Raw genomic sequence first — 55104 nt, forward strand, 5'->3', positions numbered from 1 at the left:
TGCGCCGCCACCCTCCACCTCGAAGACCGCCTCACCCACCACCTCCACACCACCTGGACACACGGACACACCGCCCTGCGCACCACCCTCCCCGAGCACTGAACCCGCCCGGCGCCCTCCGGGGTGCCGTGCTGCCCGGAATGCACCAGGGTGGTCACGGAACAGCGGGGCCACCGGTCCCGCGTACGAAGGAGGCCGCGGTGACGGACGGCAGCGATCCCCCGCCCTACCCCGGAGCCGGTGCGGCGCCCCCGGGACCCCCCGGACCCGCCGCTCCCCCGGCCTCCCGCGTCGCCCTGAAGGTCAACGGCACGGACCACCTGCTGCACCTGGACCACCGCGTCACCCTCCTGGACGCCCTGCGCGTCCACCTGGGCCTCACCGGGGCCAAGAAGGGATGCGACCACGGCCAGTGCGGCGCGTGCACCGTGCTGCTCGACGGCAGGCGGGTCAACAGCTGCCTCCTGCTGGCGGTCGCCCAGGACGGCGCCGACGTGACCACGGTCGAGGGGCTCGGGACCACGGACGGCGGTCTGCACCCGCTGCAGCGGGCCTTCCTGGACCGGGACGCCTTCCAGTGCGGGTTCTGTACGCCCGGCCAGCTCTGTTCGGCCGTCGGAGCGATCGCCGAAGCGGGCGCAGGACACCCCTCGCACGCCACCGGCGCGGACGTCCTGGCCGATCCCGGCCCCGTCACCCTGACGGCGGAGGAGATCAGGGAGCGGCTGAGCGGCAACCTGTGCCGCTGCGGCGCCTACCCGCGGATCGTCGACGCCGTGACAGACGTGACCCATGTGACCGACGTGACCGACGTGACGGACGTGATCGCGTGAAGCCGTTCGCCTACGTCCGCGCCACCGGCCTCGACGAGGCGGTCGCGGCCCACGCCCGGCATCCGGGAGCCCGCTACCTCGGTGGCGGAACCAACCTCGTGGACCTGATGAAACTGGGGGTGGAAAGCCCGACGGCCCTCATCGACATCTCCCGGCTCCCCCTCGACGACGTGCAGGAACTGCCCTCGGGCGGGCTCCGCATCGGCTCCATGACCCGCAACAGCGACGTCGCCGCCCACCCCGCCGTACGGGCCCGCCACCCCGTCCTGTCCCAGGCACTGCTGGCCGGCGCCTCGGGCCAGCTGCGCAACATGGCCACCACCGGGGGGAACCTGCTCCAGCGCACCCGGTGCTCGTACTTCCAGGACGTGTCCAAACCCTGCAACAAGCGCGAACCCGGCACCGGCTGCGGAGCCCGCGACGGGCTCCACCGGGACCACGCCGTGCTCGGGCAGTCCGAGGAATGCATCGCGACGCACCCCTCCGACATGGCGGTGGCGCTCGCGGCGCTCGGCGCCGGGATCGAGCTGTACGGCCCGGACGGCGCCCGTACCGTGCCCGCGGCGGACTTCCACCGACTGCCGGGGGACCGTCCCGACCGGGACACCGTGCTGCGCGGCGGAGAGATCGTCACGGCGATCGTGCTGCCCGCCCCGGGCAGCGGCGCCGTCTCCCTGTACCGCAAGGCGCGCGACCGGGCCTCGTACGCCTTCGCCCTGGCCTCGGTCGCCGCCGTCCTGGAGCTCGACGCGGGCCGCGTCCGGCGCGTGGCGCTCGCCTTCGGCGGGCTCGCCCACCGCCCCTGGAGGGCGACCACGGCCGAATCCCTGCTGGCCGGCGCCGAGCCGACGCCCGAGGCGCTGCGCCGGGCGGTGGACGCGGAGCTGGCCCCGGCCCGGCCCCTGCGCGACAACGGCTACAAGGTGGCCCTCGCCGCCAACCTCGCCGTCGACGTCCTCGGCGCGCTGGCCGCCCGCGCGGGCGGCCGTCCCCGTACCCCGTAGCCCCGAGCCCGACGCCCCGCGCCACCCGGGGCCCCGCGCACGGCACCATCGTCCAGAGGAGCTCCCATGCGGCACGTCGTACTCGGCACCCCGGCCGGCCGGGCGGAGGGGCCGCAGAAGGTCACGGGCTCCGCCCGGTACGCCGGTGACCACGCCCCGGCCGGCTGCGCCCACGCCTGGCCGGTACCCGCGACCGTCGCCCGGGGCCGCGTCACCTCCGTGGACACCGCGGCCGCACGGGCCCTGCCGGGCGTGCTCTGCGTCCTCACGCCGCACGACGCACCGCGGCTGGGCCCGTCCGACGACCCCACCCTCCAGGTGCTCCAGGACTCCCGGGTGCCGCACCGCGGCTGGTACGTGGCGCTGGCCGTCGCCGAGACCCCCGAAGCCGCCCGGGCCGCCGCGGCGGCGGTCGTGGTCACCTACGAGACCGCGGAGCACGACGCGGCGCTGCGAGCCGACCACCCCGACGCGTACACGCCGGAGCAGGCCAACGGCGGGCATCCCGCGCACCGCGAGCAGGGCGACCCGGACGCGGCCTTCGCCGCCGCGGACGTACGGGTCGACTGTTCCTACGCGGTGGGCCCGCTGCACAACCACCCGATGGAACCGCACGCCGCCACCGCCCTCTGGGACGACGGGCGCGGCCATCTGACCGTGTACGACTCGAGTCAGGGATCGTCGACGGTCCGTTCCGACCTCGCCGCCCTGTTCGACCTGCCCGAGGACCGGATCACCGTCGTCTCCGAGCACGTCGGCGGCGGGTTCGGTTCCAAGGGCACCACGCGCCCGCACGTGGTCCTGACCGCCATGGCCGCCCTGCGCACCGGCCGCCCCGTCACCCTCGCCCTGCCCCGCCGCCACCTGCCCGCCGTGGTCGGGCACCGGGCTCCGACGCTGCACCGGGTGCGCCTGGGCGCCCGCGCCGACGGAACGCTCACCGCGCTCTCCCACGAGGTCACCACCCACACGTCCCGCGTCCGGGAGTTCGTCGAGCAGGCCGCCGTTCCGGGCCGCGTCATGTACGCCGCGCCCGACAGCCGCACCACCCACCGGGTCGTCGCCCTGGACGTGCCCACGCCGTCCTGGATGCGTGCCCCCGGCGAGGCCCCGGGCATGTACGCGCTGGAGTCGGCCATGGACGAACTCGCCGACGCCCTCGGCATCGACCCGGTCGAGCTGCGCGTCCGCAACGAACCGGCGACCGAGCCGGACAGCGGCCGCCCGTTCAGCAGCCGGCACCTCGTGGAGTGCCTGCGGGAAGGCGCCGAACGCTTCGGGTGGGCGTCCCTGCGCACGCCGCGCAGGGAGGGTGCGTTCCTCTGCGGCACCGGCGTGGCCGCCGCGACGTACCCCGTGCTGATCTCTCCTTCCACGGCGCGGGCCCATGCCCTTCCGGGCGGCAGGTTCCTCGTCGAGGTGAACGCCACCGACATCGGGACCGGGGCGCGCACCGTCCTGGCCCAGGTGGCCGCCGACGCGCTGGAAGTCCCCCTGGAGGCCGTCTCGGTGGACGTCGGACACACCGGCCTGCCGCGGGCCTCGCTCGCGGGCGGATCCAGCGGGACCGGTTCCTGGGGCTGGGCGGTGCACGACGCATGCGTCGCGCTGACCGCCCGCATGGCGGGCCGTCACGGGCCGCTCCCCGACGGCGGGCTGTCCGCGTCGGCCGACACCGCCGGCTCGGCGGGGCAGAAGTCGCCGTACTCCCGCCACGCGTTCGGCGCGCACTTCGCGGACGTACGGGTCGACACCGTCACCGGCGAGGTGCGGGTGGCGCGCCTGCTCGGGGTCTACGCGGCCGGGCGGATCCTGAACCCCGTCACGGCGCGGTCCCAGTTCGTCGGTGGGATGGTGATGGGCATGGGCATGGCGCTGACCGAGCACAGCGGTGTCGACCCCGTCCACGGGGACTTCGTGGAGAGCGACCTGGCCTCCTACCACGTCCCGGTGCACGCCGACGTGCCGGACATCGAGGCGCACTGGATCGACGAGCACGACAAGCACCTCAACCCGATGGGGAGCAAGGGAATCGGCGAGATCGGGATCGTGGGCACGGCGGCCGCGATCGGCAACGCCTTCTGCCACGCCACGGGTCGGCGGCTGCGCAGTCTTCCGCTCGCGCCGGACCGCGTCCTGGACGTGCTGGTCTGAGCGATCGCCGCCGGCGCCCTCACCGCCGTGCGGTCCGGCGGCGGAGGGGCCGTGCGCTGCGCGGTTCCCGGCCTGAAGTAGCGTTTCGGTCATGAGCATGCCGCCGCCCCAGTCCCCCGGCCCGTACGGGCCCCCGCAGCCCCCGCATCCGTACGGCGGCCCGCAGTACCCGGCCCAACCCGGGCAGCCCCCCTACCCGCCGCAGGCCTACCCGCAGCCGGGCCACCCGGGGCAGTTCCCCGCGCAGGGCGGCTGGGGGCAGCCGCCGGTGGGGCCGCCGCCGCGCCGGAAGCGGACCGGTCTGGTGATCGGGATCGTCGCGGCCTCGGTGGTCGGGCTCGGCGTCATCGGCTTCGCGGTGAAGCTCCTGGGCGACGCGGGGCAGGTCGTGAGCGGCTCCGGGTTCCCCGAGGCCCAGTACCGTCTCACCGTTCCGCAGACCGTGCTGGACGGGACGTACACCCTGGCGCAGGACCTGTCGCAGACCGAGGGCAAGAAGGCGCTCTCCGGTGCCTACGACCCGAAGATCCGCGACCCGAAGCCGGCGGTCGGCCAGTACACGTCCACCACCGGGGCGGGGACCAGCGCCTTGGTCCTCTCGGGGATGTACGGCCAGTTCAAGGACCCCGCGTCGGCGCGCCGGAAGATGATGGAGGGCGCCGCGGAGGCCGAGGGCGCGACCGTGGCGGTGGCGGCCGCGGACGTCACGCCGCTCGGTTCCGACATCACCCTGACGTGCCAGGTCCTGACCTCGTCGCAGGGCGGCGTCACGAGCACCCTGCCCATGTGCGCGTGGGCGGACGAGAACACCGGTGCCTCCGTGGCCGTCGTCACCCCCGAGACCGTGCGGCAGAGCCCCGGCTCCGTCGACCTGCAGAAGGTGGGCGCCACCACGCTGAAGGTCCGCGCCGAGGCCCGCAAGCCGCTCGGCTGAGTCCGGCCGGAGGCCCCGCCCGGGCCCCCTGCGCCGGGGCCGGGCCGCGGTGTCCCCGGCCTCAGCGCTCGGGGCCGGGCCGCGGTGACCCCCTAGCGCTCGGACAGCTCCGACGGGGCTTCCTGAACCACCCAGCCGTTGCCGTCCGGGTCGTCGAACGTCATGAACGAGTTCCACGTCTCGCCCTTGCCGTCCTCCCAGCCCGTCGCGCCGACGTGCATGACCGGGGAGACGTCCACGCCCCGGGCGACGAGCTCGTCGCGCGCCGCCTCGATGTCCGTGACGCAGAGCTGGAGGCCCTGCAGCGTGCCCGGCGCCATCGCCTTGGTCCCGGGCGCCGCGGGCATCCCGTGGAGCATCGCGATCGCACAGCGCGAACCGGGCGGGGTCAGCTGAATGATGCGCATGCCGGGGGCGACCTCGTCGTCGAGGTCGACCTTGAAACCGACCTTGTCGGCGTAGAACTCCTTCGCCCGGTCCATGTCGGCGACGGGCACGGGGACGACTTCGAGCGTCCAGTTCATGGAGAGCCTCCTCAGACACGCCGGCGAGCCCCGGCAGGTCCACCGTCTCCCACGACCACCGTGCCGCGCACGCCGAAACGCCAATCCGGTCCGTGAGTCCCGGCGGTGTGCGTGCGCGGCCTCAGAGGACGAAGACGCTCCTGTTGCCGGCCGGGCGGTACGTCTCGCCCGGGTCGACGAAGTGCTCCACCCTCCCCGAGCAGTCGGGACCGGACCACACCGCGACGGCGGCGTCCGTGTAGTTGGACACCGCCGGCGGGACGAAGTCGCCGAGCGGATAACAGCCGCCGGGATCGCGGTGGGACACCCCGTCGACGATCAGGATCCCGTGGGCCGCGTACGCGGTGCCGTGCACCGAGAGCGCGAGCGCGGCGGCCGCCGCCGCGGCCCCGGCCGCCTTGGCCATACGTCGGTTCATGCGCCTACCTCTTCCGTGAGGCCGCCCGTTGCGGGCTGTGCCGTTCCCGCCGGTCTACCGCGCGCTCCCCCGTCGGCACAGGCGACCGGGGCCGCCGTCACCCGGCCGGGTGCACCGGTTCACCGGGGAACACCCGCGGCACGGTCCTCGTTGACCGGACCGGCCGTGCCGGGGGCCGGCGGTTCCGGCCCGTCGGGGGGAGCCCGGTGCGCGGCCGGGTTAGGCTCGGACCAGGCTGTGAAGGGAATGGTCCGCATGTGTCGCTGGCTCGCCTACCTGGGTTCGCCGATCCTGCTCGACTCCCTGCTCTACCGCCCCGAGCACTCGCTGATCAACCAGAGCCTGCACGCCCGGATGGGCGTCGAGTCGACCAACGGCGACGGCTTCGGCATCGGCTGGTACGGCGAGGACGGCGACGGCACCCCGGCGGTCTTCCGCGACATCGGGCCCGCCTGGAACAACAGGAACCTGCGCGAGCTCTCCGCCCACGTCCGTTCCTCGCTGTTCTTCGCGCACGTCCGCGCCTCGACGGGTTCCGCGATCCAGCAGACGAACTGCCACCCCTTCCGGCACGGCCGCTGGATGTGGATGCACAACGGCGCCATCGCGGACTTCCAGCGGCTCCAGCGCGACCTGTGCATGGCCGTCGATCCGGCGCTGTTCCCCTCCATCGAGGGGTCGACGGACTCGGAGGTGATGTTCTACCTCGCCGTCACCTTCGGGCTCGACCAGGACGTCCCCGGCGCGGTGGCCCGGATGGCGGGCCTGGTGGAGCGGCTCGGCAAGGAGCACGGGGTTCCGGAGCCCCTCCAGATGACCGTGGCGGTGAGCGACGGCGAGCGCGTGTGGGCCTTCCGGTACTCCAGCCAGGGGAAGTCCCGGTCGCTGTTCTACAGCAGCCGCGCCGAGACCGTACGCCACCTCTACCCGGAGCTGGACTACCTCAGCGAGGTCTCCGACGAGACCCGGATCGTGGTCTCCGAACCCCTGGGAGACCTGCCCGGCGTGTGGAACGAACTTCCCGAGGCCAGTTACGCGGTACTGCCCTCCGACCCGGACACGGACTACCTCCCGTTCATCCCCGACGCGGGCTGAGGCGGGGGCGTCATCGCCCAGCGGATCGTCCGCGTCACGGCGTGGCCGGTCAGGCGTACGCAGGTCTCCCCCGGGCCGGTGGCGGTGCGCAGCGCGAGCGCGGTGCGGGCCCACGGCGGGAGCAGGGCGACCGCGTTCGCGGCGAGCAGGGCGTACGGCGGCCGGGCCACCGGGGGCAGGGGCGGGTGCCGCAGGATGAAGCGGGCCGCGTCGAGCGCCTCGGGGGTGGCGCGCAGCTCGGGCCGGTACGCCGCCAGCCGGGCGGCCAGCTCGGCCCGGTCGCGGGGCGGGTCGGTGATCCCGAGGGCGGAGGCCACGCGGCCGGTGTCGGCGAGGTAGGCGTCGCATCCCGCGGCGTCCAGAGGACGGGCGCCGAAGCGCTGGTGGGCCCGGAGGAAGCTGTCGACCTCGGCCGCGTGCACCCAGCCCAGCAGGTGCGGGTCGGCCGCGTGGTACGGCTCCCCGCGGGCGGTGGTTCCCCGTACGCCTTCGTGGACGGCGCGGACCCGGTCGACGGCGAGCTGGGCGTCGGCGGCGGTGCCGTAGGTGGTGACGGCGAGGAAGGTGCTGGTGCGCTGGAGCCGGCCCCACGGGTCGCCGCGGAATCCGGAGTGCGCGGCGACGGCCGCCATGGCCCGGGGGTGCAGCGACTGGAGCAGGAGGGCGCTCAGGCCGCCGATGAACATCGAGGCGTCGCCGTGGACCGTGCGGATGGGCCGCTCGGGGCCGAACCAGCGGGGTCCGGGCGCGCCGTGGATGCGGGCCCGGTTGGCCGGTCCGCCCGGGCCCGCGACCCGGGTGAACAGTGTCGTGCCCAGTCGCTCCCGGAGGCTTCGGCCGCCACGGGCCGCGGGCTCGTCCATACTCCTGTTCTGCCCCGGGGCCTCCCGGTTCACCCGCCCCGCCGGGGCCGTCACCGCCGGGTGAGCGCGGTGGCCGGGGCGGCCGCGCGGGAGTCCTCGCGGGCGGCCTGGCCGGGGTGGCGCCGGCGCCAGTAAGGGTTGTCGTGCGGCAGGCCGCCACTGACCCGGCCGTACATGCCGAACGTCGTGATGAGGAGGCCCATCACGAAGCTGAAGACGACGTTCGACATGCCGAAGTCGAGGATGTTGGCGGCCTTGCCGATCAGGAACAGGTGGACGAATCCGCTGAGCACGAAGAGGCAGCCGACGGTGATGTTGACGGTGGACGCGACGTTCCCGCCGATGAAGGCGGCGCCGATGAGCGCCGCGCCGACGATCACGGAGATCAGGCTGAGGAGCCCGTTCGTGGAGAGCCCGCCGATCCTGGACCCTTCGGTCGCGAAGAAGCCGAGCTGGTCGGCGAAGCCGAGGCAGCCGAAGACGAGCAGGATGGCGCCGCACAGTGCGGCTCCGATCCGGTAGACCAGGTTGAGCCGGTGGTCCACGGGAAGTTCGTCACGCACGTTCACGGCGACTCCTTGGGTTCTCCCCCGCTGAGGATCTCCCAGTCTGCGCACCCCGCGCCGCCGGCGCAGCTTGCATCGATTGCGCAGCGAACCGCGCCCGGGGCCGGCGCCCGGCCGCGTGACGCGGTCGGGGCCGCCGCCGTCATCCGCCGACGACGCTCCGGACGTTCTCGATGCTGCCGCAGTCGGCCGACAGGTGCTTCTCCCTCTCCTTGAGGAACGCCGCGCCCAGCTCGGCCCTGCGCTCGTCGGGGACGTTCTCCCGGGCGCCGTTGAGAATCGTGCGCTCCTCCTCGTCGAGGTGGTGGGAGACCGCCTTGACGAGCTCCTCCAGGCGCGAGTCCCACAGGTCGGAACCCACCTCGGTGACCTCCAGGAGGGCCAGCAGCGCCTTGTTCCCCTCGGCGTGCTCCTCGGTGCCGTGCTCCACTTCCTCGTTGTCGACGTCCTTGAACCGCTTCAGGGCGCCGTACACCTCGCTCTCCTCCGCCTCGCCGTGCGCGATGAGCAGCGCGGAGAACTTCGCGAGGGCGGCCGCCCGGTCGGACTCCACGCTCCGCATGCGGCGGAACAGGTCCTCCATGGTGCGGTGGTCCTTCAGGATCATCGCGACTACGTCCTGGTCCTGCTGCTTGTCGGCGCCCATGCCGCAGCCTCCTCCGTCTGGTGTTCCGTCGTCTGACGCGTGCTCGGTGGAGGGCGGTTCAAACCCCGGGTCCCCCGTGCGGCCGAGCCCCCGGCGCCCCCTGCCGAGGGGCCGGTCCTCCCCGGGCAGCTGCGACAACGGGTACGGGTTTGTCGGGGGGCAGTGGGGGCAGCCGCGTCAACGAATAGAACAGCCCCCGAATGGAGGCGCGAAATGTCATCGAACACGCTGATAGCCGTCATCGTCGTGGCGGCGGTCGTGGTGATCGCGCTCACGGCACTGCTGTGGGCGCTGGCGCGGCGACGCCACCTGCGCGAACGGTTCGGGCCGGAGTACGAGCGCACGGTCGAGGAACAGGGCGGCCGGATCGCCGCCGAGCGCGATCTCCGCGCACGGGAGGAACGGCACGACAGCCTCGACATCAAGGAGCTGCCGGCCGAGCGCCGCGACGCGTACGCGGCGGAGTGGAGCGGCGTCCAGCAGCAGTTCGTGGACGAGCCGGACGGTTCGGTCGCCCGGGCCGACGAGCTGGTGACACGCCTGATGGGCGAGCGCGGCTATCCCACCGAGGGGTACAGCGGACAGGTCCGCGACCTGTCGGTGGAGCACGGCCGCACGCTGGAGGAGTACCGGGCCGCCCACGCGGTCAAGGTCCGCAGCGGTGCGGGAGAAGCGACGACCGAGGAGCTCCGAGGGGCGATGGTGCACTACCGCGCCCTGTTCGAGGAGCTCCTCTCCGACCAGAGGAGCCGTTGACATGAAGTTCCGCGACGACAACCGCGACGAGAACAACGAGCGGACCACCGAGCCCGCGCTGACGACCGAGGACCTCGCACATCCGGCTCCGGCTCCGATAACGGAGCGGGACACGGGCCGGGACACCGGACTCGACACCGACCCGGACACGGGTCTCGACACGGGCCGGGACGCGGGCCTCGACACCGGCCGGGAAGCCGCCGTCTACCCGGGACGTGAGGCGGGCCTCGGCGAGGGCCGCGAAGCGGCGGTCTACCCGGGCGAGGCCACGGGTGACGCCCACCGTCCCGGCCCCGCCGACGACGGAACCCGGAGCGCGGAGGCCGACGCCTACCGCACCGACGAGAACCGGGCGGCCGAGACCCACGCCGATGCCCGCGGCACCGAGCAGACCGGGACCGGTGGCACCGCCGACGGCGGTGCTCCCCGTGCCTCCGGGCCGCCGGGCGGCGACGCCGAGGCGGACGGCGTGGCCGAACCGCTCCTCGGCACCGCCGAAGCCGAGGGGTACCGCAGCACCTGGAGCGAGATCCAGGGACGCTTCGTGGACGACCCCCGTGAGGCGGTCCGGTCGGCGGACACGCTGGTGGCCGAGGTCATGCAGGCCTTCGCGGGCACGCTGGCCGACCACCGGGGCCGGCTGGAGAAGCAGTGGGACAGCGGTGAGCAGGTGGCCACGGAGGACCTCCGGCAGGCGCTGCGGGCCTACCGCTCGCTGATCAACCGGCTGCTCGACACCTGAGGAGCCCGGGCAGCCCGGACCTCAGGTCTCGTCCGGGACGTGGATGTCCAGGACGCAGATGTCGTCCCGGTGGCCGGGACGCAGGGCGGCGAGGGTGCGGGCCAGTCTCTCGCCCCGCCCCTCCTCCAGGAGCCGCAGGGTGAGGACGGCCAGGCGGGCGAGTCCCGCTTCGATGTCCTCACCCGGCTCCTCCACGAGGCCGTCCGTGTAGAGCAGCAGGTGGTCGCCCGGCAGCAGGTCGATCATGGACTGGCCGTACGCCGAGTCGGCCGCGGCTCCCAGGAGGCTGCCGTGCGGCTGCGGCAGGAAGCTCGCCTCCCCGCCGCGAACGAGCAGCGGGGGCAGGTGGCCGGCCCGTACCCAGTTCAGGCGGCGGTCCCACGGCTGGTAGCGGGCCATGACCATGGTGGCGGTGGCGCCGGTGGGATCCGAGATGGTGTGCAGCAAGAGGGTGTTGAGCCTGCCCAGGACGTCGGGCAGCGCCGATCCGGTGACGGTCATCCCCTTCGTGGTGAACCGCAGCTGGGCCATGGTCCCGACGGCCGCCAGGCCGTGGCCCGCGACGTCCCCGACGACGAAGAGCGCGCTCTCGTCGGGGAGTCCGATGGCGCTGTACCAGTCCCCGCCCACGTTCACTCCGCTGTCCGAGGGCACGTAGGCGACGTCGACGCACAGTCCGGCCAGCTCCAGTGACTGTTCCGGGATGGGGAGCAGGGTGTCCTGGAGGCGGGCGGCGAGGGCGTGTTCGGCCTGGAGCATGCCCCGGTGGACGAGGACGGAGCGCTCGCTCTCGACCAGGGCCAGTTCCGTTCCGCGCTGCGCGGTCAGGTCCTGGAAGAAGCCGTGCACCTCGACCGGAGTGCCGTCCGCGTCCTTCTGCGCCTCGGCGACGAGCCGCAGGTGCCGAACGCCGTCCGAGGCGGCGATGCGGAACGGCTGGTCGACGGCCTCCCCCTCCTCCAGCAGCCGCCGGACGGCATCGCTCATCCCCGGCACGTCCTCAGGCACCAGGTGCGGGGGAAGGTCCTGGAGCCGGAGGGGGCCGAGCGCCGGGTCGCGGCCGAAGACCGTGTACACCTGACCGGACCAGCCGATGGTGCCCGTCGTCAGGCTCCAGGCCGCCCAGCCGAGGTTGCCCAGCCGCTGCAGGTCCGCGAGCCGACGGGCCTCGCGTTCGCCGGCGTCGTGCCGGATCCAGGACACGACGAGCCCGTCCCCGAGCCTGACCGCCCGGACCGAGAAGACCGACTTCCGCGGCACTCCGGTCGCCACTTCCTCGTACGTGAAGGGCGCGCCCTCGTACGCCGTCCCGGTGGCCAGCGTGTCCAGGTAGCCCTTCCAGAGCGGGGTGCCGACCACCGTCGGGTACGTCTCCAGGACGCGCCGGCCGATCAGCTCCGCGCCCCGGCGCCCCGCCACGTCGACCGAGTCCGGTGCGGCGGCGTCGATCCGGAAGTCCTCCACCTCCCCCGACGGCGTGCGCACGGGGGTGAGCAGGATCGCGGTGCCGGGCAGCGCGTCGAGGATCCGCTGAACGGCGGCCGCGCCGAGGCTCGCGCCTGCGGCCGGGTCGTGCCGTACGGCGTCTGCCCGGGCCGGGGCGGCGCGCGTCCCGGCTCCGTCGCCCCTGAGCTCCGCGATCTCCGCCCGGAGCCTGGCCACGACCTTGGCCAGCGCGAGCACCTCGGGTGCCGCGCCGTCTCCGGGGAGCGGGAGCGGGGCATCGCTCTTCACCCTCTGAGCATGGCACGCACCGCGCGGAGCGGCCCCGAGAACGGGTCCGGGGGGTCGTTTGCCGCGCACGGGCCCGGGGCACACGGGGGTGCATGTCCGAACCGACGAAGTCGACGATGGGTACGGTCACCACGAAGGTACCGGCGCGGCTGGACCGCCTGCCCTGGTCCCGGTGGCACTGGATGATCGTGATCGGGCTGGGCACCGTGTGGGTGCTGGACGGCCTCGAGGTCACCATCGTCGGCAACATCGCGAGCCGCCTGTCCGAGGACGGCAGCGGCCTTTCCATCACCGATGCCCAGGTCACGGGCGTCGCCGCCGCCCTCTACGTGGCCGGGGCCTGCTTCGGAGCCCTCGTCTTCGGGCGGCTCACCGACCTCTTCGGCCGCAAGAAGCTCTTCCTCATCACCCTCGGTGTCTACCTGGCGGCCACCGCGCTCACCGCCGTGTCCTTCTCGGTCTGGTGGTTCTTCCTGTTCCGCTTCCTCACAGGCTTCGGCATCGGCGGCGAGTACGCCGCCATCAATTCGGCGATCGACGAGCTGATCCCCAGCAAGTACCGCGGCCGCGTCGACCTGATCATCAACGGCAGCTTCTGGCTCGGTGCGGTGGCCGGCGCCCTGCTGTCGGTGGTCGCCTTGGACACCGACATCTTCCCCGCGTGGCTGGGCTGGCGGCTGACCTTCGCCCTGGGCGTCGTCCTCGGCCTGGTCATCCTGCTCGTGCGGCGCCACGTCCCCGAGAGCCCGCGCTGGATGTTCATCCACGGCCGGGCCGAGGAGGCGGAAGCACTGGTCACGGACGTCGAACGGCAGGTGGAGGCGGAGAAGGGCCGGCCGCTGCCGGAGGCGGGCGAAGCGATCACGGTGGAACAGCACCGCAGCGTCGGTTTCGGCGAGATCGCGAAGACGGTCTTCCGCACCTACCCCCGCCGGGCCGTCCTCGGCCTGTCCCTCTTCGTCGGCCAGGCGTTCCTCTACAACGCGATCACCTTCGGTTTCGGCTCGATCCTCGTCACCTTCTTCGACGTCTCCAGCGGAGTCACCGGCTACTACTTCGCCGTCATCGCCTTCGGCAACTTCCTCGGCCCGCTGCTCCTGGGGCGCATGTTCGACACCGTCGGCCGGCGGCCGATGATCTCTGGCACGTACATCCTGTCCGGTCTGCTGCTCTTCGCGACCGCCTGGCTCTTCGGCACCGGACACCTCACCGCCCTGACCATGACCGCCTGCTGGTGCGTGGTGCTCTTCTTCGCCTCGGCCGGGGCCAGTTCCGCCTACCTGACGGTCAGCGAGATCTTCCCGATGGAGACCCGCGCGATGGCCATCGCCTTCTTCTACGCGATCGGCACGGCCGCGGGCGGCATCTCCGGCCCCCTGATCTTCGCCGGGCTCACCTCCAGCGGGGAGGTGCCCGACGCCGTGCTCGCCTTCTGCATCGGAGCCGCGCTGATGGTGGCGGCCGGGGTGGTGGCCGTGTTCTACGCGGTCGCCGCCGAGGGCCGCTCCCTGGAGCAGATCGCCACCCCGCTCTCGGCCCGCAGCGCCGAGGCTTCCCCTTCTTCGGCTTCTTCGACTTCTTCGACCTGACGGGCGGCGGGCGGCGCGATGTCGCGGACGCGGGCGAGGAACGGGCGGCGGGGCCTTCCCCCCGGGTCATACTTGATCACGGCGCGGCACGGCGACTTCCCACAGACAGCAGGGTGAACATGTTCGAACCGGTGCGGGAGAATCCCTATCCTGACAGCCACGTCCTCGGCGAGGGCCCCGAGCCGCATCCGCTGCTGGGGCCGGTCCTGCCGCTCCTGGGGCGGTGGCACGGCCGCGGGCGGGGCCAGTACCCCACCCTTCCGCAGGACTTCCGGTACGAGCAGGAGATCGCCTTCAGCCACGACGGCCGCCCCTTCCTCCGCTACGAGGCCCGCGCCTGGCTCGTCGACGCGGCCGGGGACCCGGTCCGCCCCGCAGGGCGCGAGAGCGGGTGGTGGCGGGTGACCCCCGACGCGGCCCTCGAAGTCGTACTGGCCCACGCGACGGGCATCGTGGAGACCTACACCGGCCGGGCGTCCGGCACCGTGTTCGAGATCGAGACCGGAACCGTGGGGCTGACCCCGCTCGCCAAGGAGGTCACCGGGACCCGGCGCTGCTACGCGCTCGACGGCGGAGAGCTCACGGTGGTCCACGACATGGCGGCAGTGGGAGAGCCCCTGACGCACCACCTCACGACGCACCTGCGCAAGCGCGCGTCCTGAGGTCCGCGGACCTCGGCCCCGCCCGGGCCACCCGGTCAGCGGGCCTCAGCCGAGGGCATCGAGCAGCTCGCGCTCGCGGCCCGGGCTGAGGCCCGCGCGCCGGGAACGGTCCAGGCCCTGCTCGCGTTCCCAGCGCAGCGTGTCGGCCAGCAGCTCGGCGCGGGGGCGGTGGCGCAGGCCGGCCGCCCGGGCGGCAGCGCCGGTGCGTGCCGACCAGCCTTCCCAGCCCGGTTCGTCCAGCCACATCGGCATCGACTCGGGGCCCATGAACCCGGCCACGCCGTGCGCGAGGAGCCACTGCGGCGCGGCGGCGGCGACCGGGCCCGTGTGTCCGCCGATGGAGCGGGAGAGCTCGATCCACTCCCCCAGCGGCACCACCGGCCCCACCGCGTCGTACGTCCCGGTGGTCCCCGCCTCCGCCGCGTCGAGCAGCCAGGCCGCGAGGTCCCGTACGTCGACCACCTGGGTCGGCGCGGCCGGCGAGTCCGGAACCAGCATCCGGCCGCGGGGCTCGCGGGCGGCGCGCGCCACCCAGTAGCCGGACCTGTCGCTGTGGTCGCCGGGGCCGCCGATGAGGCCGGCCCGCGCGATGACGAGCCGGTCGCCGACGGCCCCCGCGGACGCCTGCTCGCAGGCGGACTTGGCCTCGCCGTACACCGCGCGGTCGGCCTCTCCGCCGTCGGTCGGGGGCAGCAGCGCCGCGGACTCGTCGGCGCCCGGCACGGCGTGCGAGGCGTAGGCGCTGACCGAGGAGACGTACGTCCAGTGCTTCGCCCGGCCGGCCAGCGCGGCGAGCGCCCCACGCACGAACCCGGGCTGCCACGACACCTCCAGGACCGCGTCCCAGTCCCGGTCGAGCAGCGGATCGTACGCGGCGGGGTCGCGCCGGTCGGCCGCGACCAGCACCGCGCCCTCCGCCGCTCCCCCGCTCTCCCCCCGGGCGAGGCAGGTCACCCGGTGCCCGCGCCCGACCGCCTGCCGCGCCAGCTCGCGACCCACCCATGCCGTGCCACCCAGTACGAGGATCTCCATCCCGGTACTGAAACACCGCCGGTGGCCCCGTGGCCACGGAGTTCACCGTGGGCGGAGTCCGCCGTGGGCGCAGGCGGGGGCGCGACGGCGGTGGTCGGCGGCCCGCGCCGCGTGGCGTAGGCTGAGGTCTACCGACGCGGGGTGGAGCAGCTCGGTAGCTCGCTGGGCTCATAACCCAGAGGTCGCAGGTTCAAATCCTGTCCCCGCTACTGCACGGTGTGGCCCGGGTCCTCGGACTCGGGCCACACCTGTTTCCCGGGCCGGGCCGTGCGGGCCCCGTCCGAGTGGACGTTCTTCCCCCGGTCGGCCCCCTCGCGGCCATCGGGGCTGGCCAGATGGGGTGAAAGGGCGGATCCGGGCGTTGCCTGACCCCCACCGGGAGCCGTTGGGCCGGATGTGACCACCTCAAGCACCACCCCGATACTGTCCGGAGCGCCCTCGACACCGGCCCGCCCCACGCCACGGGAACCGGGCGCGGCGACCGCGCCCAGCGGCATAGTCGCCCGTGCCGTGATCGCCCGCACCACCACCCGCCGTTCTGGGGCCACCCGTTCCCGGATCGGCCGGGCGCCGTCGAAGCCGGCGGCGGCGTCATGACGTTCACCCTGCTGACCTGCGCGCCGATGCTCGCGGCGGTTCTCCTTCTGTACTGGAAGCCGCGTGAGCCACGGCACCGCCGCCACCCCGCCCGCGCACCGCGGCCGCCGGCTCGACGGCGGACCCTGATCCGCTGTCACCTGGCACCGCCGCTGCTGAACGGGCTGACCTAGACGGGGGGCGAGGGGCCGGGACCCGCCGGGTCCCGGCCCCTCGGCCGGCGGGTCAGCGCCGGCTCGGTGCGTGGTGCAGGAATTCCAGTCGCTGCCGGGCCAGGCTCAGGTGCCGGGGGTCAAGGGAGGGCAGCCGGTCGAGCAGGAGGATCAGCTCGGTGCCGGCGTCCAGGGCCGCGGCCGGGTCCTTGAGCTGGGTCCAGCAGTAGAGGGCTCCCGCCGCTGCGGCCTTGACCTCGGGGGCGTCCGCGTCCTGGCGGGCCAGCCGGGCGCGGCCGGCGCTGGTCCACAACTGCGTCGCGAGGCGGAAGTTGCCCGCCATCCGGGCGAGGTCGGCCCGGATCTCCTCCCACTCCGTCGCCTCCTGCGAGGCGTACCCGAAGGTCTGCAGGACGTACTGCTCCCAGGCCTGCGCGAGCGTCGCCGCCTCCAGGTGCCGGCCGGCGGTGGCCAGCGAGTGGATGTGGGGCCTCGGGTCCCGCCCGGGGGCGGAGCCCGGCGCCCGGGCCGGTACGGCGGGGACCGGGCCGGGTTCACCGGCCGGCGTCTGCCGCCGGACCGGCAGCGTCCGCGTGCTGAGGTCGTCCTCGGCGCCGCCGGGCGGCGCGGCGGACTCCGGCGCCCCCTGCAAGCCGGGCCCCAGGTCCGCGGGCGGCCGGGAGGCGTCGCGTACGGGAGCGGGCGCCGCGCCCGGCGCGGGAGCGGCCGCGGCGGCGAGTTCCCTGGCGGTGGGCAGGACGAGCGCGCCGGGCGGCAGGGCCGCGGATCCCACGGTGAGCGCGTGCAGTTGCAGGTTCGCCGGGCGCCGGGTGCTGCGCCGCAGCTGCTCGATCCAGTGCCGGGTGTAGCTGCTCACGGTGTTGCCGCCGCCGGTGAACCCCGGCGGCGAGACCACCCCGTACACCTCGGCGGACGGGGACGCGGGAAGGCTGCCGTACTCCCGCAGCAGCGGCCACGCGGCCTTGTCCGCCGCGAGGTCGAGCAGCACGGTGGTCAACCCGGGCGGGCGGCCGCGCAGTTCCAGCCCGAGCCACTCCCAGGGCAGCCCCGTGTAGCGGACGGTGCCGGCCGTGGTTCCCGCGAGGGCGAGGTGCAGGCGGTTTCCCCGGCGGTCCACCGTGAGGCGCCCGGACAGGTACACGAGCAGGGGGCCGGGCGTGGCCGCCGCCGTACGCAGGCGCATCAGTACGGTGTTGGGGTCCCGCGCGCCGTCGAGGTACGTGGAGTCGCTGGGAATGTCGCTGTCGAGCAGCATCGACGCGGGTACCACTCCGAGCGCGGCCAGGTTCGCGCTCGGCGCGACCTGCACGGTGCGGCGGCGGACGGCGGCGTCCCCCGCTATCAGGAGTACGTGCCCCCGCTGGTGCTGCTCCGGACCTCTGTTGTGCATGAGCAGACCGTACCCACTCCGCGCGCCCGCCGACTGCCGTGGTGGACCCGGGAGTTCCGCCGCGGCGGGCCGGCCGGCCGCGGTCGTCCGGTCCGGCGCGCTCCGGAGCGGCCGGACTCCGCGCGGCCGTCCCTCCCCCGGATTGCGCCGCCGAGCTGCGGAAACGATTGTCCCGGGGCCCTGATGGCCTACCGTTTTCCTCTGAGGACCGCTCGACCGGCCCTGTCGTCGTCGCCCCGTGGAAGAGCCGCGCGGGGGCGGACGGACGGCCCGGGACGTGCGGGACATGAAGGACCACCGGACCCTGTGGGGATGACCGTGCCCGTGCGCCACAAGACAGCACTGCTCGCCGTGTCCGCGCTCGCCCTGGCGGCGGCCGCCCTCGGCTTCCGTTCCCAGGGTCCCGACGGCCCCGAGCCCGTCGGCCGCCTCGACGGGGCGCTCTCCGGGCAACCGCACCCGCAGCCGTACCCCTCTGCGAGTTCCCACCCGGGGGAACGCTGGACGCGGGCGGTGGCCGACCTGCTCGGCCCCTGACCGTTCCCGTCGTCGTACCCGTGCGCGTCCGGTCGGCGGACGCACGGGCGCCCCGCGGCCCGGGAGGGCTGCGGGGCGCCCGGAACGGTCAGGGCAGCAGGTCGGGTTCGACCGGAGCCGCGCCGTCGGTCAGCGGCGGCTGGGTCTTCGTCGGCTCCTTGGGCTTCGCCGGGGGCTTCGGCTGCGGCTTCGGCTGGGGCTTCGCCGGCTCGATGGCGAACGCCTCGGTCACGGCCGTGGCGGTGCCCGTCGTGTCCGTGCCGCCGAAGACGTACACGCAGTTGCTCTTCGGGTCCTTGGTGCACGGGGCGGCCGCGCTGCCGGCCAGCTGGCGCGCCGTCGGCATCGACGGCAGGGTCACCCAGGCGTTGGAGACGGGGCTGTACGCCTCCAGCGTCCCGAGTACGGTCCCGGTGGTGGTGCTGCCGCCGGCGACGTACACACAGCCGTTGGTCATGCCGTCGGGGCAGGGGGCCGCCGCCGCGGAGGCCTGGAGGCGGGCGGTCGGCAGGGCCGGGGCGAAGACCCACGCGTTGAGCACGGGGCTGTACACCTCGACCGAGCTCAGGGCCGCCACTCCGTCACCGCCGCCGACGGCGTAGAGGCAGGTGCCCTTCAGGCCGAGGCCCGGCGCGCAGGGTGCCGCGGCGCCCGCGTGGCCGAACCGGGCGGTCTGGAGCGGGGTCACGGTGGACCACACGCCGGTGGCCGGGCTGTACGCCTCCACCGTGGCCAGCTCGGCGCCGGGCGGGTTCGCGCCGCCGAAGACGTACACGCACGTGCCGCGCAGGCCGGTGCCCTCGGTGCAGGGTGCGGTGGCGGCCGCCGCGCCGGTGCGGGCGGTCGTCATGGAGGGCAGGCTGATCCAGGCGTTGGTCTCGACGCTGTACGCCTCGACCACGGCGCTGACCGTGACCCCGCCGGTGGCGCCACCGACGGCGTACACGCACTCGCCCCGGTGTCCGGGCGGGCACGGGGCCGTGGTCACGGCGGGGTTGGTCCGGGGGGTCTTCACCGCGGGCAGCGTGGCCCAGGTGTTGACGGCCGGGCTGTAGGCCGCCAGGTCCGCCGGGGTTCCGGTGCCGGGTACCGCGTACACGCACTTGCCCTGGAGGCCCTCCGGGCAGTTCGCGGTGGCGCCGCCGAGCGCGGACCGCGCCGCCGGCATCGACGGAACCGTGATCCACACGCCCTGCGCGGTGGCGGTACCGGCCGTCAGCGCCATGAGGGGCGCCAGGGCGAGGACGGCGAGCCGCCGCCAGCCCCGGGGGCTGCGGGAGCGTGCGGGGGGCGGGTCGGCGGGGGTGGGGCGGTCCGTGCGCCTCATGTTGACTCTCTTTCAGACCACTGTCCGGAATGTGCAGATACAGACCAGCACATTCCGCTCGCGGAGGGTGGCGGCTGGGCGGCCGAACAGCCCTGCCCCGTCACCCTCCGCCACCGCCCGCCCGGCGCGCCACCCGCCTGTGGAGTCGCCCCGGGACCGGCCCGCCCCGGTCCCCCGCTCCACCGTCCGGGCGGTGCGGCCGGTCACCTGCCGCTGTCCTCCGCGAGGGTGTGCGCGACGAGGGCGTTGGCGTGGCCGTGGCCGAGCCCGTGCTCGGTCTTCAGCCAGGAGACGATCTCCATGTGCCTGGTCAGCGGCGAGGAGCGGATGAGTTCCTGCCACTCCGCGATCGGGCGTCCGTACTTCTTCTCGATGGAGGGGAAGTAGCTGGCAGGGCCCTTCACCGGCTCGCTCATGTCGTGTGTCCCGTCTGCTCGTCGGGTCGCCTCCGCACGCTGCGAAGAACCCGTCATCCCTGTAGACGCCCTCGGGCGCACGAAATCATCGGTCCGGCGGCACTTTCGCGACAACGTCCCGCGGCGGGCGCTTCCGGTGGCGGGGCCCCGGGTCCCGCCGGGATCCGGCGGCGGTCACGGGCTCTGGCCGGCGCTCCGGGCGGTCGCGGTGTTCACGTAGTCCAGCAGGTTGATGAGGAACCCGAGGGCCTCGGCCACGTCCTGCGGGGAGCCGACGGTCTCCGGGTCCAGGTGGCCGCCGAGGCGGAAGGGCCGCCCCGCCGTCTCCAGGACGAGGGAGCCGGCGGCGAAGGCCGGGGGCGGGGTGGCGTTCGCGACGACGTCCAGCAGCTCCGGAGCCGCCCGCAGCAGCGTCGGCTCGTCGTGTTCGGCGAGGGCCGCGCCGAGCACCAGCGTGTCGTCCATCCTCATGATCGTGACGAGGTTGCCCGCCCCGACGGAGAGAGTGACGGCGCGGCCCGCGTCCAGTTGGGCCCCGGCCCCCTGGAGGCCCATGCCGTCCAGCAGTTCTTTCACCCGTGCGGTCAGGTCCTGGGGCATGCGCGGTTCCTCCAGTCGGCGGGCCGGGACGGTCGGCGGGGGCTCCGCCCGGGCCCCCACCGGTCATCCCATCAGGCCGGGAGGGTTGCTGTCACGGGGACGGCCGATCACCTAGAGGTCGATCCAGTACCGGCGCTTGGGACCGATCAGGGTCTCCCGCACGTCCTCCAGGACGCCGCCGTTGGACTCGATCGTCCGCATCGACGCCCTGTTGCCCGGGTCGCAGGTCAGCAGGACGCGGTCCATGCCGAGCAGCCGCGCCTCGTACAGGACTTGGGCCAGGGCCCAGGTCGCCAGCCCGCGCCGGCGCGCCGAGGGCCGGATGCTGTAGCCGATGTGACCGCCCGCGTCGAGCAGGATCCCGTTCAGGTAGTGCCGCAGGTCGATGGCGCCGAGGTAGGTGTCGCCCTCGGCGATCCACCAGTAGGTGGCGTGGACCCGCCCCTGCTCGACCGGGCGCGTCCGGTCCCCGTACGAGCGCAGCCGCTCCACCCAGACGGAGAAGCCCTCGGGGCTGTCGACGTCGTCGTCGGAGCCGAGGCCGGCTCCGTCCATGTGGGCGTCGTCCCCCCACTCCTCGCGCGCGGTGAGCCAGGAAGCGTGCAGGCGGGGGTTCGGTGTGATCAGCTCGGGCATCTCCGGACGATAACAGCCGATCATCCGATCCCACTGCCCCGGTCGGCTCCGGGCGCCCCGGCGGCGACGGCCGTCAGGCGGGGGTTCCGGCCGGGCCGTTCGGGGGTGGTGGCCGGCCGCGTCCGGGGAGCGGGGCCTCGATCGCGTGGGCCGCCGCCATCCGGGCCAGGTCCGCGGTGAGCGAGTCGAGCCACGCCACCGCCGTGAAGAACAGCGGGGGCGCGTCGAGCGTGGCGTCCGACGGCTGCGGCCCGCCCGAACCCGTCCGCGCTCCCGCGCGCGCGGCGGACTCCGGGGCCGTGCGGGGCCGTCCGCCCTTCGGTGCGTCGAACCGGGCCGCGGCGAGACCGAAGCCCTCCGCCACCCAGGCGCCGTACGCCCGCACCCTGGCGTCGGCCCGCGGGTCGGGCGGCGAGCCCTCCTCCGCCGCCGCCAGCACCCGCCGGCCGCCCCAGAGCACGTGGTGCCCGGCCATCAGCGCGCTCTGCCAGTCCGGGGTCGGCCCGGCATGGCGCTGCGCCTCACCCTGGTACTGGGCGTAGGCCGACTCGGCGAGCACCAGCGCGTGCTCGACGTCGGGGTCGTCGCCGCCGAACGGACTGTCGGCGTACGGATCCGCCACGCCGTCCGCGGGGCGCCCGCCGGCCGGGGTGACGGCGCGCGTGGTGGTCGTGACCTCGGCGGCGGCGGCCCGCAGCAGCCGGGCCACGGCCCGGCCCACCTCGTCGTGGGCGCCCCGCGGCCAGGCGAGCAGTCCGCAGGCGAGGCCGATGACGCTGCCGACGAGCACGTCCAGGAAGCGGTACTCGGCCAGCTGCCACGTGGTGGGGGCCAGCTGCGCGAACGCCACCGCCACGACCAGGGTGAAGAGCCCTTGCGCCCATCCGACGCCGCGCACCGGGCCGACGAAGAAGGCGACGAGCATCAGGGGAGGCAGCGCGATCGCGTACGGCAGGCTCGTCTCGCCGGCCAGGGTGAGGACCGTGCCGGCGGCGAGGGCGCCCAGGCAGGTCCCGATCAGGGCGGCGCGCACGGTGGTGCGGGTCTGGACGGCGGTGGTCCGGGTCAGGCTGAGGACGGCGAGCATCGCCCAGAAGCCGTGCGGCAGCGAGTCGAGCCCGGCCACCGTGCGGGCGGCCGCGAGCGCCAGGCTGATCCGCACGGCGTTCTGGAAGTGGACGGACCGCGGTCCCGCGTGGCCGGACAGCCGGATCCACCACAGCCGGAGCGTGCTCGGCCGGGCGTACCAGTACCGGCCGGGATCGGCGTCGGGGAGGGCGCTTCGCCCCCGGACGGCGATGTCGGCGGCGGTGCCGAGCACCAGCGCCGCGTCCGCCACCTCCAGCAGGGCGGCCTGGCGGCGGCGGTCGGCCGGAGCGGGCGGCAGGAGCCGCGCGGACTCTGTCCGGTCGTGCAGCAGGCCCCTCTCCGCCCGCCCGGCGTCCGCCGCGGGGCGGCCGTCCGTCAGCAGTGCGGCGGACGCCCGGGCCGCGCGTTCCACCGAGCGGATGACGGCCAGGCCCGAGGCGTCGGGGCGGGTGCCGGCGAGCGGGCCGGGCAGGGCCCGGAGGCGGACCAGCAGGGTTCGCGCGACCAGGCCGGTGTGCGCCAGCGCCCGCTCGCGCACCCCTGGACCGGCCGGGCGCTCCGCCTCCGGGACCTGGGACGGCCGCAGCGCCTCGCCGACGACCCTCGCCCGCTCGGCGAGCACCGCGGGCAGGGCGTACGGCGGCTCGCGCAGCGCGGCGGCGCACCGGGCGGCGGTCGTGGCAGCGTCGGCGGCCCGGTCCCGGTAGGACGGGACGCGCGGGTCGGGCAGGACGCACGTCTCCGCCAGGATCAGCAGCACGATGCCCGTGACGGTGCCCGCCAGCCGTTCGCCGAGGTCGCCCGGTACGTACGGGGGGAAGCACGGAAGGATGTAGAGGAGCTGGAGTCCCGGGGCCGTACCAGCGGGGCGCGGGCCGCCGGCCGAGGCGAAGGCCAGGCAGAAGCCGATGACCAGCATGCCGGCCACGGCGGTCCAGGTGCGCACGGCGAGGAAGGTGCCCACGGTCACCAGGACGCAGGCCACGGGCAGGACCCGGACGAGCTGGGCGGCCCGCTGACGGCCGGTGCCGGGGATCCGGGAGAGGGCGGCGAGCGAGACGGCGGCGAACAGGGCGTACGTGGCGGCGACGGGGCGGTCCAGCGCGTAGAGGAAGACGTAGAAGCCGACGCAGGCGGCGAGGGTGACCCGGACGGCCCGGCGGGCCGTGGCCGCTGTCGGGCCGGTCCCCGCGCGCACCTGCGCCAGGGCCCGGGCGGTCGCCGAGGGGTGCCCGCGGGCTCCCGCGTCCTCGCCGCCGCCGTTCACCGTGTCGGTGCCCGTATCCGTGTTCGCGCCCATGCCGGCTCCGCCTCCCCGCTCGCGGTCCCCGGCTTCCAGGATCCCACGACGGGCGGGGACGGGCATTCGCGAACGCACACGAGAAGTGTCCATCCCGTGCAGAAGGTTCGAAGAGTGTGACCGTTCCGAGGAGCGGACGAGGAGTTCCCTTTAAGAAACCTTGTTGAATATCCCCCAGGGCCGAAGTGACCTTGAATCACCTCCGCGAATCGACCATGGTTTCGATCAACTCCCGGAGATCTTGCGGCTCCGGAGGGTTTGCGCGACAACGCTTGACGCCCCACACGTCAAACACGAGGAGAACCCTCTACATGTCAACTCACAAGCACGCACGCACCCGTTCCCGCGGAGTCCGGGTCCTTGCAGTCGTCACGGGAGCTGCGACGGCAGCCGGCGTGACCTTGCTGCTTTCCCCCCTGGCCGGGGCTGCGACACCGGCCGAGGGAACGGTCTACGGACTGAGCGCCCCCGGTGCTCTGAGCGGCAGTTACATCGTCATCCTCGACAAGTCCGCCGACAAGAAGGCACTTGCCAAGAAGTACGGTGGCGAGGTGCAGCGCGAATACGCATCTGCCATCAACGGCTTCTCCGCGTCCGGGCTTTCGGAGACGGACGCCAAGCGTCTGGCCGCCGACCCGACCGTCGACAAGGTCGTCCAGAACAAGAAGTTCACCATCAACGCCACGCAGGAGAACCCTCCGTCGTGGGGCCTGGACCGCATCGACCAGGAGGAGCCGGCAGCGGACAAGAAGTACACCTACCCCGACGCGGGCGGTGAGGGCGTGACCGCGTACGTCATCGACACCGGCGTGCGGATCAGTCACAAGGACTTCGGCGGACGGGCCGAGCACGGCTTCGACGCCATCGACAACGACGAGATCGCCGACGACGGCAACGGTCACGGCACGCACGTCGCCGGAACCATCGCGGGCACGTCCCACGGCGTCGCCAAGAAGGCCAAGATCGTCGCCGTCCGGGTCCTGGACGACAACGGGTCGGGCAGCACCGAGCAGGTCGTGGCCGGCATCGACTGGGTCACGCAGCACCACAGCGGTCCCTCGGTGGCCAACATGAGCCTCGGCGGCGGCGCCGACGAGGCGCTCGACGAGGCGGTGCGCCGGGCGATAGCCGCCGGTGTCACCTTCGGCGTCGCGGCGGGCAACGAGTCCTCCGACGCCGGCCAGGGGTCCCCCTCGCGGGTTCCGGAAGCGGTGACGGTGGCGTCGAGCGCGGCTGACGACTCGCAGTCCTCGTTCTCCAACTTCGGCTCGATCGTCGACCTGTACGCCCCGGGCTCGGACATCACCTCGGCCTGGAACGACAGCGACACCGGTACCAAGACCATCTCCGGTACCTCGATGGCGACACCGCACGTCGTCGGTGCGGCGGCCGTCTACCTGGCCGGGCACAAGGGCGCGTCGCCGGCCGAGGTCGCCGCGGCCCTGACCTCCGGCGCGACCGCCGGGAAGATCACCAACCCGAGCAGCGGCACCCCCAACAAGCTGCTCAAGGTCTCCGCGGAGTAACCCCTCCCCCCACGGGGGGGGGGGGCGCCCCCCCCCCCCCCGGCGGGGGGGGGGGGGGGGCCCCCCCGGGCCGGGGGGGGGGGGGGGCCCCGCCGGGGGGGGGGGGGACCCGCCCCCCCCCCCCCCCCCCCCCCCCCCCCCCCCCCCCCGCCCCCCCCCCCCCCCCCCCGGGGGGGCGGCGCCCCCCCCCCCCCGTGCCCGGCAGGGGCGGGGCGGCGGATCACGCCGGAGGGGGCGGGATCAGCGGACCCACGGCTCCCAGACCTCGCGGTTGTTCTCCACCCACTTCTTCGCCGCCTGCTCCGGCGGCAGCTTCTCCTCGGCGATCATGAGGGACACCTCGTTCTGCTCCTCCACGCCCCAGTGGAACTTCTTCAGGAACGCGGCGGCCTTGCCGCCCGACTCCGAGAAGCGCGTGTTCAGGTACTTCTGGAGCGGGGTGTGGGGGTAGGCGCAGGCGACCTTCTCCGGGTCGGCGTCACAGCCCTCCTTGTACTCGGGCAGCTTCACCTCGGTCATCGGGACCCGCTCGAACAGCCACTGCGGGGTGTACCAGTAGGTCAGGAACGGCTTGCGCTCCTTGGCGAACTGCTTGATCTGGGTGATCTGCGCGGCCTCGGAACCGGCGAAGACGACCTCGTAGTCCAGGTCGAGGTTCTTCACCAGGGCCTTGTCGTTCGTGACGTACGACGGGGAGCCGTCCATCAGCTGGCCCTTGCCGCGGCTCTCGGGCGTGCGCAGCTGGTCGGCGTACTTGTCGAGGTTCTTCCAGTCGGTGACGTCGGGGTGCTCCTCGGCGAAGTACGTCGGCACGAACCAGCCGATGTGGCCGGTCACGCCGAGGTCCCCGCCGGGGGTGATGGTCTTCTTCCCCTTGACGTACCGGTCCTCCTGCTCGGGGTGGCCCCAGTCCTCCAGGATCGCGTCGACGCGCCCCTGGCTGAGGGCGTCCCACGCGGGCACCTCGTCCACCTGGACGGTGTCGACGCGGTACCCCAGCTCGTGTTCGAGCAGGTAGGAGGCGACGGCGGTGTTCGCCTGGGCGCCGACCCAGGACTGCACGGAGAGCGTGACGGTCTTGGCGCCCTGGGCGGCGGCGTACGGGGAGGACTGGCGGGTCATGTCGGCGGCGCCGCAGCCGCTGAGGACGGCGAGGCCGGTCGTGGCGGCGAGTACGGCGGCGAGACGGCGGCGCCGGGTGGTGCGCGGGGATCGGGCGGGCATGTCAGGCCTCCTTCGCGGGCTGGGTGACGCGGTCGAGCAGCAGGCCGAGGCAGACGATCGCGGCGCCGGCCACCAGGCCGGTGGCCAGGTCGCCCTGGGCGAGGCCGAGGACGACGTCGTAGCCGAGCGCGCCACCGCCGACCAGGCCGCCGATGATGACGACGGCGAGGACCAGGACCACGGCCTGGTTGACGGCGAGGAGCAGCGCCGGCCGGGCCAGCGGCAGTTGGACCTGCCACAGCTGCTGCGAGCGGGTCGCGCCGAGGGAGCGGGCCGCTTCCATGGCGGCCGGGTTCACCTCGGAGAGGCCCTGCGTGGTGATGCGGACGACCGCGGGCAGCGCGTAGACGATGGCCGCGGCCGCGGCCGGGGCGCGGCCGACGCCGAACAGGGCGACCACGGGAATGAGGTAGACGAACTGCGGCATGGTCTGGCAGACGTCGAGCACCGGGCGCAGCAGCCGCTGGGCGCGGGCGCTGCGGGCGGCGCCGACGGCGATGGCGAAGCCGAGGACCAGGGTCACGGCGACGGCGGCCAGGACCTGCGAGAGGGTGTCGAGGGAGGGCTCCCAGACGCCGAGCACGCCGATGGCCGCGAGGGCGAGGACCGCGGTGAGCGCGGTCCGCCAGGTGCCCACGAGGAGGGCGACGGCTCCGGCGAGGAGCAGCAGGGTCCACCAGGGGGCGGCCTGGAGCCCGGTGCGCAGCGGGTCCAGGACCCAGCCGGTGAAGCGGGCCGACCAGTCGGCGGTGCCGCCGACGACGGGCACGCCCGAGTACAGGTGCGCGGTCATCCAGGCGACGGCCCGGTTGACGGGCTCGGCGATGGGGACGGTCCACGACTCGGGCCACAGGGTGGTGTCCGCGATGCGGCCCGCGACGGAGGCGGCGACGGCCGCGAGCACGGTCAGCAGGCGTCCGTACCAGCCGCCGAACACGCGGCGCAGCAGGTGCTTCTCGCGGGCGGCGTCGGGGGTGGCGCCGAGCCGGTTGCCGGCGGCGTCGGCGGTGCGGTCGAGGACGACGGCCAGCAGCACGATCGGGATGCCGGCGGCGAGGGCCGCGCCCACGTCCACGGAGGCGAGGGCCTGGTACACGCGGTCGCCGAGGCCGCCGGCGCCGATCACGGAGGCGATGACGGCCATGGACAGGCCCGTCATGATCGCCTGGTTGACGCCGAGCAGGAGCTGTCGCCGGGCGAGCGGGAGCCGCGCGCTGAACAGCCGCTGGCGTCCGGTCGCGCCGAGCGAGGCGGAGGCCTCCAGGACGCCCGCGTCGGCGTCGCGCAGGCCGAGCGCGGTGAGCCGGGCCATGGGCGGAGCCGCGTAGACGACGGTGGCGAGGACGGCGGCGGGGACGCCGATGCCGAAGACCAGCACCATCGGGAGCAGGTAGGCGAAGGCGGGCAGGACCTGCATGGTGTCGAGCACGGGGCGCAGGGCGCGGTCCGTGCGCGGTGACAGTCCGGCGGCGAGGCCGAGCAGGGCGCCGACGGCGACGGCCGCGGTGACGGCGACGGCCATCAGGGCGAGGGTCTGCATGGTCGGCACCCACATGCCGAGCAGTCCGCAGGCGGCGAACGCGGCGACGCAGGTCAGGGCGAGCCGGATGCCCGCGAGGCGCCAGGCGACCAGGCCGGCGAAGGCGGTGACGCCGAGCCAGCCGGCGGCGAGCAGCACCGTGTAGACGGCTCGGACGCAGATCACGACGGCGTTGCTGACGTGACCGAAGAAGTACAGGAACAGCGGGTGGCTGTCCCGGTGGTCGATGATCCAGTCGCCCGCGCGGCCGAGCGGGCCGGACAGGTCGACGGCGAGCTGGGCGGGCCAGCTGCCGGCGCCGGGGAAGGCGAGGGCGAGCGGGACCAGCAGCGCCGCGGCGACGGCGAGCGGCAGGAGCTTGCGGGCGGCGCGGTGGCTGAACAGGGCGGTGGGGCGGGCGGCCGGAGGGCGGCCGGTGGCGGTGTGGCGGCGGGCCTGCCCGTCGCCGTCGGCCTTGGCTCCGCGGGTCCCGTGGGTGTCGCGGCGGGGGGCGGTGGCCTGGCTGTCTTCGCTGCCGGGAGCCTCGGGCCGGCCGGCGTCGCGCGGGTCGCGGGGATCGCGCACGGAGGGGGTGGCGGCGGTCACGCGCACCACCGGCCCGTGCCGGGGACGGGGGACGCGCAGGGGGGTCGGCGTATCACGCGGCCACCTCCCGCGAGGCCGGGGCCGGGAGTCCGGCCACCACCGCGAGCAGCGCGGCGTCGTCGACGACGCCGAGGCACCGGCCGCGGTCGACGACCCGGGCGGGACCGCCGCTGCGGGCGACCGCCTCGATGGCTTCGACCACGGTCGTCGCGGGGGCGAGCGCCGGGCCCTGGTCGGCTTCGCCGGGCGCCGCGGGGCGCATGGCGCTGCGTACGGTGAGGACCTGCTCGCGCGGCACGTCGCGGACGAACTCCCGCACGTAGTCGTCGGCGGGCGAGCCCACGATCTCCTCGGGGGTGCCGAGCTGCACGATGCGGCCGTCGCGCATCAGCGCGATCCGGTCGCCGAGGCGCAGCGCCTCGGCGAGGTCGTGGGTGATGAAGACCATGGTGCGGCCCTCGTCGTGGTGCAGCCGGGCGACCTCGTCCTGCATCTCCCGCCGGATGAGCGGGTCCAGGGCGCTGAACGGCTCGTCGAACAGCAGCACTTCGGGGTCCGCGGCGAGGGCGCGGGCGAGTCCGACGCGCTGCTGCTGTCCGCCGGAGAGCTGTCCGGGACGGCGGTCCTCCAGACCGTCGAGGCCGACCTTGGCGACCATCTCGGCGGCCTTGGCGCGGCGCTCGGCCCGGCCGACGCCCTGGATCTCCAGGCCGTAGGCGACGTTGTCGAGGACGGTGCGGTGGGGCAGCAGGCCGAAGTGCTGGAAGACCATGGCCGCACGGTGGCGGCGCAGCTCGCGGAGCCGGGCCGCGTCCATGGCGAGGACGTCCTCGCCGTCGATGGAGAGGGTCCCGGCGGTGGGTTCGATCAGGCGGGTCAGGCAGCGCACCAGGGTGGACTTGCCGGAGCCGGAGAGGCCCATCACGACGAAGACCTCGCCCTTGCGGACGTCGAAGCTGACGTCGCGGACGGCCGCGGTGCAGCCGGTGGCCTCGCGGAGTTCGGCGGGGGCCAGCCCGGCGTGCTCCGAGCCGGGGACCTTCGCGGCCGCGGACTTGGGCCCGAAGACCTTCCAGAGTCCGCCCACGGAGAAGACGGGGGTGTCGGCGGCGTCGGGCGCGGCCGGGTCGTGGGTCATCGCGTTCACCGGGTCTCGCCCCCCAGCAGCTCGGCGGCCTTTTCGCCGACCATGAGAACTCCGATCATCGGGTTGACCGCGGGCATCGTCGGGAAGACCGACGCGTCCGCGATCCGGATGCCGTCGAGGCCGCGGACCTTGAGGTCGGGTCCCACGACGGCGGTGTCGTCGTCGGCGGCGCCCATCTTGCAGGTGCCGGCCGGGTGGTAGACGGTGTGCGCGACGGAGCGGGCGTACGTGCTCAGGGCCTCGTCGCTGGTGATCTCCGGTCCGGGGCAGACCTCCCGCTTGAGCCAGCCCGCGAGGGGCTCGGCCGCGGCGATCTTCCGGGCCAGCTTGATGCCGTCGACCAGGGTGCGGCCGTCGTAGTCGTCCTCGTCCGTGAAGTAGCGGAAGTCCAGGGCCGGTTTGACCTCGGGGTCCGGGCTCGTCAGGTAGAGGCGGCCGCGGCTGCGGGGCTTGGGGATGTTCGGGGTCAACGAGACGCCGTGCGCGGGGCGTTCGTAGCCCAGTCGCTCCGGGTTGTCCGTGAAGGGGATCTGGTAGAAGTGGAACATCAGGTCGGGGCCCGCCGATTCGGGGTCGCGGCGGACGAACAGTCCCGCGTCGCTGTCCATCGCCGAGTTCTCCGGGATGGGTCCGTCGGTCTCCCAGACGATGACCGACTCGGGGTGGTCGAGGAGGTTCTCCCCCACTCCGGGCAGGTCGTGGACGACGGGGATGCCCAGGGCCTCCAGCGCTCCGCGCGGTCCGATGCCGGAGTGCAGCAGCAGGCGCGGGGTGTCGACCGCGCCGGCGCACACCAGCACCTCGCGGCGGGCGCTGATCAGCGACTCCGTACCGTCCGCGGACCGTACGCGCACGCCGCGCGCCCGGGTTCCGTCCAGCTCCAGGCGGTACGCCCAGGTCTCCAGCAGCAGCCGCAGGTTCGGCCGGGCGTCCATCACCGGGTGGAGGTACGCCACCGACGCGGAGGAGCGCTTGTTGGTCTCGGGGTGGTAGGCGAGGTCGAAGAAGCCGGCGCCCTCGTGGAAGGGCTTGCGGTTGAAGCCCTCGACGAGCGGTACGCCGAGCGCCGTCTGCGCCGCGTCCACGAAGTCGCGGGCGATGGCGTTGCGGTCGGCCTCGCCGACGGGAACGACGTTGTTCAGGAGCCGGTCGAAGTAGGGGTCCATGGCGGCCGCGTGCCATCCCTCGGCACCCGCCTCGGACCACTCGTCCCAGTCGGAGGGCAGCGGCTTGAACGCGATGAGGGTGTTGTGCGAGGAGCACCCGCCGAGCACGCGGGCCCGGCTGTGCCTGATGTTGGAGTTGCCGCGCGGCTGCTCGGTGGTGGGGTAGTCGTAGTCGAGCTCGCCGCCGAGCAGGCCCATCCAGCGGCGCAGCGTCAGCACGTCGGGGCGGTCGACGTCGCTGGGGCCGCCCTCGATGACGGCGACCGTGACGTTCGGGTCCTCCGTGAGACGGGAGGCGATCACCGAGCCGGCGGTTCCGCCGCCGACGACGACGTAGTCGTACTCCTGCCCGGCCCCGCCGCCGCGGTGCGCCGCGGTCGTGGGGGTGGGGGTGGTGGGGGTGTTCGTGGTCATGTGGGTCCTCTCCCTTCAGCCGGCGAACCAGCGCACGGGGCGCGGAGCGAGGTTCTGGTACACGTGCTTGGCCTCGCGGTACTCGGCCAGGCCCGCCGGGCCCAGTTCGCGGCCGATTCCGGACTTCCCGAAGCCGCCCCACTCGGCCTGCGGCAGGTAGGGGTGGAAGTCGTTGATCCATACGGTGCCGTGGCGCAGCCGGCCGGCCACGCGGCGGGCCCGGCCCTGGTCGGCGGTCCACACGGCGCCGGCGAGCCCGTACTCGGTGTCGTTGGCGAGTGCGACGGCCTCGTCCTCGGTGCGGAAGGTCTCGACGGTCAGGACCGGGCCGAAGACCTCTTCCCGTACGACGCGCATCAGGCGGTGGCAGCCGTCGAGGACGGTGGGCCGGTAGAAGTAGCCTGGGCCCTCGGGCCGTTCGCCGCCCGCGCGCAGCACGGCTCCCTCGGAGAGGGCGGAGGCCACGTACTCCTCGGTCCGCGCGAGCTGGCCGGCGGAGACCAGCGGGCCGCACTCGACGCCCGGGTCCGTGCCGCGGCCGAGCCGGATGAGGTCGGCGCGCCGGGCGAGTTCGGCGACGAAGCGCTCGCGCACCGACTCCTCGACGATGAGCCGGGATCCGGCCGAGCAGACCTGGCCGCTGTGGATGAACGCAGCGTTCAGGGCCTGGTCGACGGCGGTGTCGAAGCCCTCCTCGGTGGCGCAGGCGTCGGCGAAGACGACGTTGGGGTTCTTCCCGCCGAGTTCGAGGGCCACCTTCTTCACGGAGTCGGCGGCGGCGCGCATCACCTTCGTACCGCTGGTGAGGCCGCCGGTGAAGGAGACGAGGTCGACGTCGGGGTGGGCGGCGAGGCGGGCGCCGACCGGGTCGCCGGGGCCGGTGACCAGGTTCGCGACGCCTGCGGGCAGGCCCGCCTCCACGAGCAGGTCGATGAGCGCGGCCGTGGTCAGCGGCGTGATCTCGCTCGGCTTGACCACGAAGGTGTTTCCCGCGGCGAGGGCCGGGGCGATCTTCCAGCTGGCCTGGAGCAGCGGGTAGTTCCACGGGGTGATGAGGGCGCACACGCCGACGGGCTCGTGTACGACGACGCTGTGGATGTCCGGGGAGCCGGCGTCGACCACGCGGCCGGCGCTCTCGCCGGTGACGAGGTCGGCGAAGTAGCGGAAGGCGGCGCTGACGCAGTCCACGTCGACGCGGCCCTCTTCGAGGGTCTTGCCAGCGTCCCGGCTCTCCAGCAGCCCGATGCGCTCACGGTCGCGCTGGAGGAGGTCCGCGGTGCGGCGCAGCAGCTCGGCCCGCTCCGCGACGGGGGTGGCGGGCCATTCGCCGCCGTCGAAGGCGGCGCGCGCGGCACTGACCGCCGCGTCGGTGTCCGCGGTGGCGCCCTCGGCGACCACGGCGAGCACGGTGGCGTCGACGGGGTCGAGGACTTCCCTCGTCGCTCCTGAAACCGCTGAACGCCACTTTCCGGCGATGTGAATCGTCTTCTGCTCCGACACGACGCGCTGTACCTCCGGTTCCGCACCGCGGCCTACCCGCGGTGATCTTGCACCTGACTCGTTTGCCCCCTTGTCCCGAAGACATGTCCCATCGGTCACATGAAGTGACCGGAGTCACTCCGCGTTGCCTCCGGCCGGTGGCGGGGTTTGACTGGAACGTGGCGCTCGAACGGGTGCCCTTCCCGCCGGCGCCGACCCGGAGGCAGCCATGACCACGCACGCGGCGCGGACCTTCGACCCGACCCGGGTCGCCCACCTCTCGGGGCGGTACGCCCCGGTCACCGAGGAGGTGGAGGAGGTGGACCTCCGGGTGACCGGTGAGCTGCCGGCCGACCTGGACGGGCTGTACCTGCGCAACGGGCCCAATCCGCGCTTCAGCCCCATCGGCTCGTACCTGTACCCGATCGACGGCGACGGGATGCTGCACGGCGTGTGGATCTCCGGGGGCTCGGCCCGCTACCGCAACCGGTTCGTGCGCACGCCCGCGGTCCTCGCCGAGGAGGCGGCGGGCCGGGCGCTGTGGGGTGGCCTGGAGTCGATGATCACACCGGGTGAGGCGGAGGTGGGGCCGGACCTCGCGGGCACGTTCCGGGACCTGCCGGACATCAATGTGGTCCGCCACGGCGGGCGGCTGCTGGCCCTGGCGGAGTCCGGGTGCCCGTTCGGGATGTCCCCGGAGCTGGAGACGCTGGGCAGGGAGACCTTCGGCGGGGCGCTGCCCGCGGGGATCACCGCCCACCCGAAGATCGATCCGGTCACCGGTGAGATGGCCGTCTTCTGTTACGCGCTGGAGGAGCCGTTCCTGACCTGGTCGCTCCTCGGCCCGGACGGCACGGTCCGGCGCGGTCCCACCCCGGTCGCCGGGGTGGACGAACCGATGATGATCCACGACATGGCGCTGACCGGCCGTTTCCTGGTGCTCGTCCTGGCGCCGGCGTTCTTCGACCTCGCCGCGGCGATGCGGGGCGGTTCCCTGATCTCCTGGCGGCCCGAGCGCGGTACGCGGACGGTGCTGATCCCGCGGGACGGCGGGCCGGTGCGGTGGGCGGCCGACGAGGCGTTCTGGCTGTGGCACACGGTGAACGCGTACGACGCGGACCCCTCGGACGGCAGCGACGGAGGCGACGGCAGCGTCGTGCTGGAGTACGTGCAGTGGGACCACCTGAGCCTGGGCCCGGGCGGCGGTCCGAACCCGGGCGGCCTGGCCCGCGCCGTCATCGACCCGGCGGCGGGAACCGTGCGCCGGACCCTGCTGGACGACGCCTCCGTCGAGTTCCCGCGGGTGGACGACCGGCTCATCGGCCGCCGGCACGGCCAGGTGGCCGTGGCGGCCGAGACCGGCACGCTCGACCTGCCGGCCGCGGAGTACGACGCCATCCGCTGGTACGACGGCCGCTCCCGGGACGGCGCGTTCCAGGAGTGGCGGGCCGGGAACCTCTCGGTGGGCGAGCCGGTGTTCGCACCGGCCGCCGGCAGCGGCCCGGAGGACGGGGGCCGGGGGTACTGGCTGACCTTCGCCACGGACCGTACGGAGGCCACCAGCTGGCTGCTCGTCCTGTCGGCGCAGGACCCGGCGTCGGGGCCGATGGCGCGGGTGCGGATCCCGGTACGGGTGCCGCTCGGTCTGCACGGCGCCTGGCTCCCGACGGAGGAGTGACCAGCCGGCCCTCGATCGGCCCTCCGCCCGCCCGCCCGAGCGGGCCGGCCCTGCCCGGCGCCTGCGGAGTCCTTCGGCGGAACGTGCGGCGAATCGGCTCAGCCGGGCGTGCGGCGGTCGGTGGGGGCCGTTTGGCCGCTCTGCCGCTTGAGGAGCCGGGTCAGCCAGCCACCGATCACGATGAGGGCGACGCCGAGCCACCACAGGTCGCCGGCGAACACGAGGACGGCGATCCCCACCGGGACGAGCATGCCCGCCAGCGGGAGCAGCAGGTCGGAGAGCGGCGGGACCGGATGGTCGCCTCCCCGGGCCCGGGCGCGGGCCACCTCGGGGTACCAGACCGTGAAGCGCAGGGCGGCGACGATGGCCAGGATCTGGATGATCCAGCCCGTCCAGATGTTGTTGGGGTTGCGCAGGACCAGGTCGCCGTAGGCGCCGGCGATGGCCGCCACGAGGAAGGCGAGCCCCCACACGCCGGTGATGATGTAGTTGGTCCGCAGGAACGCGGGCGTCTTCCAGAAGGCGGGATCGACCTGCTCCCGGGCGTACTGGAGGGTGAAGGGCGTCCCGACGGCCATGGAGCCGAAGGCGATGAGCGTCAGCGCGATGTTGGAGGTCTCCCCCGCGTAGGTCTCCAGCCACCGGCGCGTGCCGTCGCTCGCGACCAGGCCGACGACCGCCATGATCGCGAAGAAGACGAGGTCCGCGACCTCCAGGATCTTCACGGAGCCGCCGTGGCCGCCCAGGCGGCTCCCGAGGACGAGGGCGAGCGAGATCAGCAGCGCCGCGCCGACCGCCCATTCGAAGCGTCCCGGTCCGACCAGGAGCGAGAACACGATCCAGGGGGACATCCCGATGAACGGACTGTCCAGGAAACCCGCCATTCGCTCGCGCAGAGGGGAACCGGCCGTCTTCACCATGGGCCCGACCTTCCTGCCGCCTCCGATCAGCGGTCCTCTACCAACGTACGCCGCCGCGGCGCGAGCGCCAGCGGACCCGCGCGGCCGGCCCTCGCCACCGCCCCGACCCGCCGCCCCTCCCCCCGTCAGGACCCGTCGGGCCGCGGGGCCTTCGCCGCCGCACCGGACAGGGGTGACGGCGCAGGGGTGTCAGCAGACGCCCGGCCCCTTGAAGGCACCGTCGCACTCCGTGCCGCCGTGCCGGGTGACTTCCGCGCACAGGGTCGTCTCCACCTTGCCGAGCAGCCGGGCCAGTTCCGTGCGTTCGGACTCGTCCAGGCCCTCCAGGGTCTGGCGTTCGAGCTCGCCCCAGGCCCTGCGGACCTCGACGAGGAGCCCGCAACTGGTGTCGGTCGCCTCGACGAGCGAAGCGCGCCGGTCCGAGGGGTCGGGCCGGCGGCGTACGTGACCGGCGTGTTCGAGGCGCTGCAGCATCTTGGTCACCGTGGAGGGGTCGAGGCCGACCGCCTTGATCAGCTCGGACTGCCGCACGGCGCCGCTGTCCCAGAGCTGCATCATCACGAACTCCTGCCCCGGGTGCAGCCCCAGGTCCCGCAGGACCCGGCCCGCCGCGATCCGGTGGAGGCGGGCCACCCGGCTGATCGCGTGGCTCACCGGCCCGTCCAGCACGGCGCTGGGGGGCGCCGCGCACTCCGGGGTGGTGCGCGGGTCCTGAGCGGCTTCCGCGGTCATGGCGGCACTCCTCCTTCATCGGGTCCGACGGGCCGTGTTCGGCAGGTTCGTACGGCTCCCCGGCGGGGCCCCGAGGGGGCGCACGCCCGACGTCCTCGTCAGGACCTTACCGCTTCCCCACATTTTACCTTGGTCGGCCAAGTAATGAGGTACGCTCCTTCCAGAGTCAAAGATTGGCCGACCAACTAACTTTGTGAGGCAGACATGACCACCGCATTCGAGCCCGTGCGCATCGCCGGCGGCGTCCTTCCCAACCGGATCGCCCTGGCCCCCATGACCCGCAGCCGTGCGGGCGAGGGCGGCATCGCGACCGGCCTCGTCGCCGAGTACTACACCCAGCGCGCCTCCGCCGGGCTGGTCATCACCGAGGGCATCCAGCCCTCCGTCGTCGGACAGGGTTACCCCTTCACGCCCGGTCTGCACAGTGCCGAGCAGGTCGCGGCCTGGCGCGAGGTCACCGACTCGGTGCACGCGGCCGGCGGCCGGATCTTCGCGCAGCTGATGCACGCGGGCCGGATCGGCCACCCCTCGCTGCTGCCCGAGGGCCTGGTCCCGGTGGCTCCGTCCGCGGTCGCCCCCGAGGGGCAGCTGTTCACGGCCGAGGGCATGCAGGACTTCGTGACGCCCCACGAGCTGACCGGGGCCGAGGTACGGGCGACCATCGCCGACTTCGCCGAAGCCGCCCGCAACGCGGTCGAGGCGGGCTTCGACGGGGTCGAGCTGCACGGGGCCAACGGGTACCTGATCCACCAGTTCCTGGCCCCGGGCTCCAACCGGCGCACCGACGAGTGGGGCGGCACGGTCGAGAACCGGATCCGGTTCGCCGTGGAGACCGTCAAGGCCGTCGCCGCCGCGATCGGTGCCGAGCGCACGGGCCTGCGCGTCTCCCCCGGGAACGCGTTCAACAGCATCTCCGAGCCCGACCCGCAGCCCGCGTACGAGGCCCTGGTCAAGGAGATCGACGGGCTCGGCCTGGCCTACCTGCACGTCATGGAGCACGGGCCCGAGGCCCGTGAGACGACCCTCGCGCTGCGCAAGCAGTTCAGCGGCCCGCTCGTGCTGAACCCCGCGACCGAGGGTCCGACGGACCACCGCGCCCTCGCGCTCATCGAGGACGGAACCGCCGACCTGCTCGCCTTCGGGGCCCTGTTCCTCGCCAACCCGGACCTCCCGGACCGGCTGCGGACCGAGGGCCCCTACAACACCCCGGACCCGGCCACGTTCTTCGGCGGCGACGCCCGCGGCTACACGGACTACCCGGCCCGCTGACCCGACCGCAGGCCCGGGCCACCGGCCCGGGCCCGGTCGGACGCGGTGTCGGTTTCCGGCCTGGTCCCGGCATCGGACCCGGCGTCGGCCCCGGCGTCGGACACCGTGTCGGAGCCGCGTGGCATCGTGGCCGGATGAGCACCTCCCCCAGCCCGTCCGTCGCGACCCCCTGGTCCGCCGGCACCCCGGTGCACGAAGACCTCGGCATCGTGAAGTCCCGCGTCTACGACCCGTGCGGTTTCACCTGCTCGCAGCCGGTCCCCGAGGCCGAGAGCGCCGACTACGCGGCCCACGCGTTCACCCTGGACGGCCTGGCCGTCCGGTTCCGCGCCGCCCGTTCCACCCCGCGGAAGGTCGGCCGGTTCGTCACCGTGTGGCAGAGGTCCCCGGAGGGCCCGATCCGGCCCTTCGCCGACACCGACCCCGTCGACCTCGTCGTCGTCGCCACCCGCGGCGAGGGACACGCCGGGCACTTCGTCTTCCCCGTGGACGCCCTGGGCCGGGAGGGCGTCGTCTCGGTCGGCGGCGCCGGCGGCAAGCGCGGCTTCCGGGTCTATCCGCCGTGGGTCACCACGGCCAACCGCCAGGCCGACCGCGCCCAGGCCTGGCAGGTCGCGTACTACCTCCCCACGCCTGCGGAGGGCCCCGTCGACCGGGCCCGCGCCCGAGCCCTCTACCGTCTCTAGTCCTTTTCGTCCGCCCCGGCGGTGTGCCGGGTGATGGCCGGGACGATCGTGTCCCAGGTCGGGGGCGGAGGCATCTGGTGGCCCATCCCGGGCAGTGGGACCAGCACGGCGCCGGGGATCTCGCGCGCGAGCGCCTCCGCGTGGCCGTACGGGAAGAGCGGGTCGGCGGTTCCGTGCAGGACCAGGGTGGGGGCGGCGATCTCCCCGAGGCGGTCGCGGACCGGGGCGCCGCCGGCGACCCTCCAGTGGTTGGAGGCGGCCGCGGGGACCGGGCTGCGGTCGAACGCCCGGCCGGCGGTGCGGCGCAGCCGGTCCTCGTCGACGGGGATGGCTCCGGCGAACGTGTGCTCGGCGGCCAGGAAGTACGCGATGACGGCCTCCCGGTCCGTCCAGTCGGGTGCGGGGGCGGGTTCCGCGAGCGCCCGGCGCAGCGCCTCGCTGATCGGCGGCAGGTCCGGGGTCTGCGGTCCGCCGGGGCCGTCGGGGCTGGTGGACACGAGGGTGAGCGTGCGGACCCGGCCGGGGTGGTGGACGGCCAGGTGCTGGGCGAGTGCGCCGCCCATGGAGATTCCGACGATGTGGGCCGCGGAGATCCCGTAGGCGTCGAGGATTCCCACGGCGTCCGCGACGAGGTCCTCCGACGCGTAGGTCGGCGCGCCGACCGGGAAGGTGGTCGACCGGCCCGTGTCGCGGGTGTCGTACCGGATGACGCGGCGCCCCCCGGCGGCGAGGCGGGCCGTGAACTCCTCGTCCCACCAGTCCATGGACGCCTCGGCGCCGCCGATCAGCAGGATCGCGGGCCACGCCGGGTCTCCGAAGGCCTGGGTGGCGAGGACGACGCCGTTGACGTGGACGTCCCTCTCCGGCGGCGTCGGCTGGTCGACGGTCACGGCTGCCTCCGGGGTGTGGTCCTTCCCGAAGACGGTACGGGGCGGCGCCCGTTCGTGCGGGCCCCGGCGGAGAGCGGCCGCCTCGGGGACGCGCGCCGGCGCCGGGGTGACGGCGATCGGTCAGGCCGGATGTCCGTCGGCGTCCGTGCGGTCCGCCTGGCTGGAGAACTTGTTCAGGAAGACGTCGTACCACCCGTCGGGGCGGCGGGTCAGGGTGGCCCCGTCCTGCCAGACGGCGTTGTCATCCCACCACCTGCTGCCGTACGGGTCGCCCTGGTTCTGGTGGATGTTGTGCATGCCGAGGCCCTGGTCGAAGGGCTCCCCGAAGATCAGGACCGGCCGGCCGGGCACGAGCAGGGGCTCCAGGGCGGCGGCGGCGTCGAGGTTGGTGCCGGAGACCCACGGCCGGGGCGGGTTCAGGCGCTCGAGGAACTGCCGCAGCCAGTCCGGCGGGCGGCGTACGAAGAGGCAGCCGGGCCGGTCCACGAGGGCCGGGTGGCGGAGGTGGTCGAGGGCTCCCGAGCCGGAGGACGGGGAGAGGTCGTGGTAGCCCGGGGCGAGGGCGGGCACGGGTTCGAGCACCGAGGGGGCCAGGGTGAACACCTTCCACTGGACCCCCGTCGCGGACTGGTTGCTGTCCACGTCGACGGCGCACCGGTACCTCCCCGCGGGCGCGTCGACCTCCAGGTTCACGTGGAACCAGCGCCCCTGGGTGTCGGGGCTGTCCCGGAAATGGCGGTGCAGCGTCCCTGAGAGCACCCCGTACGCGTCGAGCGGCATGCCCCCCAGTGAACCACCGGGGCCGCGGCTCCACGCGCCGACCCCACGCGCCGGCCCGACCCCACGCGCCCCGACTCCGCGCGCCGGCCGAACGCGACCGGCGCGCGCACCCGACCGGCGCAACCCGAGATGCCGTACGGCCGCGGCCCGCGTCGAATGAACGCGCGGCGCCCTTCCGCGACCGTCCGGGGCTGACGGGCGTACCCCGCACGGCGAGGCACCCGCGGCGGTGCGACCGCGGCGACGCGGAGCGATCACGGAGGAGGCGGGATGTCCCGTTCGGCTGACGGCCCCGCCCCTCCCCCGCCACGACTGCGGCGCCCCCGCGGATCGGCGTTCCGCCGGCCGACGCGCGCGATGCGCAGGGGCCTGTCGCAGCTCGTCTGCGCGGTCGCGGGATTCGTGCTGGGGATCCTGGCGCCCCTGGTCTCGGTGGGGCCCGAGGTGGAAGCGGGACGGGTGGTGTCGCTGCTGTTCACCATCGGGTTCGGCGTCATCAGCCTGGTGAGCATCATCTATTCGATGCTGTTCCTGGTGGTGCAGTTCTCCGCGAGCACCTTCACACCGCGCCTCGGGCTGTTCCGGGACGAGCCCATCGTCTGGCGCGCGTTCGCCTTCACCGTCGGGGTGTTCGTCTTCTGCGTCACCTCCGCGCTCGCGATCGGCGTGGGTCCGCGCGTCTCGTCCTTCGTGCCGGTCACCGCCATGCTCCTCGCGCTCGTCGCCATCGTGTTCATGAGGACCCTGCAGATGAAGGCGTTCGACTCGATCCAGCTCGGCCACGCGCTGACCGCCATCGCCACCCGCGCGCACCTGCTCTTCGACGCGTTGTACACCAAGCCGTACGATCCCGCCGCAGCCGCGGAGGGCCCGCGCCCGGCGGTGACCGGGGCCACCTCGGTGCGCTGGTCGGGAGCGGCCGTCGTACTGCAGCAGTTCGACGTCCCCGCACTGATCGGGGCGGCGCGGGAGCGGGACTGCACGATCGCGTTCGGGGTCGTGCCGGGCACCACGGTGTCCCAGGGCACGGAACTCGCCCGGGTGACGCCCGGCGGCCTCTCCGAAGGGCAACTGCGCGTGGCCCTGGTGACCGGCGTGGAGCGCACCTTCGACCAGGATCCGGAGCTCCCGTTCAGACTCCTCGCCGACATCGCCCTGCGGGCCCTCTCTCCGGCCGTCAACGATCCGGCCACGGCCGTGGAGGCCCTGGACCGCCTGGAGGACCTGCTGACCCGCCTGGCCGGACGCGAGCTCGACATCGGGCGCTTCGACGACGACGCCGGCCGGTTGCGGGTGACGATCCCGGTGCCGGGCTGGGAGCAGTTCGTCCGGACGGCCGTCGACGACGTGCTCTGCGCCGCCGCCGGTTCCCCGATGGCCCTGCGCCGGGTGCGCGACCTGCTCCGCAGGCTGGTGGAACGGGCTCCCGAGAGCCGCCGCGCCCTCGTGCGCGACCGGCTCCTGTGGGTGGAACGGACCGGCGCCGACCGGTATCCGCTCGTCTGGACGGCGCCCGGGGGCGGGGACCCGGAGCCCGGCGGCGCCGGCGGCGGCTGACGTGCCCCCGGAGCGCTGGGTCCGGCCGTGCGGCCGGTGCGACAAGGGCCCGGCGGCGCCGGGCGGCGCTTCCTCGCCCGCTCTCCGGTCGCGGAAAGCGCTCCGCCCCCGTCTCCTGAGTCCATGGACCGCAAAGCATCCGAGCGGCGGGAGGGCGCCGGCCGTACCTCCGCGCTGCGCGGCCGCGTGCTCATGGGGCACCTGCTCCGCTCGGCGGCCTCGATCGCCCTGCTGACCGGCCTGTACTACCTGGCCCCCCTGGACAGCGGCTTCACCCTGTCCACCGTCACCCTGCTGACCCTCGGCCTCATCGTGTTCGGCGCTCTCATCGCCTGGCAGACCTCCGCGATCACCCGTGCGCCGTATCCGCGACTGCGCGCGCTGGAGGCACTGGCCACCGCGGTCCCGTTGTTCCTCGTGCTCTTCTCGGCGTCGTACTTCCTGCTGGCGCAGGAGATCCCGCAGTCGTTCTCCGAACAACTGAACCGCACGGACGCGCTCTACTTCACGGTCACGGTGTTCGCGACCGTGGGCTTCGGCGACATCGTTCCCACCACGGAGACGGGGCGCGCGCTGACCACGGCGCAGATGATCGCCGACCTGTTCGTGGTGGGCGTGATCGCCAAGGTCCTGTTCGGGGCGGTCAGGATCGGCATGCGCCGGCGCGGAACGGCCGACGCGCCCCCGCCCGGGGACGAGGACGAGGACCAAGACCATTAGACGCGCCGGACCGGGCCGGTCGGCCGGGTGGACCGCGAACCCTTCCGGCGGCGGAGCGCGCCGCACAGGTGGACCATCGAGGAAGCGGAAAGGACGTGCCCCATGACGGAGCCGCACCCCCGGTCCGACCCGCCCGGCGGCGGGACCGAGTCGCCTGACGGCGCGAAGAACGGCCGGCCCGTGGCAGGGGCCGGGCCGCCGGAGGCGGAGCTGCTGCGGCACCTCCTGCGCAGTCCCGGGTACCTGAAGGCGCTCGTGTTCTGTGCCTTCATCGGCATTCCGGTGTCCCTCGCCTCCTTCTGGTTCCTCGTCGGCATGCACAAACTGGAGGGCCTCCTGTGGGCCGTCCTCCCCGAGTCGCTGGGCTGGGACGCCGCGCCCTGGTGGTGGCCGCTGCCCCTGCTGCTGGTCGCCGGCATCGCGGTCGGCCTGATCGTCACGCACCTGCGCGGGGCGGGCGGCCACGTCCCCGCGTTCGGTCTGAACACGAGCGGCGCCTCGCCGGCCGCGCTGCCCGGCGTCCTGCTCGCGGCGGTGGCCAGCCTGCCGTTCGGTGCGGTACTGGGGCCGGAAGCCCCGTTGATCGCGCTGGGCGGCGGTCTCGCGCTGCTGTTCCGGAACCTCGCCCAGGCACCGGCGACCCCACAGAGCAACGCGCTCCTGGGCGCGGCCGGAGCCGCGGCGGCCATCGCCGCCATCTTCGGCAATCCCCTGATCGCCGCCGTGCTGCTGATCGAGGTGGCGGGCGTCGGCGGGCCCCAGCTGTTCGCGGTCATGCTGCCCTCCCTGCTGTCCACCGGGATCGGCTCGCTGGTGTTCACCGGGCTCGGCCGCTGGACGGGGCTGCCCACGGGCGACCTGTCCCTGCACCTGTCCGGGCCGCTTCCCCGTCTGGACGCGCCCGACGTGGCGTGGGCCGTGGTCATCGCCGTGGCGCTCGCCGCCGTGCTGCACCCCCTGCTGATCGGGGCGCGGGCTCTGGGTGGGTACGTCGCGGCGCGGCCCTTCGTCCGGACCGTTCTGTGCGCGCTCGGCGCCGCGGTCTGCGCTGCCGTGTACGGGCTGGCCACCGGCCGCGACCCCGTCGAGGTGGCCTCGTCCGGGCAGGCGACGCTGGCCGCGCTGGGCGCCGACCCGCATGCCTGGGGGGTGGGCGCGCTGATCGCCGTGCTGCTGTTCAAGGGCGCCGCGTACGCGCTCTGCCTGGGCAGCCTGCGCGGCGGCCCGGTGTTCCCGGCGCTCTTCCTGGGCGCCGCGGCGGGCGTGCTCCTGGCGCCCCTGCCGGGCCTGGGGGTCGTACCGGCGATGGCGGCGGGCATGGCGGCGGCCTCCGCCACCGTGCTGCGGCTACCGGTGAGCAGCGTGGTGCTCGTGGTCCTGTTGCTCGGCAGTTCCGCCATGATGCCCGTCGTGATCCTGGCGGCCGTGGTCGCCTTCGTCGTCTCCGAGCTGATGCCGCCCGGCCGGCCGGTGGCGGCGGCAGCCCACTGACTCCGGTGGACGGGAGTACCGCATATCGCGTCGACAACGACCTGCCCGACCCGGCAGGGTGGTCCCCCGTGACGAGCAGTGAGCTGTGGACCCGTGAGACCGCCGACCGCTACGACGCCGAGGAAGCCGAGTCGTCCTCGGCCGCCGCACTCGGCCCGGCCCTCGACTTCCTCGCCGAGCTCGCCGGGGACGGCCGGGCGCTGGAGTTCGCCATCGGGACCGGCCGGGTCGGCGTACCGCTCCGGCGGCGCGGCGTACCGGTCGTGGGCATCGAACTGTCCGAGCACATGGCGGCCGTGCTGCGGCGCAAGATCGACGAGGACGCGCTCCCGGTGACCGTCGGGGACATGGCCACGACCGTCGTCCCCGGCGGGTTCACCTTGGTGTACCTCGTCTACAACACCATCACGAACCTGCTCACGCAGGACGAGCAGGTCGAGTGCTTCCGCAACGCCGCACGTCATCTGGAGCCCGGTGGCCGGTTCGTCATCGAGCTGGGCGTGCCGCCGCTCCGGTTCCTGCCTCCCGGCCAGGTCGCGGTGCCCTTCGACGTGTCCGAGGCGCACCTGGGGTTCGACACCTTCGACCTGGTCGAGCAGGTCCTCGTCTCGCACCACCTCACCCGCGACGGCGACGACGGCCGCTACCGCCGCGACAGCTCCCGGCACCGGTACGCCTGGCCGGCGGAGCTGGACCTCATGGCACGGATCGCCGGGCTCGAACCGGAACGGCGCGTCGCGGACTGGGACGGCTCGCCGTTCACCCAGGACTCCGGAAAGCACGTCTCCGTGTGGCGCAAACCGGTCTGACCTCGGCGTTGTCAGCCGCCTAGGATCGCGCCATGCCCCGACTCGAACTCCTGCGCCACGACCACGCCCCGGCCCTGCTGGAGTTCGAGCGGCGCAACCGCGCCTACTTCGCCGCGTCCGTGCCCGACCGCGGCGACCCCTACTTCTCCGCGTTCGACGCACGGCACCGCGCCCTGTTGGCCGATCAGGCCGCGGGGCTGGACTTCTTCCACGTACTGGTGGACGACCTCGGCGAGATCGTGGGCCGGGTCAACCTGGTCGATGCTGCGGACGGCGAGGCCGAACTCGGCTACCGGATCGCCGAGCGGGCCGCCGGGCGCGGGCTGGCCACGGCGTCCGTGCGCGAGGTCTGTCGGCGGGCCGCCGCGGAGTACGGACTGACGGCGCTCCGGGCGGTCACGACGCTCGACAACACGGGCTCGCTCGCCGTCCTGGCCCGTACGGGATTCGTCCCCGCGGGCGACATCCGGGTGGACGACCGCCCGGGCCTGCGCTTCACGCGCGACCTCCTGGAACCTGCGGCCGGCCCGGGGCGGTGAGCCTCCGGAAAACGTCGGGCGGGCTCCGCTCGTCGTCGCTTCCGGGCGGTCCGTCACTCCCGGGGGGTCGGCCAGGGCTTCGCGCGGGCGATGACGAGGGCGACGTCGTCGTGGTCGTTCGGGCGGCGCAGCGAGTCGAGGAGCCGGTCGCAGGTCTCCTCCAGGGGGCGGTCGGCGTCGGTGAGGAGGTTCAGGAGGAGGTCGAGCCGTTCGTCGATGGGCTGGTCGCGGGTCTCGACCAGCCCGTCGGTGTACAGGACGAGCTGGTCCTGGGGCCGCATGCTCACGGTGGTGGCCTCGAAGGGGATGCCGCCGACGCCCAGGGGGGCGCCGGTGGGCAGTTCGAGCAGGCGCGGGGTCTCGCCGGGGCGGATGAAGACCGGCGGCAGGTGTCCGGCGACGGAGATGCGGCACTCGGCGCGGTGCGGGTCGTACACGGCGTAGACGCAGGTGGCGATGGTCTCTTCGAGGGCGGCGGTGGTGCGGTCCAGCTGGCGCAGCACCTGGGTCGGGTCCAGGCCCAGTTCGGCGAGGGTGCGGGTGGCGGTGCGGAGCTGGCCCATGCTGGCGGCGGCGTTGATGCCGCTGCCCATGACGTCGCCGACGACGAGCGCGGTGGTTCCGCCGACCTGGGGAATGGCGTCGAACCAGTCGCCGCCGATCTCGCTGGTGGCCGCGGCGGGCTGGTAGCGGTAGGCGACCTCCAGGCCGGCCGTCTCGGGCGGATGGTGCGGGAGGAGGTGGCGTTGGAGGGCGAGTGCGGTGTGGTGGGCGTTGCGGTACCAGCGGGCGTTGTCGATGCACACGGCGGCGCGCGCGGCGAGTTCGCCGGCGAGGACGATGTCGTCGTCGTCGAACGGCAGCGGGTTGCGGGTGCGTTTGAGGTCGAGGGCGCCGAGGACCTCGCCGCGGGCGATGAGCGGCACGGCGAGGTAGGAGCGCAGTCCGGCGCGGGCCAGCATCGCGGCGGCGTCGTCGTCGCGGGCGATGCGGGAGATGTCGCGGGCGTGCACGTGGGCCACGAGGACCGGGTGGCCGGTCGTCACGGACTGGGTGACGAGCCGGTCCGCCTCGTAGCGGGCGATGTCACCCGGGGGGTCGGCGGCGCGCACCGCCTCGCTGGGATAGGCGGCGGCCACGGCGAGCGCCCGGAACACCGCGGGCTCGTGGGCGGAGGACTTCAGGCTGGGGCGGCCGTCGAGGACGGAGTCGAGGATGTCGACGGCGGCGATGTCGGCGAGGTCGGGAACCACGACCTCGGCCAGTTCGCGGGCCGTCTGGTCCAGGTCGAGAGTGGTTCCGATGCGGACGGTGGCGTCCGCGATCTGCGCGAGCCGGCGGCGGCTGCGGGCGATCTCCTTGGCCGCCAGGTGGCTCTGGGTCACGTCGACGATCGAGGTGGCCAGGCCCAGGACCCGCCCGCCGGCGTCCTCCAGCCGGTAGTACGACACCGACCAGGCGTGTTCGTGGTGCTGGTCTCCCTGGGTGTGGCCGGCCGTGAACTGCTCGACCAACGGGGTGCCCGTGGCCAGGACCTGGCGCATCGCCGCCTCGACCGCGCCGGCGTCGTCGAGGAAGGACAGGGCCTCCCGTACGCTGCGGCCGATGTGCTGGGAGGCGGGCAGTCCGTTGATGCGCTCCAGCATCGGGTTGACCAGCACGTACCTCAGGTCCGTGTCCAGCACCGCGAGGCCGATCGGCGACTGGGCGACCAGGCGGGCGGAGAGGGCGAGGTCCCGCTCCAGGTGACGGAGGCGGGCCCGGTCGGTCGCGATCCCGAGGGCGTAGAGGTCCCCGTGCTCGTCGAGGAGCCGCATGTTGCGGAACTCGACCAGGTGGCTGCCGCCGGCCTTGTGCCGCACGGGGAACGCGCCGGCCCAGTCGCCCGCCCCGCCCATGACCCGCGCGAACAGCTCCAGTACCAGGTCCAGGTGCTCCGGGGCGGCCAGCAGCTGGGCGGCGGGCCGGCCCAGCGCCTCCTTCGCGGACCATCCGAACAGCTGCTCGGCCTGGGGGCTCCAGAGGGCGATCCGGCCCTGGGAGTCGAGGACGATCGCGGCCACGTTCAGTACGTCGAGCAGCCCGCTCGGCGGGGAGATGCGGGCCTCCACCGCCGCGGCGGCGGGGTGGATCCGGGTCTCCCCCGCCGCGGCGGTGCGGCCGGCTTCGGGGGGCCCGGTACCGCCGGGCCCGGACGGGCCGCTCTCAGCCATCACGGGCACTCCCTTCGGCCTTCCGGCCCGGAACCGGGCCTGCCTGGTACGGGCCGCGGCGCACGGCCGGCTTCCATCGTCCCCCGGAACCGGCCCCGCAGCCGTCCGGGCGGCCCGCGCGGACTCGTCCACCCCCGCTGACCAGCGGAAACCTCGGAGTAGGCGGTCCCGCACCCGCTACCCTCAGGTAACCGAGCCGGCGCGACCGCGCAAGCCGGGCGAGGGCCGTCCGGCACTGCCGAGCCCCGATCCTGAGGCTTATCGGACCTTAGGTGCGGAATTTCCCGATTTCGTAATGACCGGCGTTTTACGGCCGGAACCCTCCCCCGGCGGACCAGAGTGTGCCCCCTCGGCAGCCGGCCGGGTACCCGCACACCGCCCGTCGAGGCCCCGAACGGGGCCGCCCGGGCACGTCCTCGAGGTGACGCTCCATGTCCGTTTCCCGCAGCACCCTCCGCATCGTCGCCGCCCTCGCGGCCTCCGCCGCCCTCGTCGGCGGCGCCGCGCTCCCGGTCGCCGCCGACGGCCACGGTCATGGCCACGGTCGCGGTCACGACGACACGAGGGCCCGGCACGGATCGATCGTGATCGGCGCGGTCCAGTACGACAGCCCCGGCCGCGACGACCGCTCCAACCGCAGCCTGAACGCCGAGTGGGTCGAGGTGAAGAACACCGGACGCAAGGCGGTCAGCCTGCGCGGCTTCACCCTCACCGACAGCCAGGGGACCCGCTACCGCTTCGCCGGCCTGCGCCTGGACGGCCGCTCCAGCGTCAAGGTCCACACGGGCCAGGGCCGCGACACCGCCGCGGACGTCTACCAGGACCGCCGCACCTACGTGTGGGACGACCGGGACACCGCCACGCTGCGCAACGGCAGCGGACGCGTCCTCGACACCCGCAGCTGGGGCAGGCGCGGCCGCTGACCCCGCGGGCGGGCCCCCCCCCCCCCGCGGGGGGGGGGGCCCCGGGCCGGGGCCGCCCCCCCGGGCCCCCCGCCCCGGGCGGGGGCGGGCCCCCCCCCCGGCGGGGCCCGCCCCCCCCCCCGCGGGGGGGGGGGGGGGGGGGGCGGCCCCCCCGGGGGGGCCCCCCCCCCCGGGGGGGGGGGGCGCCCCCCGCTTCCGTGCGCGGCCGCACGTGACCCGCGTACGGGCGCGGCGGCGGCCGCCCGGGGGGCGGACCGGACGGGGCGGCGCCCCCGGGGATGGGTACAGTGGTCGGCGCGAAGGCCGACCGGGCCGAACCGTTTCCGCACGGCGGCCCGCCCGAGTCGTACCGTGTGCCCGAGCACGACAGGACCCCGTTCCCCTTGTCTTCCCCCTCCCCCGCACCGTCCGCCGCGCGCCTCCGCGGCCTGCGGCCGCACTGGCTGTCGGACCCGAAGGTGTGGCGCACCGAGGTCCTGGCCGGTCTCGTCGTCGCCCTCGCGCTGATCCCCGAGGCGATCTCCTTCTCGATCATCGCGGGCGTCGAGCCGGCGGTGGGCCTGTTCGCCTCGTTCACCATGGCCGTCGTGATCTCCGTGGTCGGCGGCCGTCGGGCGATGATCTCGGCCGCGACCGGCGCCGTGGCCCTCGTCATCGCCCCGCTGAACCGCGAGCACGGCTTCGGCTACCTCGTGGCGGCGGTCATCCTGGCAGGCGTCTTCCAGATCGCCCTCGGCGCGCTCGGCGTGGCGAAACTGATGCGCTTCGTCCCGCGCTCGGTGATGGTCGGCTTCGTCAACTCCCTGGCCGTCCTGATCTTCATGGCGCAGGTCCCCGAGATGCGCGACGTGCCGTGGCCGGTCCACCCGCTGGTCGCGGCCGGCCTGCTGATGCTGGTCCTCCTTCCGAGGATCACCACGGTGGTCCCCGCCCCCCTGGTCTCCATCGCGGTCCTGACGGCCCTGACGGTGGCCGCGGGCCTGGCGGTGCCGACCGTGGGCGACAAGGGCGCGCTGCCGTCCGCGCTGCCGGTCCCCGGCCTGCCGGACGTGCCGTTCACCGTGGCCACGCTGACGACGGTCGCCCCGTACGCCCTGGCGATGGCCCTGGTCGGGCTGATGGAGTCACTGATGACGGCCAAGCTCGTCGACGAGATCACCGACACCCGCTCGTCCAAGACCCGGGAGTCGGTCGGCCAGGGCGTCGCGAACATCGTCACCGGCTTCTTCGGCGGCATGGGCGGGTGCGCCATGATCGGCCAGACCATGATCAACGTGAAGGTGTCCGGCGCCCGTACGCGCCTCTCCACCTTCCTCGCGGGGGTGTTCCTGATGGTGCTGTGCATCGTCTTCGGCCCCCTGGTCTCCGAGATCCCGATGGCCGCCCTGGTCGCCGTCATGGTCATGGTCTGCTTCGCGACCTTCGACTGGCACTCCGTCGCGCCCGCGACCCTGCGGCGCATGCCGGCGGGCGAGATCACCGTCATGCTCGTCACGGTGGTATGCGTGGTCGCCACGCACAACCTCGCCGTCGGTGTCGTCGCCGGCTCGGTCACCGCGATGGCCGTCTTCGCCCGGCGCGTCGCCCACCGCGCGGACCTCACCGCGCGCACGGACCCCGACGGCCGCACGGTGGTGTACGCGGTGACCGGGGAACTGTTCTTCGCCTCGGCCGACGAGCTCGCCGGCCGGTTCGACTACGCCGCCGACCCCGACCGGGTCGTCATCGACCTCCGCGCGGCCCGCGTCTGGGACGCGTCCTCCGTGGCCGTCCTCGACGCGGTCGTCGCCAGGTACGCGCAGCGCGGCAAGACGGTGGAGATCGCCGGCCTCGACGTTCCCAGCGCCGAGCTCCACGGCAGACTCAGCGGCGAACTCACGCCCCACTGATCCCGCCCGGTACAGACCGCCGTCACGCCCACTCGGTGGGGCCGCCGCCGATCCAGCTGATCCGCGGGTCCTCGCGGGCGATCAGCTCGGCGCCGTCCTCCAGGCCGATGCGGCGGAGGAACTCGACGACGTCGTCGACTCCGGCCGCGATGCCGAGCCGCTCGTCGACGCCGTGGGCGTGCGCGGTGACGGGACGGCCGCCCTTGGCCAGCAGGGGGTGGATGGTGACGTGCGTACGGTCGGGCATGCAGCCACACTGCCGGGCGCGCGCGGCGCGCGCATCCCGGCGGATCTGGATGGCCCAGCCGCCCGGCACCCTTCCGGGCCCGGCCGGCGGCAGCCGGGTGTCAGAAGGCGTCGCCGGAACGGGTGCGCTCGCCCCGAGGGCCTCCGGGCAACCGCGCCAGCGTCACCGTGCGCAGCAGCCACTCCACCGGGCCGTACCGGTGGTGCGCCATCAGCCGTGCACTGAGGGCAAGTTGCGCCGCGTACAGGGCGATCGCCCCGAGGACGACGACGGCCGGGCCGAGCCGGCCGTACCACGCGAGGCCGTAGCCGGTGAAGACGAGGGCCATGACCAGCGACTGGCTCAGGTAGTTCGTGAGGGCCATCCGTCCCGCGGGCGCCAGCACGGCCGTCATGCGCGCGCCGCGCGCGGTCCGCATCAGGAGGAGCATTCCGCAGACGTAGGCGGCCGTGAGGGCGGGCGCCGTGACCGTCCCCACCATCTGGCCGGCCACCGACCACCGGGGCCCGAGCGGACCGCTGGTGGCCAGGGCCATGAACACGCTGCCCGGCAGGCCGAAGGCGACGCCGAGCAGGCAGATGCGCCGTAGCCGGGCGCCGTGGTCCGCCCGGTCGCCGAGGAAGTGCACCTTGCCGCAGCGGAGGCCGACCAGGAAGGCCGCGACGACGAGTCCGCCGATCAGCGGGATGGCGAGCAGGGCATCGGGGAGCTGGGCGAGGTTGGCCCGCACGACGTCCGCGGCGTCGCCGCGGTAGCCGGCGATCAGGCCGGGGAAACCGGCGACCAGGTCGGCGTCCAGGTCCGCCGCCTCCGCGTCCGACATGACCAGGGAGGCCAGCCCCACGAGGAGCAGGATGCCGCTCACGCAGCCGTACACGATCCAGGCGGCCCGGAGCGCCGTCTGCGGCGCGCAGCCCCGCACGGCGATCAGGATCAGGCCGAGCACCCCGTACGTCATCAGGATGTCCCCGCTGAACAGCAGTACGGCGTGCAGGAGGCCGAGCGCGAACAGCCCGAGGGAGCGGCGAAGGAGCCGCGGCACGGGCCGGTCACCGTCCCGGTCGGCCGAGGTCAGCTGGAGGGAGAAGCTGTAGCCGAAGAGGAACGAGAACATGAGGTAGAACTTGCCGGCGACGAAGGTCTGGACGAGCCCCTCGACGGTGCGGTCGAAGGTGGAGGCGCCCGGGTCGTCGACGGTGCCCAGTGCGTACGGGCTCGCCATCATCAGGGCGTTGACCAGCAGGATGCCCAGGAGGGCGAAGCCGCGCAGCGCGTCGAGCTCGGATATGCGCGGTTGGGCCCGTTGTTCGTGCGAAGCCGTTACGGCCACCGCTTCCCCCCAAGTGGTCCTGGATGCCGGGGGCGCCGCCCCCGGCCGGGGGCCCTGTACGGGTCCCGCCGCCCTACCGTAATTGATCATCTTTCGGTCGACCGGCCGCGGCAGGGGGCCGGGGCGGGAACGTGCCAGGGCGGCACCGCCCGGCACGCGGGGTCGCCGCAGCCCCCGGACTCCGGGGCCGTGGCCCCGCAGTGATCCCGGGGTGCGCGCCCGCGCCCGCTACGCCCCGGCCGAGCGTCGGCCCAGGAAGGGTTCGGCCACCAGGCGGGCCGTGCCGCAGAGGGTCTGGCCGTACCGGGCGAAGAGGTCGTCGCGCGAGTCGAAGCGGCCGAGGTCGGCCAGGACGTGGGCCGAGAGGTCGCAGGGGGCGCCCGGTCCGGTGGCGGGGCAGGCCGTGGTTCCGTCCCAGTCGACGGCGGTGCGGGACAGCGCCTCGAAGAGGGTTTCGGGGCCGGCGTTGGTGAAGCCTCCGCCGGGCCGCCCGCTCAGTTCGTCCAGGTCACCGAAGAGCTCCAAGGTGGTCAGCCAGACGGCGGGCAGGCCGTCCGGCGACGGACCGCCGATCCGGAACTCCGGCCACGCCAGCAGCACCTGGTCCGGGACGAACCGCCGCAGGCGGGGGAACCGCGGGTACCAGAAGGCCCCGTCCACGAGCAGGCCGCGCACCCGTGTGGGCACCCCGGAAGCCCGCGCGACCGACTCCAGTACGGCCAGCCGCTGGCTGCACGAGCCGCGGCCGCGGCGCAGCACCTCGGAGACGGGCCGCTCGTCCTGCACCGAGTACACCGGGCGTACGGCGGCGGAGATCCAGCGGTGCGCCGCGCGCAGGGCCTCCCGCTGCCCCGCGGGGTCGACGGCGGGGTCCGCGGCCGGAGCGCCTGTGGGGGCGTGCGCGCCGAGATCGCGGACCAGTGCGCCGACCAGCGGGTCGTGCCAGTCGAGTATCCGGGTCGGCGCGCAGCTGCCCGAGGCCGCTTCCGCTTCCCCGTCGGCCGGGCGCGTACGCGTGCGACCGCGGGGCCTGAGAAGCGAGCTCGTCATGGCGGGTCCTTTCGTCGGGCCGCACCCGGGGCGGCTGCGAGCATCCTGACAGATGAATTGAACGCGTTCAACCACTCGTGGCAACCTCCGGCCGGTCGGCGGCCCCGCCGACCCCGCCGTCCCGCGCCTCAGGCCGCGCCGGCGGTGAGGAGGGATTCCGCGACCGCCGTACGGGCGTACAGCACGGAGCGGCCCGCCCGGTGGGCGGTGACGAGGCCCGCCGCCCGCAGCGCCGAGAGGTGCTGGGACACCCCCGGCGCGGAGAGGCCCGTACGGACCGCCAGCTCGGTGGTGGAGGCCGGGGTCTCCAGCTCGGTCAGCAGCAGGGTCCGCGAGCGGCCGAGGACCGCGGCGACGGCGGCGGTCTCCGTGACCGAACGGGACTCCCACAGCGAGCCCGCACCCCGGGCCGGATAGGCCAGTTGTGGCGGATCCGGCGGGGTCATGCGGGTGAGCAGGCCCGGGCCGAGGAAGACCGAGGGGCTCAGCAGCAGACCCGCGCCCGCCGCCTCCCGGGACAGCGGGCGCGTACGGTGCACGAGCCGCAGGGCGTTGCCCTCCCAACTCAGCTCGGTGTGCAGGTCGTTGAAGACGTACCCCGCGCCGTGCTCGGCGACCTGCCGGGCCCGGTGGAAGACGTCGGCGTCGAGCACGCTCCGGATCCTCGCCCAGTACGGGGCGAGGGCCAGCTCCCAGTAGGCCTCGATCTCCTCCGCGACCCGGGCCAGGCGGGCCGGCGGATCGGCGTACAGGGCCCGCAGCCGGGGACCACGGGCGCCCTGGTGGTACCGGAGGTGATCGAGCTCGCGGCGGACCACGTCCGCGGATGCGGCACGCAGGGCGGACAGCTCGTCCGCGAGCGCGGGCGCCGGACCCGCCGGGGCCGGGTTGAGGAAGTGCGGAAGGTAGCCCGAGGCCGGGATGAGCTCGGCGAGCCACCCCCGGTCCAGTCCGGCGGCCGCCACCCGCGGTACGACCTGCTCGGCCCACGGCCGGTGCACGGGATGCGCGGTGCCGGAGCGCAGCAGCAGCCGGAAGCCGGCCACGACCTCCCACATCGGCGAGACCGCGAACCGCATCTGCGCGAGATCACCCGCCGAGAAACCCAGCTCGATCAGGACGCCCACCCCACCCCGTCCGCCCGTGCCCGGCGGCGCGTCTCACAGCCGCGACAGGACTCCGGGCATCACCGCCCCGACCTCGTCGGCCAGACGTTCGACGTCTTTCCGGAGGAAGGGTACTGCCAGTCTCAGCAACCCCTTGAAGTCGAGCCGGGCGCGGTAGGTGACCGTCGTCCCGGCCGCCACCCGGCGCAGCAACAGGTCGTCGGTCGTGGTGACGCCGTCGTTCTCCCCCACGAACGTCAACCTGTCTTCCTCCAGCCGGATCAGACGGTACGTCAGGCGGGTCTCGCGCCCGCGGAACACCGACACGTTGCTCCACGTGGAGCCGACCCGGACGGGTCCGTGATCGAGGCGTTCGCACGTCTTGGTGCCGGGATCCCACTCTTCCGTCCGGGCGAAGTCCTTCAGGTAGTCGACCAGGACCGGCAGCTCCCCGGGAACCGTGAACGAGCGCTCCACAGCAACCACGCGGGCCTCCTTCCGCAGAACGGGACCGCCCCGGTGCGGGGCCGTACGCCGTGTCTTCCGGCGCGGCCCGCACCCCGGATGCACCCGGACGCCCCGGGCAGTGGTCCAATCCCCGTGCGGGCCGGCCGCGAATCACCGGTGTGGACTCCCGCACCCCGCGGGGGCCGTGGAGGAGCTCGGATGCAGCGCTGGACGGTCGCGTACGACGCGGGAAGGCCCGAGGGCGGGCACTGCGCCCACCTGGACCAGGAGGACGTGGAGTGCGCCGGGCCCCGCGCCCCGGGCTGCGCGGAATGCCTGGCCGCAGGACAGCGGTGGGTTCACCTGCGCACCTGCCTGACCTGCGGAAACATCGGCTGCTGCGATAGCTCCCGCGGCAAGCACGCCTGGTCCCACGCCGAGCGCACCGGCCATGCCGTCGCCCGCTCGGCCGAGGCCGGCGAGGAGTGGGCCTGGTGCTACGAGGACCACGTGTTCCTCCGGCCGGCCGCGCCCGGCGCCCACGGCCCCGGTGCATCCGTACGACCCGGTCGCGGCGAAGCAGGGGGTACGAGCGGCACGGCGCCGCACGACCCGGGCGCCGCGCCCGTCCCGCCACTCGGGGGCGAGGAGAAGCCATGAACACCAACCGCACTGTCCGCACCGCACGCACCGTCGTCGTGACGGCGGCCGCCACGCTCCTGCCCCTCGCCGTGCTCGGCGCCGGGTCTGCGTCGGCGACGGTGCTGGACCCGTTCGGACCGGCGTGCGCGTCGGTACCGAAGGACGGCTCCGGCAGTTTCGACGCGATGGCGAAGGAGCCGGTGGCCACCGCCGCCTCCCAGAACCCGGAACTGTCGACCCTGGTCGCGGCCGTCAAGCAGGCCGGACTGGTCGACACCCTGAACAACGCGCAGGACATCACCGTCTTCGCACCCACCAACGCGGCCTTCGCCAAGGTCCCGAAGGCCGACCTGGACAAGGTCCTCGCGGACAAGGCCCAGCTGACGAAGATCCTCACCTACCACGTGGTGGGCGAGAAGCTGACCCCGGCGCAGCTGGAGTCCGGTTCCTTCACGACGCTGGAGAAGGGAACGCTCACCACCAGTGGA

General features: G+C 74.2%; 51 protein-coding genes and 1 tRNA gene (1 of these 52 only partly in view). 24 read left to right on the plus strand and 28 right to left on the minus strand.

The features are described 5' to 3' along the window. Nucleotides 1–200: 200 nt before the first annotated feature. From ACZ6S8_RS28525 to ACZ6S8_RS28540, 4 genes are all read left to right on the plus strand, one after another. Nucleotides 201–833 carry a 2Fe-2S iron-sulfur cluster-binding protein gene (locus ACZ6S8_RS28525; protein ID WP_469460273.1) on the plus strand — a complete coding sequence of 211 codons (633 nt, stop codon included), beginning with the start codon at nt 201–203 and terminating at the stop codon, nt 831–833. Next, on the plus strand, nt 830–1837 hold the full coding sequence (locus ACZ6S8_RS28530) for an FAD binding domain-containing protein (protein ID WP_469460274.1): 1008 nt from the start codon (nt 830–832) through the stop codon (nt 1835–1837). The genes ACZ6S8_RS28525 and ACZ6S8_RS28530 overlap by 4 nt, the downstream gene beginning before the upstream one ends. Nucleotides 1838–1903: 66 nt before the next feature. Beyond that, nucleotides 1904–3991, plus strand: coding sequence for a xanthine dehydrogenase family protein molybdopterin-binding subunit (locus ACZ6S8_RS28535; RefSeq protein ID WP_469460275.1), 2088 nt, complete (start codon nt 1904–1906; stop codon nt 3989–3991). Nucleotides 3992–4082: 91 nt separating this feature from the next. After that, nucleotides 4083–4925, plus strand: coding sequence for a hypothetical protein (locus ACZ6S8_RS28540; protein ID WP_469460276.1), 843 nt, complete (start codon nt 4083–4085; stop codon nt 4923–4925). Nucleotides 4926–5017: 92 nt separating this feature from the next. Here the strand turns inward: ACZ6S8_RS28540 and ACZ6S8_RS28545 are convergent, their stop codons facing one another. Together ACZ6S8_RS28545 and ACZ6S8_RS28550 are read right to left on the minus strand one after the other, a co-directional pair. Further along, nucleotides 5018–5449 (minus strand): VOC family protein, encoded by a 432-nt coding sequence (locus ACZ6S8_RS28545; RefSeq protein ID WP_469460277.1) that lies wholly within the window; start codon nt 5447–5449, stop codon nt 5018–5020. Nucleotides 5450–5570: 121 nt separating this feature from the next. Next, entirely contained in the window at nt 5571–5867 is a 297-nt protein-coding gene (locus ACZ6S8_RS28550; protein ID WP_469460278.1) for a hypothetical protein, read from the minus strand. A 255-nt stretch (nt 5868–6122) separates the two neighbouring features. On the opposite strand from ACZ6S8_RS28550, the gene ACZ6S8_RS28555 reads away from it, so the two are divergent. Then, nucleotides 6123–6962, plus strand: a complete 840-nt coding sequence (locus ACZ6S8_RS28555) for a class II glutamine amidotransferase (RefSeq protein ID WP_469460279.1) — start codon at nt 6123–6125, stop codon at nt 6960–6962. On the opposite strand, the gene ACZ6S8_RS28560 is transcribed toward ACZ6S8_RS28555, so the two are convergent. From ACZ6S8_RS28560 to ACZ6S8_RS28570, 3 genes are all read right to left on the minus strand, one after another. Further along, entirely contained in the window at nt 6932–7825 is an 894-nt protein-coding gene (locus ACZ6S8_RS28560; RefSeq protein WP_469460280.1) for an oxygenase MpaB family protein, read from the minus strand. The two genes, ACZ6S8_RS28555 and ACZ6S8_RS28560, sit on opposite strands and share 31 nt — an antisense overlap. 50 nt (nt 7826–7875) lie before the next feature. Further along, nucleotides 7876–8394, minus strand: coding sequence for a DUF4383 domain-containing protein (locus ACZ6S8_RS28565; protein WP_469460281.1), 519 nt, complete (start codon nt 8392–8394; stop codon nt 7876–7878). 139 nt (nt 8395–8533) lie between these two features. Then, the gene (locus tag ACZ6S8_RS28570) at nt 8534–9037 is read right to left on the minus strand and encodes a hemerythrin domain-containing protein (protein WP_469460282.1); all 504 of its coding nucleotides are present in this window, start codon (nt 9035–9037) and stop codon (nt 8534–8536) included. A gap of 213 nt (nt 9038–9250) precedes the next feature. On the opposite strand from ACZ6S8_RS28570, the gene ACZ6S8_RS28575 reads away from it, so the two are divergent. Together ACZ6S8_RS28575 and ACZ6S8_RS28580 are read left to right on the plus strand one after the other, a co-directional pair. Then, nucleotides 9251–9793 (plus strand): hypothetical protein, encoded by a 543-nt coding sequence (locus ACZ6S8_RS28575; protein WP_469460283.1) that lies wholly within the window; start codon nt 9251–9253, stop codon nt 9791–9793. Between the two features lies 1 nt (nt 9794). Further along, entirely contained in the window at nt 9795–10535 is a 741-nt protein-coding gene (locus ACZ6S8_RS28580; protein WP_469460284.1) for a hypothetical protein, read from the plus strand. Between the two features lie 21 nt (nt 10536–10556). Here the strand turns inward: ACZ6S8_RS28580 and ACZ6S8_RS28585 are convergent, their stop codons facing one another. Then, nucleotides 10557–12269, minus strand: a complete 1713-nt coding sequence (locus ACZ6S8_RS28585) for a PP2C family protein-serine/threonine phosphatase (RefSeq protein WP_469460285.1) — start codon at nt 12267–12269, stop codon at nt 10557–10559. A 92-nt stretch (nt 12270–12361) separates the two neighbouring features. Between ACZ6S8_RS28585 and ACZ6S8_RS28590 the strand changes: the two genes are divergently transcribed. Both ACZ6S8_RS28590 and ACZ6S8_RS28595 read left to right on the plus strand, forming a co-directional pair. After that, nucleotides 12362–13858: an MFS transporter gene (locus ACZ6S8_RS28590; protein WP_469460286.1), complete on the plus strand. Its 1497-nt coding sequence runs from the start codon at nt 12362–12364 to the stop codon at nt 13856–13858. 119 nt (nt 13859–13977) lie between these two features. Then, complete coding sequence (locus tag ACZ6S8_RS28595) at nt 13978–14520, plus strand: heme-binding beta-barrel domain-containing protein (RefSeq protein ID WP_469460384.1); 543 nt, start codon at nt 13978–13980, stop codon at nt 14518–14520. A 45-nt stretch (nt 14521–14565) separates the two neighbouring features. Here ACZ6S8_RS28595 and ACZ6S8_RS28600 read toward each other — a convergent pair whose 3' ends face one another. Then, on the minus strand, nt 14566–15552 hold the full coding sequence (locus ACZ6S8_RS28600; protein ID WP_469460287.1) for an NAD-dependent epimerase/dehydratase family protein: 987 nt from the start codon (nt 15550–15552) through the stop codon (nt 14566–14568). Between the two features lie 135 nt (nt 15553–15687). Between ACZ6S8_RS28600 and ACZ6S8_RS28605 the strand changes: the two genes are divergently transcribed. Beyond that, nucleotides 15688–15761 (plus strand) — tRNA-Met (locus tag ACZ6S8_RS28605). A 613-nt stretch (nt 15762–16374) separates the two neighbouring features. Here ACZ6S8_RS28605 and ACZ6S8_RS28610 read toward each other — a convergent pair. Continuing rightward, nucleotides 16375–17712 (minus strand): hypothetical protein, encoded by a 1338-nt coding sequence (locus tag ACZ6S8_RS28610; protein ID WP_469460288.1) that lies wholly within the window; start codon nt 17710–17712, stop codon nt 16375–16377. 312 nt (nt 17713–18024) lie between these two features. Between ACZ6S8_RS28610 and ACZ6S8_RS28615 the strand changes: the two genes are divergently transcribed. Then, nucleotides 18025–18249: a hypothetical protein gene (locus tag ACZ6S8_RS28615; RefSeq protein ID WP_469460289.1), complete on the plus strand. Its 225-nt coding sequence runs from the start codon at nt 18025–18027 to the stop codon at nt 18247–18249. Between the two features lie 88 nt (nt 18250–18337). Here ACZ6S8_RS28615 and ACZ6S8_RS28620 read toward each other — a convergent pair whose 3' ends face one another. The 5 genes from ACZ6S8_RS28620 to ACZ6S8_RS28640 all read right to left on the minus strand — a co-directional run bounded on the left by ACZ6S8_RS28620 (nt 18338) and on the right by ACZ6S8_RS28640 (nt 23617). After that, on the minus strand, nt 18338–19576 hold the full coding sequence (locus ACZ6S8_RS28620; protein WP_469460290.1) for a Kelch repeat-containing protein: 1239 nt from the start codon (nt 19574–19576) through the stop codon (nt 18338–18340). 203 nt (nt 19577–19779) lie between these two features. Next, the gene (locus ACZ6S8_RS28625; RefSeq protein WP_469460291.1) at nt 19780–19992 is read right to left on the minus strand and encodes a DUF4287 domain-containing protein; all 213 of its coding nucleotides are present in this window, start codon (nt 19990–19992) and stop codon (nt 19780–19782) included. A 174-nt stretch (nt 19993–20166) separates the two neighbouring features. Next, on the minus strand, nt 20167–20592 hold the full coding sequence (locus tag ACZ6S8_RS28630; protein ID WP_469460292.1) for a type III secretion system chaperone family protein: 426 nt from the start codon (nt 20590–20592) through the stop codon (nt 20167–20169). Nucleotides 20593–20703: 111 nt separating this feature from the next. Beyond that, nucleotides 20704–21228, minus strand: coding sequence for a GNAT family N-acetyltransferase (locus tag ACZ6S8_RS28635; protein WP_469460293.1), 525 nt, complete (start codon nt 21226–21228; stop codon nt 20704–20706). A 73-nt stretch (nt 21229–21301) separates the two neighbouring features. Further along, nucleotides 21302–23617 carry an FUSC family protein gene (locus tag ACZ6S8_RS28640; protein ID WP_469460294.1) on the minus strand — a complete coding sequence of 772 codons (2316 nt, stop codon included), beginning with the start codon at nt 23615–23617 and terminating at the stop codon, nt 21302–21304. 311 nt (nt 23618–23928) lie between these two features. Here ACZ6S8_RS28640 and ACZ6S8_RS28645 point away from each other — a divergent pair, with 311 nt between their 5' ends. Further along, on the plus strand, nt 23929–25143 hold the full coding sequence (locus ACZ6S8_RS28645; RefSeq protein ID WP_469460295.1) for a S8 family peptidase: 1215 nt from the start codon (nt 23929–23931) through the stop codon (nt 25141–25143). Between the two features lie 240 nt (nt 25144–25383). Here the strand turns inward: ACZ6S8_RS28645 and ACZ6S8_RS28650 are convergent, their stop codons facing one another. From ACZ6S8_RS28650 to ACZ6S8_RS28670, 5 genes are all read right to left on the minus strand, one after another. Continuing rightward, nucleotides 25384–26265, minus strand: coding sequence for an ABC transporter substrate-binding protein (locus tag ACZ6S8_RS28650; protein WP_469460385.1), 882 nt, complete (start codon nt 26263–26265; stop codon nt 25384–25386). 103 nt (nt 26266–26368) lie between these two features. Further along, a complete protein-coding gene (locus ACZ6S8_RS28655; RefSeq protein ID WP_469460386.1) occupies nt 26369–28291 on the minus strand; it encodes an ABC transporter permease in 1923 nt (640 codons plus the stop codon). A 253-nt stretch (nt 28292–28544) separates the two neighbouring features. Further along, nucleotides 28545–29630, minus strand: coding sequence for a quaternary amine ABC transporter ATP-binding protein (locus ACZ6S8_RS28660; RefSeq protein ID WP_469460296.1), 1086 nt, complete (start codon nt 29628–29630; stop codon nt 28545–28547). 5 nt (nt 29631–29635) lie between these two features. Then, entirely contained in the window at nt 29636–31219 is a 1584-nt protein-coding gene (locus tag ACZ6S8_RS28665) for a GMC family oxidoreductase (RefSeq protein ID WP_469460297.1), read from the minus strand. Nucleotides 31220–31234: 15 nt separating this feature from the next. Further along, complete coding sequence (locus ACZ6S8_RS28670; RefSeq protein ID WP_469460298.1) at nt 31235–32719, minus strand: aldehyde dehydrogenase family protein; 1485 nt, start codon at nt 32717–32719, stop codon at nt 31235–31237. 208 nt (nt 32720–32927) lie between these two features. Here ACZ6S8_RS28670 and ACZ6S8_RS28675 point away from each other — a divergent pair, with 208 nt between their 5' ends. Continuing rightward, nucleotides 32928–34376: a carotenoid oxygenase family protein gene (locus ACZ6S8_RS28675; protein WP_469460299.1), complete on the plus strand. Its 1449-nt coding sequence runs from the start codon at nt 32928–32930 to the stop codon at nt 34374–34376. A gap of 98 nt (nt 34377–34474) precedes the next feature. Here the strand turns inward: ACZ6S8_RS28675 and ACZ6S8_RS28680 are convergent, their stop codons facing one another. Both ACZ6S8_RS28680 and ACZ6S8_RS28685 read right to left on the minus strand, forming a co-directional pair. Continuing rightward, a complete protein-coding gene (locus ACZ6S8_RS28680; RefSeq protein ID WP_469460300.1) occupies nt 34475–35296 on the minus strand; it encodes a hypothetical protein in 822 nt (273 codons plus the stop codon). Nucleotides 35297–35485: 189 nt separating this feature from the next. Beyond that, on the minus strand, nt 35486–36028 hold the full coding sequence (locus tag ACZ6S8_RS28685; protein ID WP_469460301.1) for a MarR family winged helix-turn-helix transcriptional regulator: 543 nt from the start codon (nt 36026–36028) through the stop codon (nt 35486–35488). A 225-nt stretch (nt 36029–36253) separates the two neighbouring features. Here ACZ6S8_RS28685 and ACZ6S8_RS28690 point away from each other — a divergent pair, with 225 nt between their 5' ends. Both ACZ6S8_RS28690 and ACZ6S8_RS28695 read left to right on the plus strand, forming a co-directional pair. After that, nucleotides 36254–37297, plus strand: a complete 1044-nt coding sequence (locus tag ACZ6S8_RS28690) for an alkene reductase (RefSeq protein WP_469460302.1) — start codon at nt 36254–36256, stop codon at nt 37295–37297. 134 nt (nt 37298–37431) lie between these two features. Then, nucleotides 37432–37983 carry a MepB family protein gene (locus tag ACZ6S8_RS28695; RefSeq protein WP_469460303.1) on the plus strand — a complete coding sequence of 184 codons (552 nt, stop codon included), beginning with the start codon at nt 37432–37434 and terminating at the stop codon, nt 37981–37983. Here the strand turns inward: ACZ6S8_RS28695 and ACZ6S8_RS28700 are convergent. Then, on the minus strand, nt 37980–38873 hold the full coding sequence (locus ACZ6S8_RS28700; RefSeq protein WP_469460304.1) for an alpha/beta fold hydrolase: 894 nt from the start codon (nt 38871–38873) through the stop codon (nt 37980–37982). The genes ACZ6S8_RS28695 and ACZ6S8_RS28700 overlap by 4 nt on opposite strands. 120 nt (nt 38874–38993) lie before the next feature. Further along, nucleotides 38994–39653, minus strand: coding sequence for a DUF2278 family protein (locus ACZ6S8_RS28705; RefSeq protein ID WP_469460305.1), 660 nt, complete (start codon nt 39651–39653; stop codon nt 38994–38996). Between the two features lie 270 nt (nt 39654–39923). Between ACZ6S8_RS28705 and ACZ6S8_RS28710 the strand changes: the two genes are divergently transcribed. The 5 genes from ACZ6S8_RS28710 to ACZ6S8_RS28730 all read left to right on the plus strand — a co-directional run bounded on the left by ACZ6S8_RS28710 (nt 39924) and on the right by ACZ6S8_RS28730 (nt 44769). Then, complete coding sequence (locus tag ACZ6S8_RS28710) at nt 39924–41210, plus strand: DUF2254 family protein (RefSeq protein WP_469460306.1); 1287 nt, start codon at nt 39924–39926, stop codon at nt 41208–41210. A 123-nt stretch (nt 41211–41333) separates the two neighbouring features. Further along, the gene (locus ACZ6S8_RS28715) at nt 41334–41930 is read left to right on the plus strand and encodes a potassium channel family protein (protein WP_469460307.1); all 597 of its coding nucleotides are present in this window, start codon (nt 41334–41336) and stop codon (nt 41928–41930) included. A 102-nt stretch (nt 41931–42032) separates the two neighbouring features. Beyond that, the gene (locus ACZ6S8_RS28720; protein ID WP_469460308.1) at nt 42033–43421 is read left to right on the plus strand and encodes a chloride channel protein; all 1389 of its coding nucleotides are present in this window, start codon (nt 42033–42035) and stop codon (nt 43419–43421) included. 68 nt (nt 43422–43489) lie between these two features. Beyond that, nucleotides 43490–44230 carry a class I SAM-dependent DNA methyltransferase gene (locus tag ACZ6S8_RS28725; RefSeq protein WP_469460309.1) on the plus strand — a complete coding sequence of 247 codons (741 nt, stop codon included), beginning with the start codon at nt 43490–43492 and terminating at the stop codon, nt 44228–44230. Nucleotides 44231–44262: 32 nt separating this feature from the next. Further along, nucleotides 44263–44769: a GNAT family N-acetyltransferase gene (locus ACZ6S8_RS28730; protein ID WP_469460310.1), complete on the plus strand. Its 507-nt coding sequence runs from the start codon at nt 44263–44265 to the stop codon at nt 44767–44769. 53 nt (nt 44770–44822) lie between these two features. On the opposite strand, the gene ACZ6S8_RS28735 is transcribed toward ACZ6S8_RS28730, so the two are convergent. Beyond that, nucleotides 44823–46982: a SpoIIE family protein phosphatase gene (locus ACZ6S8_RS28735; protein ID WP_469460311.1), complete on the minus strand. Its 2160-nt coding sequence runs from the start codon at nt 46980–46982 to the stop codon at nt 44823–44825. A gap of 431 nt (nt 46983–47413) precedes the next feature. On the opposite strand from ACZ6S8_RS28735, the gene ACZ6S8_RS28740 reads away from it, so the two are divergent. Beyond that, nucleotides 47414–47905 (plus strand): lamin tail domain-containing protein, encoded by a 492-nt coding sequence (locus ACZ6S8_RS28740; protein ID WP_469460312.1) that lies wholly within the window; start codon nt 47414–47416, stop codon nt 47903–47905. 383 nt (nt 47906–48288) lie between these two features. After that, on the plus strand, nt 48289–49794 hold the full coding sequence (locus ACZ6S8_RS28745) for a SulP family inorganic anion transporter (protein WP_469460313.1): 1506 nt from the start codon (nt 48289–48291) through the stop codon (nt 49792–49794). 22 nt (nt 49795–49816) lie between these two features. Here the strand turns inward: ACZ6S8_RS28745 and ACZ6S8_RS28750 are convergent, their stop codons facing one another. From ACZ6S8_RS28750 to ACZ6S8_RS28770, 5 genes are all read right to left on the minus strand, one after another. Next, the gene (locus ACZ6S8_RS28750) at nt 49817–50041 is read right to left on the minus strand and encodes a hypothetical protein (RefSeq protein ID WP_469460314.1); all 225 of its coding nucleotides are present in this window, start codon (nt 50039–50041) and stop codon (nt 49817–49819) included. Between the two features lie 100 nt (nt 50042–50141). Further along, complete coding sequence (locus ACZ6S8_RS28755; RefSeq protein ID WP_469460315.1) at nt 50142–51371, minus strand: DUF418 domain-containing protein; 1230 nt, start codon at nt 51369–51371, stop codon at nt 50142–50144. A gap of 228 nt (nt 51372–51599) precedes the next feature. Then, nucleotides 51600–52421, minus strand: a complete 822-nt coding sequence (locus ACZ6S8_RS28760) for a transglutaminase domain-containing protein (RefSeq protein WP_469460316.1) — start codon at nt 52419–52421, stop codon at nt 51600–51602. Between the two features lie 128 nt (nt 52422–52549). Next, the gene (locus ACZ6S8_RS28765) at nt 52550–53500 is read right to left on the minus strand and encodes an ArsR/SmtB family transcription factor (RefSeq protein ID WP_469460387.1); all 951 of its coding nucleotides are present in this window, start codon (nt 53498–53500) and stop codon (nt 52550–52552) included. An 81-nt stretch (nt 53501–53581) separates the two neighbouring features. After that, on the minus strand, nt 53582–54013 hold the full coding sequence (locus tag ACZ6S8_RS28770; RefSeq protein ID WP_469460317.1) for an SRPBCC family protein: 432 nt from the start codon (nt 54011–54013) through the stop codon (nt 53582–53584). A gap of 180 nt (nt 54014–54193) precedes the next feature. Here ACZ6S8_RS28770 and ACZ6S8_RS28775 point away from each other — a divergent pair, with 180 nt between their 5' ends. After that, a complete protein-coding gene (locus tag ACZ6S8_RS28775) occupies nt 54194–54634 on the plus strand; it encodes a UBP-type zinc finger domain-containing protein (RefSeq protein WP_469460318.1) in 441 nt (146 codons plus the stop codon). Continuing rightward, on the plus strand, nt 54631–55104 hold the 5' portion of the coding sequence (locus tag ACZ6S8_RS28780; RefSeq protein ID WP_469460319.1) for a fasciclin domain-containing protein. 114 nt of this gene lie beyond the right edge of the window; the window shows 474 of its 588 coding nt (coding positions 1–474); it begins with the start codon at nt 54631–54633; its stop codon lies beyond the right edge, outside the window. Before ACZ6S8_RS28775 ends, ACZ6S8_RS28780 begins: the two co-directional genes overlap by 4 nt.

Source organism: Streptomyces sp. NPDC048461 (assembly GCF_055587105.1).

Excerpts from the sequence above, each read along its gene's own strand:
- ACZ6S8_RS28535 (WP_469460275.1), top strand. The coding sequence starts at position 1,904 with ATGCGGCACGTCGTACTCGGCACCCCGGCCGGCCGGGCGGAGGGGCCG.
- ACZ6S8_RS28540 (WP_469460276.1), top strand. The coding sequence starts at position 4,083 with ATGAGCATGCCGCCGCCCCAGTCCCCCGGCCCGTACGGGCCCCCGCAG.
- ACZ6S8_RS28545 (WP_469460277.1), bottom strand. The coding sequence starts at position 5,449 with ATGAACTGGACGCTCGAAGTCGTCCCCGTGCCCGTCGCCGACATGGAC.
- ACZ6S8_RS28550 (WP_469460278.1), bottom strand. The coding sequence starts at position 5,867 with ATGAACCGACGTATGGCCAAGGCGGCCGGGGCCGCGGCGGCGGCCGCC.
- ACZ6S8_RS28555 (WP_469460279.1), top strand. The coding sequence starts at position 6,123 with ATGTGTCGCTGGCTCGCCTACCTGGGTTCGCCGATCCTGCTCGACTCC.
- ACZ6S8_RS28560 (WP_469460280.1), bottom strand. The coding sequence starts at position 7,825 with ATGGACGAGCCCGCGGCCCGTGGCGGCCGAAGCCTCCGGGAGCGACTG.
- ACZ6S8_RS28570 (WP_469460282.1), bottom strand. The coding sequence starts at position 9,037 with ATGGGCGCCGACAAGCAGCAGGACCAGGACGTAGTCGCGATGATCCTG.
- ACZ6S8_RS28575 (WP_469460283.1), top strand. The coding sequence starts at position 9,251 with ATGTCATCGAACACGCTGATAGCCGTCATCGTCGTGGCGGCGGTCGTG.
- ACZ6S8_RS28580 (WP_469460284.1), top strand. The coding sequence starts at position 9,795 with ATGAAGTTCCGCGACGACAACCGCGACGAGAACAACGAGCGGACCACC.
- ACZ6S8_RS28590 (WP_469460286.1), top strand. The coding sequence starts at position 12,362 with ATGTCCGAACCGACGAAGTCGACGATGGGTACGGTCACCACGAAGGTA.
- ACZ6S8_RS28595 (WP_469460384.1), top strand. The coding sequence starts at position 13,978 with ATGTTCGAACCGGTGCGGGAGAATCCCTATCCTGACAGCCACGTCCTC.
- ACZ6S8_RS28600 (WP_469460287.1), bottom strand. The coding sequence starts at position 15,552 with ATGGAGATCCTCGTACTGGGTGGCACGGCATGGGTGGGTCGCGAGCTG.
- ACZ6S8_RS28610 (WP_469460288.1), bottom strand. The coding sequence starts at position 17,712 with ATGCACAACAGAGGTCCGGAGCAGCACCAGCGGGGGCACGTACTCCTG.
- ACZ6S8_RS28615 (WP_469460289.1), top strand. The coding sequence starts at position 18,025 with ATGACCGTGCCCGTGCGCCACAAGACAGCACTGCTCGCCGTGTCCGCG.
- ACZ6S8_RS28620 (WP_469460290.1), bottom strand. The coding sequence starts at position 19,576 with ATGAGGCGCACGGACCGCCCCACCCCCGCCGACCCGCCCCCCGCACGC.
- ACZ6S8_RS28625 (WP_469460291.1), bottom strand. The coding sequence starts at position 19,992 with ATGAGCGAGCCGGTGAAGGGCCCTGCCAGCTACTTCCCCTCCATCGAG.
- ACZ6S8_RS28630 (WP_469460292.1), bottom strand. The coding sequence starts at position 20,592 with ATGCCCCAGGACCTGACCGCACGGGTGAAAGAACTGCTGGACGGCATG.
- ACZ6S8_RS28635 (WP_469460293.1), bottom strand. The coding sequence starts at position 21,228 with ATGCCCGAGCTGATCACACCGAACCCCCGCCTGCACGCTTCCTGGCTC.
- ACZ6S8_RS28640 (WP_469460294.1), bottom strand. The coding sequence starts at position 23,617 with ATGGGCGCGAACACGGATACGGGCACCGACACGGTGAACGGCGGCGGC.
- ACZ6S8_RS28645 (WP_469460295.1), top strand. The coding sequence starts at position 23,929 with ATGTCAACTCACAAGCACGCACGCACCCGTTCCCGCGGAGTCCGGGTC.
- ACZ6S8_RS28650 (WP_469460385.1), bottom strand. The coding sequence starts at position 26,265 with ATGACCCGCCAGTCCTCCCCGTACGCCGCCGCCCAGGGCGCCAAGACC.
- ACZ6S8_RS28660 (WP_469460296.1), bottom strand. The coding sequence starts at position 29,630 with ATGACCCACGACCCGGCCGCGCCCGACGCCGCCGACACCCCCGTCTTC.
- ACZ6S8_RS28665 (WP_469460297.1), bottom strand. The coding sequence starts at position 31,219 with ATGACCACGAACACCCCCACCACCCCCACCCCCACGACCGCGGCGCAC.
- ACZ6S8_RS28675 (WP_469460299.1), top strand. The coding sequence starts at position 32,928 with ATGACCACGCACGCGGCGCGGACCTTCGACCCGACCCGGGTCGCCCAC.
- ACZ6S8_RS28680 (WP_469460300.1), bottom strand. The coding sequence starts at position 35,296 with ATGGTGAAGACGGCCGGTTCCCCTCTGCGCGAGCGAATGGCGGGTTTC.
- ACZ6S8_RS28685 (WP_469460301.1), bottom strand. The coding sequence starts at position 36,028 with ATGACCGCGGAAGCCGCTCAGGACCCGCGCACCACCCCGGAGTGCGCG.
- ACZ6S8_RS28695 (WP_469460303.1), top strand. The coding sequence starts at position 37,432 with ATGAGCACCTCCCCCAGCCCGTCCGTCGCGACCCCCTGGTCCGCCGGC.
- ACZ6S8_RS28705 (WP_469460305.1), bottom strand. The coding sequence starts at position 39,653 with ATGCCGCTCGACGCGTACGGGGTGCTCTCAGGGACGCTGCACCGCCAT.
- ACZ6S8_RS28710 (WP_469460306.1), top strand. The coding sequence starts at position 39,924 with ATGTCCCGTTCGGCTGACGGCCCCGCCCCTCCCCCGCCACGACTGCGG.
- ACZ6S8_RS28715 (WP_469460307.1), top strand. The coding sequence starts at position 41,334 with ATGGACCGCAAAGCATCCGAGCGGCGGGAGGGCGCCGGCCGTACCTCC.
- ACZ6S8_RS28720 (WP_469460308.1), top strand. The coding sequence starts at position 42,033 with ATGACGGAGCCGCACCCCCGGTCCGACCCGCCCGGCGGCGGGACCGAG.
- ACZ6S8_RS28730 (WP_469460310.1), top strand. The coding sequence starts at position 44,263 with ATGCCCCGACTCGAACTCCTGCGCCACGACCACGCCCCGGCCCTGCTG.
- ACZ6S8_RS28735 (WP_469460311.1), bottom strand. The coding sequence starts at position 46,982 with ATGGCTGAGAGCGGCCCGTCCGGGCCCGGCGGTACCGGGCCCCCCGAA.
- ACZ6S8_RS28740 (WP_469460312.1), top strand. The coding sequence starts at position 47,414 with ATGTCCGTTTCCCGCAGCACCCTCCGCATCGTCGCCGCCCTCGCGGCC.
- ACZ6S8_RS28750 (WP_469460314.1), bottom strand. The coding sequence starts at position 50,041 with ATGCCCGACCGTACGCACGTCACCATCCACCCCCTGCTGGCCAAGGGC.
- ACZ6S8_RS28760 (WP_469460316.1), bottom strand. The coding sequence starts at position 52,421 with ATGACGAGCTCGCTTCTCAGGCCCCGCGGTCGCACGCGTACGCGCCCG.
- ACZ6S8_RS28765 (WP_469460387.1), bottom strand. The coding sequence starts at position 53,500 with ATGCGGTTCGCGGTCTCGCCGATGTGGGAGGTCGTGGCCGGCTTCCGG.
- ACZ6S8_RS28775 (WP_469460318.1), top strand. The coding sequence starts at position 54,194 with ATGCAGCGCTGGACGGTCGCGTACGACGCGGGAAGGCCCGAGGGCGGG.